The 55,993-nt window shown below is 69.4% G+C and carries 49 protein-coding genes (1 of these 49 cut by a window edge); 26 read left to right on the plus strand and 23 right to left on the minus strand.

The window, feature by feature from the left end:
- The 3 genes in view from ACFOWZ_RS03725 to ACFOWZ_RS03735 are tightly spaced (at most 3 nt apart) and all read right to left on the minus strand, a layout consistent with a single transcriptional unit that may run on beyond the window.
- Positions 1-70, minus strand: the start of a protein-coding gene (locus tag ACFOWZ_RS03725) for an SDR family NAD(P)-dependent oxidoreductase (protein WP_382368639.1). Its footprint begins 896 nt before the window's first position; the window shows 70 of its 966 coding nt (coding positions 1-70); the start codon lies at positions 68-70; the stop codon falls past the left edge of the window.
- Between the two features lie 3 nt (positions 71-73).
- Positions 74-787 (minus strand): ABC transporter ATP-binding protein, encoded by a 714-nt coding sequence (locus ACFOWZ_RS03730; protein ID WP_382368642.1) that lies wholly within the window; start codon positions 785-787, stop codon positions 74-76.
- Positions 784-1,791: an ABC transporter permease gene (locus ACFOWZ_RS03735; protein ID WP_382369106.1), complete on the minus strand. Its 1,008-nt coding sequence runs from the start codon at positions 1,789-1,791 to the stop codon at positions 784-786. Before ACFOWZ_RS03735 ends, ACFOWZ_RS03730 begins: the two co-directional genes overlap by 4 nt.
- A 137-nt stretch (positions 1,792-1,928) precedes the next feature.
- Here ACFOWZ_RS03735 and ACFOWZ_RS03740 point away from each other — a divergent pair, with 137 nt between their 5' ends.
- From ACFOWZ_RS03740 to ACFOWZ_RS03750, 3 genes are all read left to right on the plus strand, one after another.
- The gene (locus ACFOWZ_RS03740) at positions 1,929-3,083 is read left to right on the plus strand and encodes a sensor histidine kinase (protein ID WP_382368645.1); all 1,155 of its coding nucleotides are present in this window, start codon (positions 1,929-1,931) and stop codon (positions 3,081-3,083) included.
- Positions 3,080-3,709: a response regulator gene (locus tag ACFOWZ_RS03745; RefSeq protein ID WP_382368648.1), complete on the plus strand. Its 630-nt coding sequence runs from the start codon at positions 3,080-3,082 to the stop codon at positions 3,707-3,709. The genes ACFOWZ_RS03740 and ACFOWZ_RS03745 overlap by 4 nt, the downstream gene beginning before the upstream one ends.
- Positions 3,710-3,826: 117 nt before the next feature.
- The gene (locus ACFOWZ_RS03750; protein WP_382368651.1) at positions 3,827-4,831 is read left to right on the plus strand and encodes a DUF1883 domain-containing protein; all 1,005 of its coding nucleotides are present in this window, start codon (positions 3,827-3,829) and stop codon (positions 4,829-4,831) included.
- Between the two features lie 286 nt (positions 4,832-5,117).
- Here the strand turns inward: ACFOWZ_RS03750 and ACFOWZ_RS03755 are convergent, their stop codons facing one another.
- Complete coding sequence (locus tag ACFOWZ_RS03755; RefSeq protein WP_382368654.1) at positions 5,118-6,338, minus strand: extracellular catalytic domain type 2 short-chain-length polyhydroxyalkanoate depolymerase; 1,221 nt, start codon at positions 6,336-6,338, stop codon at positions 5,118-5,120.
- Positions 6,339-6,501: 163 nt separating this feature from the next.
- On the minus strand, positions 6,502-6,963 hold the full coding sequence (locus ACFOWZ_RS03760; RefSeq protein ID WP_382368657.1) for a DoxX family protein: 462 nt from the start codon (positions 6,961-6,963) through the stop codon (positions 6,502-6,504).
- Positions 6,964-7,037: 74 nt separating this feature from the next.
- Here ACFOWZ_RS03760 and ACFOWZ_RS03765 point away from each other — a divergent pair, with 74 nt between their 5' ends.
- The 3 genes from ACFOWZ_RS03765 (at position 7,038) to ACFOWZ_RS03775 (ending at position 12,817) form a co-directional block, all read left to right on the plus strand.
- Entirely contained in the window at positions 7,038-7,607 is a 570-nt protein-coding gene (locus ACFOWZ_RS03765; protein WP_382368660.1) for a TetR/AcrR family transcriptional regulator, read from the plus strand.
- A 188-nt stretch (positions 7,608-7,795) separates the two neighbouring features.
- A complete protein-coding gene (locus ACFOWZ_RS03770) occupies positions 7,796-10,102 on the plus strand; it encodes an ATP-binding protein (protein WP_382368663.1) in 2,307 nt (768 codons plus the stop codon).
- A gap of 39 nt (positions 10,103-10,141) precedes the next feature.
- On the plus strand, positions 10,142-12,817 hold the full coding sequence (locus ACFOWZ_RS03775; protein ID WP_382368666.1) for a toll/interleukin-1 receptor domain-containing protein: 2,676 nt from the start codon (positions 10,142-10,144) through the stop codon (positions 12,815-12,817).
- 7 nt (positions 12,818-12,824) lie between these two features.
- On the opposite strand, the gene ACFOWZ_RS03780 is transcribed toward ACFOWZ_RS03775, so the two are convergent.
- A complete protein-coding gene (locus ACFOWZ_RS03780; RefSeq protein ID WP_382368669.1) occupies positions 12,825-18,014 on the minus strand; it encodes a CHAT domain-containing protein in 5,190 nt (1,729 codons plus the stop codon).
- 159 nt (positions 18,015-18,173) lie between these two features.
- On the opposite strand from ACFOWZ_RS03780, the gene ACFOWZ_RS03785 reads away from it, so the two are divergent.
- Positions 18,174-18,596 (plus strand): ester cyclase, encoded by a 423-nt coding sequence (locus ACFOWZ_RS03785; RefSeq protein WP_382368672.1) that lies wholly within the window; start codon positions 18,174-18,176, stop codon positions 18,594-18,596.
- Complete coding sequence (locus ACFOWZ_RS03790) at positions 18,593-19,399, plus strand: NAD(P)H-binding protein (RefSeq protein WP_382368675.1); 807 nt, start codon at positions 18,593-18,595, stop codon at positions 19,397-19,399. The genes ACFOWZ_RS03785 and ACFOWZ_RS03790 overlap by 4 nt, the downstream gene beginning before the upstream one ends.
- Here the strand turns inward: ACFOWZ_RS03790 and ACFOWZ_RS03795 are convergent.
- Together ACFOWZ_RS03795 and ACFOWZ_RS03800 are read right to left on the minus strand one after the other, a co-directional pair.
- Positions 19,386-20,372, minus strand: a complete 987-nt coding sequence (locus tag ACFOWZ_RS03795) for a zinc-dependent alcohol dehydrogenase family protein (RefSeq protein WP_382368678.1) — start codon at positions 20,370-20,372, stop codon at positions 19,386-19,388. The genes ACFOWZ_RS03790 and ACFOWZ_RS03795 overlap by 14 nt on opposite strands.
- The gene (locus tag ACFOWZ_RS03800) at positions 20,365-20,739 is read right to left on the minus strand and encodes a nuclear transport factor 2 family protein (protein WP_382368681.1); all 375 of its coding nucleotides are present in this window, start codon (positions 20,737-20,739) and stop codon (positions 20,365-20,367) included. The genes ACFOWZ_RS03795 and ACFOWZ_RS03800 overlap by 8 nt, the downstream gene beginning before the upstream one ends.
- 48 nt (positions 20,740-20,787) lie before the next feature.
- On the opposite strand from ACFOWZ_RS03800, the gene ACFOWZ_RS03805 reads away from it, so the two are divergent.
- Positions 20,788-21,639, plus strand: a complete 852-nt coding sequence (locus tag ACFOWZ_RS03805) for a helix-turn-helix domain-containing protein (RefSeq protein WP_382368684.1) — start codon at positions 20,788-20,790, stop codon at positions 21,637-21,639.
- Here ACFOWZ_RS03805 and ACFOWZ_RS03810 read toward each other — a convergent pair.
- Positions 21,585-22,952 (minus strand): alpha/beta hydrolase, encoded by a 1,368-nt coding sequence (locus ACFOWZ_RS03810; RefSeq protein WP_382368687.1) that lies wholly within the window; start codon positions 22,950-22,952, stop codon positions 21,585-21,587. The two genes, ACFOWZ_RS03805 and ACFOWZ_RS03810, sit on opposite strands and share 55 nt — an antisense overlap.
- Positions 22,953-23,028: 76 nt before the next feature.
- Here ACFOWZ_RS03810 and ACFOWZ_RS03815 point away from each other — a divergent pair, with 76 nt between their 5' ends.
- The 4 genes from ACFOWZ_RS03815 (at position 23,029) to ACFOWZ_RS03830 (ending at position 26,035) form a co-directional block, all read left to right on the plus strand.
- Positions 23,029-23,796: an IclR family transcriptional regulator gene (locus tag ACFOWZ_RS03815; RefSeq protein ID WP_382368690.1), complete on the plus strand. Its 768-nt coding sequence runs from the start codon at positions 23,029-23,031 to the stop codon at positions 23,794-23,796.
- 123 nt (positions 23,797-23,919) lie between these two features.
- Positions 23,920-24,954 carry a Rieske 2Fe-2S domain-containing protein gene (locus ACFOWZ_RS03820; RefSeq protein ID WP_382368694.1) on the plus strand — a complete coding sequence of 345 codons (1,035 nt, stop codon included), beginning with the start codon at positions 23,920-23,922 and terminating at the stop codon, positions 24,952-24,954.
- Positions 24,951-25,109: a hypothetical protein gene (locus ACFOWZ_RS03825; RefSeq protein ID WP_382368697.1), complete on the plus strand. Its 159-nt coding sequence runs from the start codon at positions 24,951-24,953 to the stop codon at positions 25,107-25,109. Before ACFOWZ_RS03820 ends, ACFOWZ_RS03825 begins: the two co-directional genes overlap by 4 nt.
- On the plus strand, positions 25,106-26,035 hold the full coding sequence (locus ACFOWZ_RS03830) for a PDR/VanB family oxidoreductase (protein ID WP_382368700.1): 930 nt from the start codon (positions 25,106-25,108) through the stop codon (positions 26,033-26,035). The genes ACFOWZ_RS03825 and ACFOWZ_RS03830 overlap by 4 nt, the downstream gene beginning before the upstream one ends.
- A 110-nt stretch (positions 26,036-26,145) precedes the next feature.
- Here the strand turns inward: ACFOWZ_RS03830 and ACFOWZ_RS03835 are convergent, their stop codons facing one another.
- The gene (locus ACFOWZ_RS03835) at positions 26,146-26,559 is read right to left on the minus strand and encodes a MarR family winged helix-turn-helix transcriptional regulator (protein ID WP_382368703.1); all 414 of its coding nucleotides are present in this window, start codon (positions 26,557-26,559) and stop codon (positions 26,146-26,148) included.
- Between the two features lie 65 nt (positions 26,560-26,624).
- On the opposite strand from ACFOWZ_RS03835, the gene ACFOWZ_RS03840 reads away from it, so the two are divergent.
- The 3 genes from ACFOWZ_RS03840 to ACFOWZ_RS03850 all read left to right on the plus strand — a co-directional run bounded on the left by ACFOWZ_RS03840 (position 26,625) and on the right by ACFOWZ_RS03850 (position 30,819).
- Positions 26,625-28,103 carry an aldehyde dehydrogenase family protein gene (locus ACFOWZ_RS03840; RefSeq protein WP_382368706.1) on the plus strand — a complete coding sequence of 493 codons (1,479 nt, stop codon included), beginning with the start codon at positions 26,625-26,627 and terminating at the stop codon, positions 28,101-28,103.
- A gap of 99 nt (positions 28,104-28,202) precedes the next feature.
- A complete protein-coding gene (locus tag ACFOWZ_RS03845; protein WP_382368709.1) occupies positions 28,203-29,312 on the plus strand; it encodes an NAD(P)-dependent alcohol dehydrogenase in 1,110 nt (369 codons plus the stop codon).
- 4 nt (positions 29,313-29,316) lie between these two features.
- A complete protein-coding gene (locus tag ACFOWZ_RS03850; protein WP_382368712.1) occupies positions 29,317-30,819 on the plus strand; it encodes an acyl-CoA synthetase in 1,503 nt (500 codons plus the stop codon).
- Between the two features lie 6 nt (positions 30,820-30,825).
- Here the strand turns inward: ACFOWZ_RS03850 and ACFOWZ_RS03855 are convergent, their stop codons facing one another.
- The 4 genes from ACFOWZ_RS03855 to ACFOWZ_RS03870 all read right to left on the minus strand — a co-directional run bounded on the left by ACFOWZ_RS03855 (position 30,826) and on the right by ACFOWZ_RS03870 (position 34,779).
- On the minus strand, positions 30,826-31,248 hold the full coding sequence (locus ACFOWZ_RS03855; protein WP_382368715.1) for a pyridoxamine 5'-phosphate oxidase family protein: 423 nt from the start codon (positions 31,246-31,248) through the stop codon (positions 30,826-30,828).
- A complete protein-coding gene (gene ctaD / locus ACFOWZ_RS03860; RefSeq protein WP_382368718.1) occupies positions 31,245-32,960 on the minus strand; it encodes an aa3-type cytochrome oxidase subunit I in 1,716 nt (571 codons plus the stop codon). The genes ACFOWZ_RS03855 and ctaD overlap by 4 nt, the downstream gene beginning before the upstream one ends.
- 99 nt (positions 32,961-33,059) lie before the next feature.
- Positions 33,060-33,806 carry a sigma 54 modulation/S30EA ribosomal C-terminal domain-containing protein gene (locus tag ACFOWZ_RS03865; protein WP_382368721.1) on the minus strand — a complete coding sequence of 249 codons (747 nt, stop codon included), beginning with the start codon at positions 33,804-33,806 and terminating at the stop codon, positions 33,060-33,062.
- 112 nt (positions 33,807-33,918) lie between these two features.
- On the minus strand, positions 33,919-34,779 hold the full coding sequence (locus ACFOWZ_RS03870) for a PaaX family transcriptional regulator (protein ID WP_382368724.1): 861 nt from the start codon (positions 34,777-34,779) through the stop codon (positions 33,919-33,921).
- Positions 34,780-34,887: 108 nt separating this feature from the next.
- Here ACFOWZ_RS03870 and ACFOWZ_RS03875 point away from each other — a divergent pair, with 108 nt between their 5' ends.
- A complete protein-coding gene (locus tag ACFOWZ_RS03875; RefSeq protein ID WP_382368727.1) occupies positions 34,888-35,796 on the plus strand; it encodes an extracellular catalytic domain type 1 short-chain-length polyhydroxyalkanoate depolymerase in 909 nt (302 codons plus the stop codon).
- A 63-nt stretch (positions 35,797-35,859) separates the two neighbouring features.
- On the opposite strand, the gene ACFOWZ_RS03880 is transcribed toward ACFOWZ_RS03875, so the two are convergent.
- On the minus strand, positions 35,860-37,200 hold the full coding sequence (locus ACFOWZ_RS03880; RefSeq protein WP_382368730.1) for an aspartate aminotransferase family protein: 1,341 nt from the start codon (positions 37,198-37,200) through the stop codon (positions 35,860-35,862).
- Between the two features lie 79 nt (positions 37,201-37,279).
- Positions 37,280-37,762 (minus strand): Lrp/AsnC family transcriptional regulator, encoded by a 483-nt coding sequence (locus ACFOWZ_RS03885; RefSeq protein ID WP_030468524.1) that lies wholly within the window; start codon positions 37,760-37,762, stop codon positions 37,280-37,282.
- A gap of 127 nt (positions 37,763-37,889) precedes the next feature.
- Between ACFOWZ_RS03885 and ACFOWZ_RS03890 the strand changes: the two genes are divergently transcribed.
- From ACFOWZ_RS03890 to ACFOWZ_RS03920, 7 genes are all read left to right on the plus strand, one after another.
- The gene (locus ACFOWZ_RS03890; RefSeq protein ID WP_382368733.1) at positions 37,890-39,335 is read left to right on the plus strand and encodes a gamma-aminobutyraldehyde dehydrogenase; all 1,446 of its coding nucleotides are present in this window, start codon (positions 37,890-37,892) and stop codon (positions 39,333-39,335) included.
- Positions 39,336-39,347: 12 nt separating this feature from the next.
- Positions 39,348-40,385 (plus strand): agmatinase family protein, encoded by a 1,038-nt coding sequence (locus ACFOWZ_RS03895; protein ID WP_382368736.1) that lies wholly within the window; start codon positions 39,348-39,350, stop codon positions 40,383-40,385.
- 140 nt (positions 40,386-40,525) lie between these two features.
- On the plus strand, positions 40,526-41,767 hold the full coding sequence (locus tag ACFOWZ_RS03900) for a helix-turn-helix transcriptional regulator (RefSeq protein WP_382368739.1): 1,242 nt from the start codon (positions 40,526-40,528) through the stop codon (positions 41,765-41,767).
- A complete protein-coding gene (locus ACFOWZ_RS03905) occupies positions 41,755-42,492 on the plus strand; it encodes a RibD family protein (protein WP_382368742.1) in 738 nt (245 codons plus the stop codon). The genes ACFOWZ_RS03900 and ACFOWZ_RS03905 overlap by 13 nt, the downstream gene beginning before the upstream one ends.
- A 264-nt stretch (positions 42,493-42,756) precedes the next feature.
- Positions 42,757-43,869: a radical SAM protein gene (locus tag ACFOWZ_RS03910; protein ID WP_382368745.1), complete on the plus strand. Its 1,113-nt coding sequence runs from the start codon at positions 42,757-42,759 to the stop codon at positions 43,867-43,869.
- A gap of 3 nt (positions 43,870-43,872) precedes the next feature.
- On the plus strand, positions 43,873-44,004 hold the full coding sequence (locus tag ACFOWZ_RS03915) for a hypothetical protein (RefSeq protein WP_382368748.1): 132 nt from the start codon (positions 43,873-43,875) through the stop codon (positions 44,002-44,004).
- 101 nt (positions 44,005-44,105) lie between these two features.
- On the plus strand, positions 44,106-44,918 hold the full coding sequence (locus ACFOWZ_RS03920) for a hypothetical protein (RefSeq protein WP_382368751.1): 813 nt from the start codon (positions 44,106-44,108) through the stop codon (positions 44,916-44,918).
- A 132-nt stretch (positions 44,919-45,050) separates the two neighbouring features.
- On the opposite strand, the gene ACFOWZ_RS03925 is transcribed toward ACFOWZ_RS03920, so the two are convergent.
- The 6 genes from ACFOWZ_RS03925 to ACFOWZ_RS03950 all read right to left on the minus strand — a co-directional run bounded on the left by ACFOWZ_RS03925 (position 45,051) and on the right by ACFOWZ_RS03950 (position 52,641).
- Positions 45,051-46,691, minus strand: coding sequence for an amidohydrolase (locus ACFOWZ_RS03925; protein WP_382368754.1), 1,641 nt, complete (start codon positions 46,689-46,691; stop codon positions 45,051-45,053).
- Entirely contained in the window at positions 46,688-48,157 is a 1,470-nt protein-coding gene (locus tag ACFOWZ_RS03930; protein WP_382368757.1) for an APC family permease, read from the minus strand. The genes ACFOWZ_RS03925 and ACFOWZ_RS03930 overlap by 4 nt, the downstream gene beginning before the upstream one ends.
- A gap of 229 nt (positions 48,158-48,386) precedes the next feature.
- On the minus strand, positions 48,387-49,502 hold the full coding sequence (locus ACFOWZ_RS03935) for a glycoside hydrolase family 68 protein (protein ID WP_382369110.1): 1,116 nt from the start codon (positions 49,500-49,502) through the stop codon (positions 48,387-48,389).
- Positions 49,503-49,506: 4 nt separating this feature from the next.
- Positions 49,507-50,331: a carbohydrate ABC transporter permease gene (locus tag ACFOWZ_RS03940; RefSeq protein WP_382368760.1), complete on the minus strand. Its 825-nt coding sequence runs from the start codon at positions 50,329-50,331 to the stop codon at positions 49,507-49,509.
- Positions 50,328-51,281 (minus strand): carbohydrate ABC transporter permease, encoded by a 954-nt coding sequence (locus ACFOWZ_RS03945; RefSeq protein ID WP_382368763.1) that lies wholly within the window; start codon positions 51,279-51,281, stop codon positions 50,328-50,330. Before ACFOWZ_RS03945 ends, ACFOWZ_RS03940 begins: the two co-directional genes overlap by 4 nt.
- A 7-nt stretch (positions 51,282-51,288) precedes the next feature.
- A complete protein-coding gene (locus ACFOWZ_RS03950; RefSeq protein ID WP_382368766.1) occupies positions 51,289-52,641 on the minus strand; it encodes an ABC transporter substrate-binding protein in 1,353 nt (450 codons plus the stop codon).
- Positions 52,642-52,764: 123 nt separating this feature from the next.
- Between ACFOWZ_RS03950 and ACFOWZ_RS03955 the strand changes: the two genes are divergently transcribed.
- Complete coding sequence (locus ACFOWZ_RS03955) at positions 52,765-53,820, plus strand: LacI family DNA-binding transcriptional regulator (protein ID WP_382368769.1); 1,056 nt, start codon at positions 52,765-52,767, stop codon at positions 53,818-53,820.
- 49 nt (positions 53,821-53,869) lie between these two features.
- Here ACFOWZ_RS03955 and ACFOWZ_RS03960 read toward each other — a convergent pair whose 3' ends face one another.
- Positions 53,870-54,499: a lytic polysaccharide monooxygenase auxiliary activity family 9 protein gene (locus ACFOWZ_RS03960; protein WP_382368772.1), complete on the minus strand. Its 630-nt coding sequence runs from the start codon at positions 54,497-54,499 to the stop codon at positions 53,870-53,872.
- Between the two features lie 423 nt (positions 54,500-54,922).
- On the opposite strand from ACFOWZ_RS03960, the gene ACFOWZ_RS03965 reads away from it, so the two are divergent.
- Positions 54,923-55,993 (plus strand): ricin-type beta-trefoil lectin domain protein (locus ACFOWZ_RS03965; protein WP_382368776.1); only part of this gene is annotated, 1,071 nt, incomplete at its 3' end.

The following is a 55,993-nucleotide window of genomic DNA, read 5'->3' on the forward strand; positions in this document are numbered from 1 at the left end:
CCCACTTCGAGTAGCCGGGAACCACCAGCCGGTCCATCACGACGTCGAGCGCGGCGAACAGTCCGCTCACGGATCACTCCTCTGCTCCTCCCCAGGCGTTCGGTTCGAGGACGGGATCCGGTTCGTGCAGACGGCCGTCGCGAATCGCGACGACGTCGTCCACCGCCGTGAGGTGACTCTGGTCGTGCGTGACCAGCACGGTCGCGGTCGCCTGTTGGTGCGTCAGCCGTGTGATCAGGCCGACCACCGCGGCGCCGCGGTCGTGGTCCAGCGCGCTCGTGGGTTCGTCGACGAGCAGCACGGTGGGGTCGTTCATCAGTGCGCGGGCGATGTTGACGCGCTGCCGTTGACCACCTGAGAGCTGGTGCGGGCGGCGTCCGGCGTGATCGGCCAGGCCGACCGCGTCGAGCAGTTTTAGGGCCTTGCGGCGGGCTTCTGCGGGTTTGCGGCCGGTGACGTGAGCCATGACCTGGAGCTGCTCGGCGGCGGTGAGCGCGGGCAGCAGGTTGGGCTGCTGGAAGACGATGCCGATCCGGTGGCGGCGCAGTTCGGCGAGCCTGCCGCGGGACAGACCGGAGGCGGGGGTGCCGTCGATCGTGACGGTGCCGGAGTCGGGGGCGACGAGGGTGGCGGCGACGGCGAGGAGGCTGGACTTGCCGGAGCCCGACGGGCCGATCACCGCCGTCGTGGTGCCCCTGGGCACGTCGAGCGTGACGCGGTCGAGCGCGGTGAGCCTGGTGTCGCCGTCGGGATAGGTGAGGGTGATGTCGGTCAGGGTCAGGCTCATCGGGCACTCCCCAGTGCGGTCAGCGGGTCGACGGTGACGATGCGGCGGACGGCCAGCGCCGCACCGACCGCGCCGAGCAGGATCGTGGTGGCGGCGGGGACGAGCACGGTCGCGGGGTCGAGCAGGAACGGCACGGTGCCGCGGACGAGCAGCCCGACGGCGGCGGCGAGCGCGGTGCCGATCAGGGTTCCCGTCGTGAGCAGCACGAGCGCCTGGCCCAGTGCGTCGCGCAGTAGCGTGGCCGTGGACGCGCCGAGGGCTTTCAGGACGGCGATGTCGCCGCTGCGCTGGATCGTCCAGACGGTGAAGAACGCACCGATGACCAGTGCCGAGATGACGAACAGGAAGCCGCGCATGAGTTGCAGCGAGCCGTTCTCCGAACGGTAGGAGCCGATGGCGTCGAGCGAACCGTCCTTTGTGGTCGTTCGAGTGCCGGGCACGTCCACGACGTCGCCTGTGGTCCTGAGGGCGATGACGGTCGCGGTCGTGCGGTCACCCAGACTCGTCCACACGACGGGGGTGTGGCTGAACCAGGCGTCGCCGCGCACGGCCGCGACGGTCAGGTCCCGTCCGGCGAGGGTGACGGTGTCGCCGGTCCGGACGCCGAGCTCTTCGGCTGCGGGAACGGACATCGTGACCGACCTGTCGCCGACCTCCGGGACCAGGCCCGAGGAGACGGCGAAGATCGAGACCGCTGCGCTGCGGGAGCCCGCGGTGGCCTTCGTCGTGCTGATGCCGACCGGCTCGGCGAGGAGCACGCCCGGAGTGGAAGCCCACTGCCGCCACTGCTCCTGCGTGACGGTGGAGTCCGAATAGGACAGCTGTTGGCCGGAGAAGGCGATCCGGTCGACGGGCAGGTCGGTGATCGCGGACACGTTCTGCCTGCCGAGGCCCGCGGTCAGGCCGGACAGCAGGCCGACCAGCAGGGTGATCAGCACGATCACGACACCCATCAGGGCGAAGCGGCCCTTGGCGAACCTGAGGTCTCTCAGGGCGACGAACACGGTGTTGAGCCTTTCGTGGAGGGATGCGTCCACTGTGGCCCGCGCACCGTCTCGCCCGCTTCTGGCGCAGGAGGAGAAGGAAGTTGTCACTTTCGACAGAGGCCGAACCGCGGCCGGGTGCCTAAGCTGGGTGAACTGTGGACACGACCGCTCCGGCCCTCACCCCGACCAGCCGCGTGCTGACCTGGTGCCTGCACCTGCTGGTCGCGGGCCTGCTCGCCCTCACGGCGGTCCGCGGCACACCGCCGGTCGTCGCGGTCGCCGTCGCGCTGGGCGTGGTCTACGCGGCCGGTCCGCTCCTGCCCCTGGTGCGCACGTCCCGCCGGGCCGCCGCGTTGTGGTCGGCAGCCGTGGGCCTCACGTGGGTGGCGTTGCTCGTCCTGTCCGCCGACGCGGTGTGGCTCGCCTTCCCGTTGTACTTCCTCCAGCTCCACCTGCTGCCGCGCCGCGCGGGCCTGGCAGCGGTGGTCGTCACGGCGGCGACCGCGATCACCGGTTTCGCCGCGCACACCGGCACGTTCACCCCGGCCGTCGCGATCGGTCCCGCCCTGGGCGCCGCCGTCGCCGTCGCCGTGGTGTGGGGCTACCAGGCCCTCTACCGCGAGAGCGAGCGTCGCCGCGTGCTCATCGACGAGCTCACCGCCACCCGCGCCGACCTCGCGGAGGCCCAGCACAGCGCCGGTGTACTGGCCGAACGCGAACGGCTGGCGAGCGAGATCCACGACACCCTCGCCCAGGGCCTGTCCAGCATCCAGCTCCTGCTGCGCGCCGCGGAACGTGCCCTGCCGGCCCACCCGGAGAAGGCCGCCGGCTACGTGGACCAGGCCAGGCGGTCGGCCGTCGACAACCTCGCGGAGGCACGGCGTTTCGTGGCCGCCCTGAGCCCGCCCGCGCTGGCGGCGGCACCGTTGTCCGACGCCCTGGAACGCCTGTGCGCCACCACGTCCGCCCAGCACCCGGTGATCGTCCGCTTCCACCTCACCGGTGATCCCGTGCCGTTGCCCACCGCCCACGAGGTGGCGCTCTTGCGCATCGCCCAGTCGGCGCTGGCCAACACCGTCCAGCACGCCGGGGCCCGCACCGCCGACGTCACCCTGAGCTACCTGGGCGACCAGGTGGCCGTGGACGTGACCGACGACGGCACCGGCTTCGACCGCGCCGACGAGGGCTTCGGCCTCCCGGCCATGCGCGCCCGTGCCCACTCCCTCGGCGGCACGTTCGCCGTGGAGAGCACCCCGGGACGCGGCACGGCACTGGCCGCCCGCCTCCCCCTCACCGAGGACGCGCGGTGATCCGCCTCCTGCTCGCCGACGACCACCCGATCGTCCGCGCCGGCCTGCGCGCAGTCCTGGAAACGGAACCCGGCCTGGTGGTCGTGGCCGAGGCGGAGACCGCGGAGGAAGCCGTTGCCCGCGCCGCGGAGGGCGACGTGGACGTGGTGCTCATGGACCTGCGCTTCAAGGGCGGCATGACCGGCGCCGAGGCCACCGCCGCGATCACGAGCCGCCCCGGCGCACCCAGAGTCGTGATCATCACGACCTACGACACCGACGCCGACACTGTTCCCGCCATCGAAGCGGGCGCCACCGGCTACCTGCTGAAGGACGCACCGCCGGAAGACCTGGCAGCCGCCGTCCGCACCGCCGCCGCGGGCCACACCGCCCTGGCCCCGGCGGTGGCCGACCGCCTGATGAACCGCCTGCGCACCCCCGGCACGGGCCTGACCCGCCGCGAGGCCGAGGTCCTCACGCTGGTCGCCGACGGCCTGTCGAACCAGGCCATCGGCGCCCGTCTGCACCTCACCGAGGGCACGGTGAAGTCCCATCTGGCCCGCATCTACACGAAGCTGGGCGTCGGTTCGCGCACGGCGGCCGTGGCCGCCGCGATCGACCTGGGGATCATCAGCTCCCGCAGGTGACGCCGTGCGGCTCGTTCATTTGCCACAACGCAGCTATTGAATTCCAAGAACTATCGGAATTTGCTTCTCGAAAGTAGCTCCAACGGGCCACGCGCGGACTTCTCGTCACGAGCGATGATGCGGAATCGCCTTGACCGGACGGAGCTGACCGTGTGGAGCTGGCTCGATTCGTTTTGGCCTTTGGTGCTCGCGCTGGAAACCTGGCTGCTGGTCTGGGTCTGGCGCCATCCGGATCCCCGGCTGCCGTTCGGCAGGGGAAAGCCCGCTTTCCGCGTGGGACCGGCGGGAGCGCCGAGCGAAATCCAGTACTACGCGTTGAAGCACCAGCCGAAACGTGCCCGCGTCCGCGTGCGCCTGCACGACACCGCGGCGAACGTCAAGCTCATGGACGCCAGGAACTTCCGCCGTTACGAGAAGGGCGAGAAGCACCGCTACCTCGGCGGCTACTGCCGGAAGTCGCCGGTCTACCTGGACATCCCGCACGACGACCGGTGGTACGTCGCCCTCCACCGGCAGGCCGACGGGCGCATCCCGAGCTCGGTCAAGGTGTACGGCCCCGACCTTCCACCGATGCCCGTGTTGCCGGCCATGACGCCGGAGTCGTCGTTGGTGCGGATCAAGGAGAACTTCGACCTGCTGACGGCAGAACTGGAGAAGGAGGCGGAGCAGAAGGACGTGTTCGTGTCGTACGCGAGCGAGGACGGCCCGGCCGTGGCCCACCCGCTCGCCAGGCTGCTCGTCAAGGCCGGGTTGTCCGTGTGGATCGACCGGTACGAGCTGAGGATGGGTGACCCGTTGCGGCGCAAGATCGACAGCGGCATCGCGAGCAGCAGGTTCGGCGTCGTGGTGCTGTCACCGGACTTCTTCCGCAAGGGCTGGCCGCAGGCGGAGCTCGACGCCCTCCTCACGCGCGAGATCGACGACGACCGGCAGTGGGTTCTCCCGATCTGGCACCGCACCACCAAGGAGGAGGTCCGCAAGCACAGCCCGCTGCTGCTCGGACGGATCGCCCGCAGCACGAGCGACTACCTGATCGAGGACATCGCGGAGGAGATCGCCGGGATCGTGCTCGGTGCCGGCACGAGCGAGGACGAGCTGCCGGTGGCCGGCAGCTCGGGCTGAGCAGGCTGCCGGAAGTTGTGTCCGTTACTCGTCCGCCGGACGTGCGTCCGGCGCCGATTGGCGTCTGCAAGTACCACCAACTCGACATCAACAGGCACTCTGCTACCACCAACAGGCCTGCCCTGGCCTGAGGCCACTGTGGCGGTTCGGTGGGCCGCGAACGGGTTGGGTGTGGTTGACGGCGATTCGATCAAGAGTTGGTGGTACTTGCAGACGCCACTCGCCACCAACGAGTCCAGAGGCTCCGGACAAGACTTCTGGCCAGGTGCTCAGAGACCCCGCCGGGTCAGCACTTCACCCAGTAGTTCGGTGAGGTCTGGCGGATGCTGCTGGTGGTGTAGGTGTTCCACAAGCCGAGCAGCTGGCCGGAGCCCACCGCGTACGTCTGTCCATAGAGGACGTATGCGCGACCGGCGGTGGTGTGCGCGTAGTTGCTCGCGGTCACGCACTCCGGCACCGGCGCAGTCGTGGTAGTCGTGGGAGGCGCACCGCCACCGGACAGCGCCTTCACCATGTTCACCACGGCGACCATCTGCGGCCCGCTCTTGAGCGCGTACTGCGCGGACTGGTAGCCCCACCAGTCCCAGCAGCCGCGCGGGTTCCCGGCCATCGTCGTGGCCTGCGGGTAGAGCACGATCATGTTGTTCGTGTCGGCGTACTCGTTGAGATGACCCTTGTCCATCAACGCGTTCCCGACCAGGCCGTAGTACTGGTAGCAGCCGTGCAACGTCACCATCAGCTTGCACGGCCCGGTTTCGCACGCCCTTGGCACGTAAGCGAAACCCTCCCGTCCCATGCTGACCGGCGCCGGGTTGCCGCCGGGGACGTACCTGCCCTGGTCGAACTGGATCAGCTTGCCGGACAACGTGGACGCGGGCGCGTTCACCTGACCGAACAGGTGCCCGAGCATCTCCCTGACCGGATCGGCCGTCCCGCAGTTGTTGACGTACGGCGAAGTCGTGGAGCCGCAGCTGTTCGGGCCGATCGGGCTGACCCAGGCGTGCCCGGCCGCGGTGGTGTTGTTGTAGACGACCCCGGCACCGAAGTCGCGGTAGTAGGTGGCGAGGTCGTCGTTCACCGCCCGGTCGACGGTCTGGTCGGCCGTGCCGTGGAACAGCCACACCGGATCACCGGAGAGGTTCTGCGGTGGGTCGACGGTGCCGGCCGTCGCACGGGTCCTGGTGAGCTGTTCCAGCTCGGCGGGCGTCTTGCGGGGCTGGAAGGTGTCCATGCACGCGAACTGGGCGGTGTTCACGCTGTTCTGCGCGCAGTCGTAGGCGCCGGCCGAGAAGATGCCCGCGCCCTGGAAGACGCTCGAGTACGCGACGTGGAGCTGGTTGGCCAGGAACCCGCCGGACGACAGGCCGCTCACGTAGGTGCCGGTGATGTCGTACCCGCCGAGGGTGCCGGGTTGCGGCGCCGGGACCGCCGCGGTCGACATCGACATCGACGCCACGGCCAGACCCGTCGCCGCCACCAACCCCAGGAACGCGTTCCTCGATCGCATGTCCCGCCTCCGTCATTGCAGGCAAAAACCGTGCGCTGATGCTAAAAGCGTCCGAACTCGGTGCACCACGTGTGCGGTCGACACCTCGTGTCGACCGCGAATGTGGCGATCAGCTGTTCTCGCTGGCCAGAACTCGTTTGGCGCGAAAAGCACGTTGGGGCCGCTAGATGGCCCGAACGTGCTTTTCGCGCCATGAGCACCTCGCGACGGTGATCGTGGCCGCCAGGAACACGATCTGCATCAACGTCCGCGGCACCAGCTGGTCGTCCCACGGCACCGGGCCGTTCAGGGCCTTGTGGACGTTCGCCGGGAACATCGCGACGAGCATCGCCGTGAGCCCGAGCGCGGCCCAGCCCGCGGTGCGCGACCACAGCAACCCCGCGGCGCCCGCCAGTTCCAGCACGCCGGTCACGGTGACCAGCAGGCCCGGCGCGGGCAGGAACGGCGGCACCATCGCGATCAGCTCCTCGCGCAGACCGATGAAGTGCGCGCCCCCTGTCAGCACGAACATGACCGCGAGCCCGCCGCGCAACGCGACAGGCAGCGACCTGAGCTGCCGGACGCCGAGCACCCCGACGAGCAGCAGCACCGACGTGACGACGACCAAAGCGATGAACGGAGCCATTCCCCACCCTCCAAACTTGTCAGTGACAAGATTGCGCGTTGGCGCGCCATCTTGTCAACGGTAAGATTGAGATCGTGCCTCCGTACCACCACGGCGACCTGCGCCGAGCCCTGCTGTCGTCCGCCGTCGACATGATCACCGAGCACGGACCGGCCGGGGTCAGCCTCCGCGAACTGGCCCGCCGCGCCGGCGTCTCCAACGCGGGTCCGATGCACCACTTCAAGGACAAGGCAGGACTGCTCACCGCTCTCGCCGCCGAAGGGTTCGAGCTCCTGGCCGAAACCCTGACGGCGACCCGCGAGCGCACGGACTCGTTCGTCGAACTGGGTGTGGCCTACGTGCGGTTCGCGGTGGAGAAGCGGGCACACTTCGAGGTGATGTTCCGGCCGGACCTGCACCACCCGGACGACCCCGCCCTGACCGAGGCACGCGAACGGGCGGGCGCCGCGCTCGCCGGCGGGGTCGAGGACGTCGGGGGCCGGCGCACCGGCCCGGACCGGCGGATCGCGGGCGTGGCGGCGTGGTCTCTCGTGCACGGGTTCGCGACGCTGTGGAACACGCGCAACCTCGACCCCGAACTGGGCGACGACCCCGAGGAACTCGCACGGCGGGTCGCGGCGATGTTGTTCGAGCCACGAGGCTGATCGGCCCACATTCCGGTGTGCACGGAATGAGTGAATTCCGTGCGCGCAGAAATACTTCATGATCCAGTTTCCACGAATGGTGTTCTTTTTGCGACGAATGGTCGGCAGCGTTCAGCGGGACCGATCAGCTTCGCCGTATTTCCGCCGAACGACATCGTGTCCCACCAGGTGCTCACTACGGTGAGTTCGTGGGCAGTAGCAGGGTGAGCGGCTCGGTGCAGGGCACCGTGGTCCAGGCGCACTCCATTACCGGTGACGTCCATCTTCACGGTGGCACCGGGCACAGAGTCACGCCCCGGCAACTACCCGCCGTCGCCTCGCACCTCTTCACCGGCAGGCAACAGGAACTGCTGGCGCTCACCGCCGCACTGCACGGATCGCGAATAGCCGTGATCCGCGGAGTCGGCGGCGTCGGCAAAACGTGGCTGGCGCTGCAATGGGCGCACCGCAACGCCGAGCAGTTCCCCGACGGACAGCTCTTCGTCAACCTCCGCGGCTTCTCGCCCGACGGCAGACCCTCGGCCCCGGACGTCGTGCTGCGGGGGTTCCTCAAAGCACTCCAGGTCTCGTCGTCCGCCATGCCGGACGACCTCGACGCGCAGGCGGGCCTGTACCGCAGCCTCGTGGCGGAACGGCGGATGCTCGTGGTCCTCGACAACGCGGCGGACGTCACCCAGGTCAAGCCGCTGCTGCCGGGAGGGTCGAAGTGCACGGTCGTCGTGACGACCCGTCGCGATCTCGGCGGGCTCGTCACCGCCCACGGCGCCCGGTCCGTGCCGCTCGACGTGTTCGACGAGGTGTCCGCGTTGCAGCTGCTGGCCCGCCGTCTCGGGCCCGCCCGCCTCATGGCCGAGCCCAGGGCGACGAAAGGGTTGCTGCGGTGCAGTGCGGGACTTCCGCTCGCGCTCGGCATCGTGGCCGCCCGCGCGTCCACCCACCCGCGCTTCCCGCTCGGCCTGCTGGCCGACGAACTGTGCGACACCACGACCCGGCTGGACGGCCTGGACGCCGGTGACACCGACTCCAGCCTGCGCGCCGTGCTCTCGTGGTCCCACGCGGGGCTTTCCGCCGACGCGGCACACCTGTTCGGACTGCTCGGCGCGGTGCCGGGGCCGGACATCGCGCTGACGTCCGCGTTCAACCTGGACACCCGTCCCGCGTCAGCGACCCGGATGCTGTTGCGCGAGTTGGAGGCAGCGCACCTGGTGCAGCAGCACGTGCCGGGGCGCTACCGGATGCACGACCTCGTCCGCCTCTACGCCGGGGAGCAGAGCACGGCGCTCGACCTGAGACCAGCGCTCACCCGGCTGTTCGAGCACTACGTCAACACCGCCGCGTGCGCGGTGCACGTCCACTACCCGCACGGCAGGCACAGCAGCCCGCTCGGCGACACCCGGCCGCTGCCGGGCATCTCCGACCCGGACGCCGCCACGGCGTGGATCGAGGCGGAACGGCTGAACCTGGTGGCGACGGCCAGGTTCGCCGCCGAGGTCGGGTGCCCGATCCTGCCGAACCGGCTGTCGGTCACCCTGTGGGCCTACCTGCTCAACCACTCCCACCACCACGACGCACTCGCCCTGCACACCTATGCCCTGCGAGCCAGCTGGCGGGCGGGCGACCGCGCGGGCGAGTGCCGGGCGTTCATCAACCTCGGGACCGTGTACGAGAGGTTGCGGCGCTACGCGGAAGCCGGTGACCACCTCGCGGAAGGGCTCACGCTGAGCCGCGAGATCGGCGACCGCACCGAGGAGTGCCGTGCGTTGAGCAACCTCGGCATCGTGTGCTGGCTGACCGGCGACTACGCGGGTGCCGTCGAGAACCTCGAAGCGGCACTCGCACTGAGCAGGGAGCTCGACGACCCCGACCTCGAGTCGTACGCGCTGTGCAAGCTGGGGTTCGTGTACCGCTCGCTCGACCGCCTCGACGACGCGGTGAGCCACCTGCGGGCTTCGCTGACCATGACGCGACACCTCGGTGACCGGGTCGACGAAGCGTTCGCGTTGTGCGACCTCGGCGCCTGCTACGTGCTGATGGACCGGCCCGACGACGCACTTCCGTTGCTGCGGCGGGCTTTGGAGCTGAGCCGCGAGATCGGCGAGCGCGCCGCGGAGGCGCTGACGCTCACGTTCCTCGGCGCCCTGCACCGCCGCACCGGCCGCTACCGGGACGCGGTGGACGCGTTGAACACGGCCGCGGGCGTGAGCCGCCGGCTCGGCGACAGGTGCCTGGAAGCCAAGGCCTTCAACGAACTCGGCGAGGTCTACACGGAGATGGGCGATCCGGTACGGGCGATCGGCTGCCACTGCTTCGCGATCGTGCACGCCATGTCGATCGGCGACGCCTACGAACTGGGCCGGGCGCACGACCGGCTCGCACGGGAACACCAGCGCTGCGGTGCGATCAAGGACGCCGTCCACCACCGCGCCGAGGCCGCCAGGGCGTTCGCGTCGATGACCCTGCCCCTCGATTCCGCCAGAACCCCGGACGCCTCGTGATCATCTCCGTAGGATCACCCGTCGTCGAAGGGGGCACGGGTGTACGACGGGTTCATCTCCTACAGCCACTCGGCTGACCGGCCGCTCGCCAGGTCGCTCCAGCGCAGCCTGCACCGGATCGGCCGCCCCTGGTACCGGCCGAGGGCGCTGCGGGTGTTCCGCGACGACGTGAGCCTCGCCGCGAGCCCTGACCTGTGGTCGTCGATCCAGGACGCGTTGCTGGCGTCGCGCACCTTCACCCTCATGGCGTGCCCGGAGTCGGCCGCGTCGCCGTGGGTCGCCCGCGAGGTTGCCCTGTGGCGGGAGGAGAAGTCCAGGGACACGTTCCTGATCGTGCTGACCGGCGGCGAGCTGTTCTGGGACGACGAGGCGGGCGACTTCGACTGGGCCCGCACCACCGCGCTCCCCCGGTGCCTGGAGGGCTGGTTCACCGCCGAGCCGCTGTGGGTCGACCTCCGCGAGCGGGAACGCCGCAGCGGCAAGGAGTTCCGCAGCGCGGCCGCCACGCTGGCCGCCGCGATCCACGGGGTCGCCAAGGACGAACTGATCAGCGAGGACCTCCGCCAGCAGCGCCGGCTCGTCTCCGTGCTGGCGAGCCTGCTGACGCTGACGCTCGTGGCGGGCGGTGTCGCGGTGTGGCAGCAACGGGTGGCCGCCGCGCAACGCGACCGCGCGACCGAGCAGGCCAGGATCGCGCTGTCCAGAGCGATGTCCGGCGAGGCGCAGCGGCTGATGTCCTCCGACCCGCAGCTGGCGGTCCGGCTCGCGCTGTCGTCGTGGAGCGCCAGCGGGTCCGTGCAGGCGAAGGCCGCGTTGATGAGCACGCTCGACCAGGCGAAGCACGTGGTGTCGATCGTCTCTCCCGGCACCGACACGGTGAGCCGCAACCGGCCCGCAAACGTGGCCACGCGCGCCAGTGTCGCCATGAGCGCCGACGGGACGGTCGCCGCCCACGCCTACTCCGACGGGAAGATCTCCTTGTGGGACAACAAATCCCGTCGGTCCGTCACCTTCGCGCCGCCGGACTGGACGTCCGCGCTCGCCCTCAACGGCGACGGCAGTCTGCTCGCGGGGACCGACGGTTCGAAGGTGAAGGTCTGGAACACGAGAGACGGCTCGCTCACGCACGACATCCCGTTCTCGGGTGACCTGAACCGCCTGGCGATGTCCTCGAACGGCCGGTGGCTCGCGATCTCCGGCGGCGGCGCCGGTGGATCCACCCCGAAGTTCGGCGTGTGGAACCTGGAAACCGGCCGGCCGGTGGCCGAGGTCCAGGACGACAACGCCCCCGGTGGTCCGCTGGAGTTCCGCGGGGATCGCCTCTACACCGTCGACGGTCGCTCACCGCAGGCGAAGGTCGTGACGTTCGAACCGGAGAGCGGCACCTGGACGGCGTTCGGCGCGGGCCGGGTCTGGCCGCACGGCCTGGCGGTCAGCGAGTCGACGCTGGCGCTGCTCAACGGTTCCGCGCTCGAACTGTGGGACCTGGGCACGCGGGCCAGGACGCGCACGACGGAGGTGGGCGAAGACGCTTGCTGTGTCAGTGTTTCCGCCGACGGGCGGCGCATCGCCGTGGGCACCGAACAGGGTGCTGTGCTCCTGTACGACCAGACGCTCGCGCAGACCACCCAGCTCTTCCAGCACCCCGTTCGCGTTCAGGACCTGCGGATGAGCGATGACGGCGCACTTGTCACCTCGATCTCCGAGAACGGCACGGTTGTGGTGACCTCACCGGACCGGGACGGCAGGATGCGCGCCGAGGTGCAGGGACCGCCCGGCGTCAGCGGAGTGGCGGTGAGCGCGGCAGGGACCGCGGCGGTCTCCAGCTCGGGCGAGGTCGTGCTGCGCGAGCTGTCCACTCTGGCCGAGAAGTCGAAGTTCTCCGCGCCGGGCGGCACCGTGCGTCTCAGTCCCGACGGGCAACGGCTTTCCGTTGGCAGGCCGGGCTCCCACACCACGTGGGACACCACCACCGGCGCACAGGTCGGCTCGATCGTCACCGACGAGATCGGCTTCCTCAGCGACAGCAGGCATCTCGTCACGGCTCGCCCCGACGGAACACCCGTGGCCGAGGACGCCGGGAAGCGCGGGACGGCCCCGGTCGGCGGCTCCCCGCACGACCAGCAGATCGCGACGAACCTCCGCGGCGACACCGTCGCGGTCGTGACGAAGGCGATCCAGGCCCACGAAGGCGGTGGCGGCACCGACATGACGCTCTGGCGGTGGAGCGGCGGCGAGCTGGAGAAGATCCGCCAGATCCACTTCGCCGCCCTCGTCGGAGGTTTCGCGGTGAGCGACGACGGCGAGCAGGTGGCCGCGACGGACATCGACGGCCGCGTGCTGCTCGACGACGGACGGTCAGAAGGTGCGATGGTGTTCGGCCGGGGTGTGGACAACGCCCGGGCGTCGGTGGCCTTCGCGCCCGGCCTGGTCGCCCAGCAGCATCCCGAGACCGGCGAGCTCGTGCTGTGGAACAGCGCGGACGGTGGCGAGGTCGGCACCTGGCGGCACCTGGGCGCGGCGGGGAAGGTGACCAGGCTCGTCGCGACCGGTGACGGAGGGCTGTTGAGCGCAAAGGAGAACGGCCTGCTCACCTTGTGGGAAGGAAATCCGGACGCGTGGATGCGCACGCTGTGCACGACGGTCACCGGCGGTCTGTCCACTGAGGAACAAAAACGCTACCTCGGCGACATCGACGTGCGATGGCCGTGCTGACTTCTGTCTACTGAGGACTCCACGCCGCCAGCCGTTTCTTCAGCCGCTTCAACGCCTCGGAGATCTCCTTCGCGGCCGCCAGAGGCGTCAGCGCGCACACGGCGAGATCGATGTGCTCGATCACGGCCGCCCGAGCACGCAGGCTCGACTGGGCGAACGCCCGGAAGTACTCCTCCGCGACGGCGTCCTCGTTCTTCACCAGCTCACCGGAGACCAGCGCCTCGGCGAGCTTCGCGTCGGCCGGGGTGACGCGGGACCAGAAGTCGGGACGGCGCTCCGCCCGCGCGGCGGCGACGGAGCCCGCGATCAACTTCCGCGCGTCCTCCTCGGCGAACGGCTGGGTGTCGTCGCGCTGGTGGGCGAGCCAGCCGAGCACGACCGCGTTGAGCGCCGGGTAGAAGTAGATCGAACCGTACCGCTCGCGGTGGAGGTCGACGGCGCGCTGGTAGTTGTCACGCGCCTCGGCGAGCGCGTCGGTCAGCTTTCCCGGGTCGCACGCCACGCACAACGCACGTCTGCGCTCGACGCTCGCCTTCAGGGAGTAGCGCTCCGGCGTCTCGCCCAGCTGCAGGAGGAGATCAGCCGACCTGGCGGCGCGGTCGAGCAGTTCGGTCGCCTCGGGCCCGGGATCGTCCGGATGCTGGATGCGCTCGACCGCCCACTTCGCCCTGACGTTCAACAGTTGCTCGAAAGACCTGACCGCGCCGGACGCGTCCCAGTCGTTCTGGGCCTTCTCGTAGTACTCGACGGCTTCCTTGTACCGGGCGAGCAGGGCCCAGACGTCGCCGACGGCCGAGAGCTCGTGTCCTCGCAGCCATTCCTTCGGGGTCGACTCCAGCAACGCCTCCAGCTCCTTGGCCAGCGCCGTGGCCACGACGTCCGGCGCGTCCTCCGCGCGCCGCTTCAGCGCCGCGAGCTCGTCGGCCAGTTCGCGGGGAGCCACGAGCTCCTCCCGTTGCGCGGTCCCGCCCACCGCCGGATCCAGCCGGAACGCGGGCGGACCGTAGACCTGGTACGCACCCCACGTGTTCGTCGACCGGTGGTGTTCCCAGACCGCCTTGCGGGCGTTGAGGCTCGCGATGCCGAGCTCGCCGCCGTCCAGCAGCTCGTCGTAGATCGTCGTGGCGAACCGGTGTGCCGCCTTGTCCTCGACGGCCCAGCCCGCCGCGATCACGGAGCGCACCCCGTTCTCGATGAGCTGCCGCGAAATGCTCGACGCCAGCCTGTCCGCGCGGGGTGTGCCCTGGTCCGGCAGCTGCATCGCGCCGAGGTGGCAGCAGTTGAGGAAGACGACGTCCGGCGTGGTGCGCATCTTGGCGATCTCCAGCGCGCCGAGGTAGACGTCCTTCCCGATGATCACACCGCTGCGCGACGGGTCCTTGGCGTCGAAGTGGCCGTGTCCCGCGATGTGCACGATCCGGTACTCGTGCCGGAACAACGCGTTCAGGATCGGCACGACGTCATCGTCGTCATCCACCCCGGCGATGATCGAGGTGACCTCGTAACCCTTGGTGCGCAGCAGGTTCGCGACCTTCTTGGCCTCGTCCCGCGCGGCGGGCAGCGGCGGCATCCCGGTGCCCGCGGGATCACCGATGACCAGCGCGGCGTGCCCCGACGACGGACGGATCGTCGTCTCGGCGAACGTGCGCGTCTCCAGCCGCCGGATGACCCCGACCTCGACGGCGAGCGGCTGCACGTCCAGGTCGTGCGACCGGCTGGCGAGCATCTCCAGCGGCAGCGCGCCGGCTTCCTCGTCGATGACCAGCAACAGGTTCTCGCTGCCGTAGCCCTGTCCCTTGAGCGAGTTGGGCACGAGCAGCTCGTACAACGTGTTGTAGAGCTGCTCGTCCGGCTGGTGGTCCGCGATGGCCTCCGCGACGAGCGCGTCCAAAAGCTTGCGCTGGGCGGTGTTCACCCGTTGCTCGGCGCGGGCGGACCGGCCGATGCTCGTGAACGAGAGCGCCCCGAGCCGTTGCGCGTCGCCACCGCTGTCCTCGGCGACGATCCGGACGGTGCGCCAGATGCCCTCGCGGTAGGCCGACGGCGCACCGGGCTTGCCGTCGAACCCGGTGAGCATGCGGCGTTCGACGACGACCTCACCGCCCTTGACGTCGAGGGTCTGCGCCAGCCGCACGGCCGCTTTCGTCGCCTGGATCGCGCGCTCCTCGTACATCTCGACGATCCTCAGCTCGTCGATGACGACCCGTGAACGCAGGTCGTCCAGCCTGCGGTTCGCCTGGCGGACACCGGACACGATCGACGTCAGCGAGTTCTCGACCGGCATCGGCGGCACGAGCGCCGTGCCCACCAGCACCGCGGAGATCGACAGCGGCGCGGGTGACTCCCCTTCCGCCGTCCGGTCCTCCTGGATCGCGGCGAGCCTCAGCACCGCCTGGGTGACGCCCGCGGTCAACGCACCGGGCGTGAGGTCACCGGCGTCGCCGAGCCCGATCACCATCGCGGCCGGTCCACCGGAGGACTCGAACACCTCGCACGTCCCGAGCCTGCCGGGGTACTGGCGGAACGCCGCGCGCCGCTCGAGTGCTCCCTTCAGGTGGGCGTCGAGGGCCTTCTCCGCTCCGCTGATCGGCGTGCCGTCCTGGTGGCCGACGAGCACCGCGCCCTCCTCCCAGCGCAGATCCCCGTGCACGACACCGACCTTGAGCACCCGCCGCCGCGTTGCCGAACGTCCACCGCCCCACGCCAGCCGGACGAGCTCGTCGGCGGTCGGCAGCACGAGAAGACCACGTGGATCGGTGAGCGGGCCCGAGGCTCCCGGCTTGGCCGTCGGGGCCGTGAGCAGCTTGCTCGGCCGGCGTCCGGCGAGGAGGTCGAGAACCGCGGACACGGTGTCCGGATCCGACGGCAGGTCCGCGTGCGGCACGAGCGCGTACCACCTCGCGGGTCCGTCCAGGCGATCGCTCGGACATGGTGCGAACCCGTCGCCGTTCGGGGAGACGTCGTACCCACCATCCTTGTTGGCACCGCACACCGTCTGCTCGGCGCTGCCGTACACCGCTGTGATTCCCGTCCAGCTGGGAGGGATCAGGCGCTTTCGCCGTTCCGCACCCTCTTCCGGCAGCAAATCCTCGAGGATCGGCCAGTCCTTGAGCCATTCGGCGACCCGGGTGGCGTCCGCGGTGTGGTCCAGCAGGGCCAGCGCCGCGGTGAACTCGTCCTTGCCCTCCAGCCGCGCCCTGACGAGCCAGCTGCCCTCCAGCGGCGGTCCGAGCAGCACGGCCCTGCCACCGGCCCTGTTCCACTCGGACCGCAGGGGCTCCGACGACAGCGCGGCGAGCAGCACCAGGCAGCCGGCGCCGTGCGCCACCACGTGCGGAGTACCGTCGAGCAGCTTGTCCGCGAGGTCGGCCGCCAGCTCGTCGAGCTCGCGGCGCCAGTCGAACTGGCACGGCGTGACGTGGTGCTGACCGGCCAAAGCCGAGCTCAGCAGCGAGTAGCCGTCGACGAGCCGGCCGGGTTTCGCCTCGCCGTCCGTGAGAACTTCTTCCGGGCCGTGGCCGACCAGTTCCGTCAGGTTCGGCCAGACGAGCTGGTTCTCGCGCATCAGCGTCGAGCCGAACAGGTCGGGCACGAGCAGGACCTGCCCGGTGACCTCGGTGGTCCCGCCGCGCTTGACCGGCCACTGCGGTGGCGGCGGGGTCTCGAAGCCCTGGGCGCCGTTGCCCGCGAGCCAGTTCTCCAGCGCCTGCCTGCTGTCCTCGTTGGCGAAGTAGCCGCCGTGGTTGACCGCCGGCCCCTGGAAGAACGCGCGCTGGGAGGCTTCTCTGCTGACCCCGCCGGACATCGACGAGGTCGGCACCACGAAGTCGTGGTTCTCCCCGTAGAAGAGGTCCGCGCCCTGCACCATCAGCCGGTTCAGCACACCCCGGCCCTGCACGTCACCCGCGATGGACCCGAGCCCGTCGGCCAGCGGTGGCGCCGCGAGCAGCATCCGCAGGAACGGCGACTCGGGCATCTGCGCTTCCAGTCCCGGCATCACCCTGGGATCGGTGCGCTGCTCCAGCATGGTCAGCAGGAACTTCTTGATCAGCGCGGCGATCCCGGTGTCCCGCAGCACGGGCACGAGGTTGAACACGTTGAACAGGAACGAGGCCCAGCGGTCGATGCGTCCGGACGCGAGCGTGGTGCCCATGGCCGGGCAGGCGACGCGCACGAACCGTTCGACCCGGAGCCTGCGTCCGGCGAGGTTGTCGCGCAGATCCCGCAGCGCCTGGTGGTCCGGGTGGTCCGGCACGCCGGCGTAGGCGGCGAACGACGGTTCATGTCGCGCCGCGTAGCTCAGCACCTCGCCGACCAGCCCACCGCGCGAGTGGCTCACGAGGTGCAACGGCGCGTCCGGCAGGTCCTTGGCGGCGTCCAACGCGTTCTGCGCCGGCGTCTTGCCCAGCGTCGCGTGTTCGAACGCCAGCACCCGGCCCTCGTACCGGTCGACGATCCGTTCCCACTCCCGCGTGCCGCGCAGCTTCCCGAACGCCGCCTCGGTGTGCGAGAAGGTGCCGTGCAGGAGGACGAGGTAGGGCTTCTCGCTGTCCGGAACCGGCTTCCGCCCCTCCTTCTCCAGGAGCAGATTCTCGTCCACGGTGTAGACGCCCCGGATCTTGGGCTTGCGCCGCCGCACCGACTCTTCTGCCTCGTCCGCGACCGGCGCGTCGATCCAGTTCGTGATGGTCTCGACGGCCTTCTTCGCCGCCGGCGTCAGCACGAAACCGGACAACCTCCCCGCGATCACCCCGGCACCGCCGAGGACACCCGACCTGGTCAGCACAGGTCCGATCTCGGAGTCGAGGTCGCTCAGCGCCTTCGTGACACCGGGTGGCAGGGTGATCTTCGAACGCCGCACGTTCGCGACCCGTGAACCCCCGTCGCGGCTGCGTTCGCCGAGGAACGGCGTCACGTCGAGCGGCCCCTGCGCCGCACCTCGCGTCGCACCGCGCCGCGCCTGGTCGACGAGCGTGGCGGCCCGGTAGAAGCTGACCACGCCGTCGGTGTCCGCGACCTCGACGACGTCGTCATCGTCACCGGAGAGCAGCACGGGACTGGTGTCGCCGCGGCTCACCCCCGCGACGTCGACCTCGCGCCGCACGACGTAGCCGACATCCCCGCCGTAGAGTTCCGCGAACTCGTCGCGACCCGCCGGCTCCTCCGCCGGCCTCCCTTGGACGGTGAACTCGGCCATGGGCACCCGCTCTCCTGGTGCATACCGCCTGCGGTAGTTCCTCGCTGTGGCGGCCCGACTCGTTACAGCGCGTCGATCATCCATCCACGACCGGACGCTCTCCGTTGTGACCCGGCTCACGGAGCGTCACACGCCGCCCGCGCCCGGCGTCTCGTGCACATGACAACGACCAACAAGGCGGCGTTCAGCCGCTTCCACGACGCCGTCAACAGCGGCGACCTGGACGCCATCTCGAAGGCGATCGACGAGGTCGTCGCTCCTGACCTCGTCTTCCACGCCCCGGTGCCGAACGGCATGACCGGGCCGGAAGCGCTCAAGCAGGTGTGGGTGACGTTGCTGCGCGCGTTCCCCGACATCCAGGTCACCACCGAGGAGGTGGTGGCCGAGGGCGACAAGGTCGTCTACCGCAACACCGTGACCGGCACCCACCTCGGCGAGTACCGGGGCAGGCCGCCGACCGGCAGGTCCGTGAGGTACGACGAGATCTTCATCATCCGCTTCACCGACGGCCTCATCGCCGAGATCTGGGGAGTCGTCGACGTCTTCGGACAACTACAGCAGCTGCAAGGAGAAGCATCATGATCCTCATCACCGGCGGTAACGGCGTCGTGGGCCGGAGCACCGCGAAACTGTTGCTGCAGGACGGCATCGCGGTCACCGCGGTGACCCGGAGCGACGGCGACCTGTTCAGTCCACAGTGGATCGATCCCGTGCTGGAAGGCGTGGAGGCGGTGCAGATCAGCCCGCGTGCCACCGGCCCGGGTCTCGAAGAGCTGCTGGCTCTGGCCGTCAAGCGGGGAGTCCGGCGCGTGGTGCTGTTGTCGGCCACCACCGTCGCACACCCGGCGGGAGAGGCGCGGTTCGCCGCCCAGTTCAGGGCCGCGGAGGAACTCGTCGTGCACTCCGGTCTGGAGTGGACGGTACTGCGCCTCGCCGACTTCGCCGCCAACGCGCTGGCCTGGGTGCCGCAGGTCGAGGTCGGTGACGTGGTGCGCGGGGCGTACGGCGAGGCTGCCACGTCCCCGATCCACGAGACCGACATCGCGGCGGTGGCCGCACAGGCCCTGCGCAGTGACGTGCACGCCGGGGCCGTGCACACGTTGACCGGGCCGGAGTCGTTGGACCAGCACGAGAAGGTGCGGCTCATCGGTGCCGCGATCGGGAGGACGCTGTCGTTCCAGGAGCTTCCGCCCGAGCAGGTGCGGCAGGGCCTCCTCGCGCAGGGACTGCCCGAGGAGGTGCCCGCCCGCCTGCTCGGGTCCCTGGCCGACTACGCCACCCGGCCCGGTCCCACCACCGCCACCGTGGAGGAACTGCTGGGCAGGCCCGCGCTCACCTTCGCCGACTGGGCGCGGGACAACGCGGCCGCGTTCAGCCGGCCGTGATGACCACCTTGCCCAGCGGTTGCTCGTCCTCGTAGTACCGGAAGGCCTCGGCGGCGTCCTCGAACGCGAACTCCCGGTCCACCACCGGACGCAGACCGCCGACCTCGATCGCGCGGTTCATCGCCCGGAACTGGGCCTGGCTGCCGACCGCGATCGGCCGCACGCTCGCACCGGAGCCGAACAGCAGCCTCGGGTCGAGCGGCGGCACCTCACCACCGATGAACCCGACGAGTGCCACCTCCCCGGCCACCGCCACCGCTCGCAACGACTGCGACAGGTCGCCGGCCACGTCGACGACGCGGTCGGCGCCGCGGCCTGCCCTGAAGCGCACTTCGGCGGGCCAGTCCGGCCTGCGGTGCAGAACCTCGTGCGCTCCCAACGCCTTCAGCCGTCGTGCCTTGTCCTCGCTGCTCGTCAGGGCGATCACCTCGGCTCCGAGCAGAACGGCGAACTGCAACGCGAACAACGACACCCCACCGGTTCCGAGCGTCACGACCGTGTCGCCCGCACGCACACCGGACAGCGCGTTCCAGGCCGTCACGGCAGCGCACGGAAGCGTTGCGGCTTCGGCGAAGGACAGGTGCCGCGGCACCGGGACGAGCGCGGACTCCGGCAGCACCACCAGTTCGGCCAGCACCCCGTCCAGCGACCCGCCCAGCTGCGGCAGGTGCTCCGGCCCGAACGGACCGTCCAGCCAGCTCGGGAAGAGCCCGGCGGTGACCCGGTCACCGACCCGGGTCCGGTGCACGCCAGGTCCCACCGCCACCACCTCGCCCGCGCCGTCCGACACCGGGACCAGGTCCGGCTTGACCGGCAACACGTACGTGCCGCGCAGCACGAGCAACTCGCGGAAGCTGAGCGACACCGCCCGCACGGCCACGAGGACCTCACCGGGTCCCGGCACCGGCTCAGGCGCCTCCTGCAGTCTCAACCCGTCGATCCCCGCACCGGGGGTCGCGCGCCAGCTACGCATCAACGGCCTCGCGCGGCGACCTCTTGGTGTACCCCAGGGCTTCCACGATCTGCCCGTCGCGGACCTGCATCAGGTTCACTCCGCGCACGTAGTCGAGCGGGCCCTCGCCGAACCGGTACCGCCACTTGATCGTCGCGCGGTCCCCGGCCACCACGACGTCCTCCTGCTCGAACTGGGTGTCGCGGTTGCCGGCCAGCGCCCGCCAGAACGTCAGGCACTCGTCCCGCCCGACGCACCGCAGGCCCTCGGGAGCCGGCTCGATCGCCTCCATCACGCAGTCCTCGTGGACCAGGTCCTCCAGCAACGTCCAGTCGTGCTCGGCGAACGCGGCGTTGAACTTCTTGATCACTTCACTCACATCGGTCATGCACCGATCTTGTGATCTGCGGTGGGGCAGAACAATTCCCTGCAGGGAATGGACGAACAGGTTAGGAAGGACGACGTGCAGACGATCGAGAACCACCTGGGGAGCGAACTGCGCCGGTGGCGGGACGCGCGCCGGATCAGCCAGCTGGAGCTGGCGTCGAGGGCGGGCACCACGCAGCGGCACCTGAGCTTCGTCGAGACCGGACGCTCGCTGCCCGGCCGCCCGCTCGTGCTGCGCCTCGCCGAGTCGCTGGACCTGTCGCTGCGGGAACGCAACGCGCTGCTGGTCTCGGCCGGGTACGCGCCCGCGTTCAGCGAGACGAACCTCGACGACCCGCGGATGCGGCCGGTGCGGGAGGCGCTGCACCAGGTGCTCGCCGGGCACCTGCCCTACCCGGCACTGGTCGCGGGCCCGCTCGGGCAGATCGTCGCCGCCAACGACGCGATCGGCGTGCTCAGCGAGGGTGTCGCGCCGGAACTGCTGGCGGGACAGAACATCTGGCGGCTGGCCCTGCACCCGGACGGCATGGCCGCCCGCGTGCAGAACCTGGCCGTGTGGGGCAGGCACGTGATCGAGGGCCTGCGCGCCAGGGCGGCTCGTCATCCCGACCCGCGGCTCACCGAGCTGATCACCGAGCTGTCGGGGTACCTGCCGGACGCGCCGCCGCCCGGCAGGGACTACCTGGGTTTCGCGGTCCCGCTGGAGCTGCGCACCTCCGACGGCACCCTGCGGTTGCTCACGACGCTGACGTCCTTCGCCACCGCCGTGGACGTCACCCTCGCCGAACTGCACCTGGAGGCGTGGCTACCCGTCGACGAGGCCACCGCCGACGTGCTGCGTCGGCGTCACGACGGCTCGACTGCCGGGCACCCAGCGGGAATCTCGAGGTCGAGCAGGTAGTTCTCGACACCAGTGCGGGTGCAGGCGCTGCGCGGGTAGGCGACGTGGCCCCAGCCCTCGTAGGTCATCAGGGCGGTGTTGCGCGGCGCCTGCCGGTGGAGGTTGACCGCCCACGCGTACGGGGTGACCGGGTCGTGCCGCGCGCTGAGCACCAGGATCTTCGGTGCGTCCGAGATGTCGAGACGGTGCGGTGGGTTGGCGGGCGGCCCCGGGACGCCGATGCACGCGGTGGCCTCGTCGTGGCCGATGAAGCTGCCGCGCATGATCGGTGACCGGCGCAGCTCCTCGGCACGCAGCCGCGAGTACTCCTGGAAGTTCTTGATGCGCAACGAGAAGTCCTGGCAGACCGTCGCCAGCCGGACCGACTCGTAGTTCGGTTCGAAGTCCAGCGCCGCCTTGGCCCCGGCGCCGAGACTGCCGGCGATGAGGTTCGCGATCCAGCCGAAGTCCGGACCACCCAGCCCCTGGTAGACCATGTCGATCAACCGCTGTTTGCCGGAGGGGTCACTGTCGAGGGCCTTCTCCCAGGCCGCGTACACGTCCTGCCCGTGCAGGGCGCACGAGTCGGTGCGATCGCACCAGCGGGCGAACTCGACGAACGAGTCGTCCACGGCCGCCGCCCTGTCCCCCATGAACCGCCGGGTGTCGACGCTGTGGTCGACAACGCTGTCGAGGACCATCGCGCGGACCCGGTGGCCGAACTTCTCGGCGTACAGCTGGCCGAACACCGTGCCGTACGACAGGCCGAGGTAGCTGATCTTCCGCTCTCCCAGCGCCCTGCGCACCGCGTCCACGTCCTGCGCGACGGTGGCGCTGTCGGCGTGGTCGAAGATCGGCCCGCTGCGCTCGCGACACTTCTGGAGCACGCCCTGGTTGTGGCGCAGCAGCGCGGTGAACCCGGCCTCGTCCGACGGGTAGATCGACGGCTGGTCGTTCATCAGGTCCGCGCACCGGATCGGCAGGCTGTTGCCGGTGCCGCGCGAGTCGATGCCAACGATGTCGAACCGCGCCCGCACCTCGGGGCTGAACAGGCGGGAGAGCGCGAACTGCGCCGCCGAACCCCCAGGACCGCCGGGGTCGACCACGAGCACACCCAGCCGCCGCGCCGGGTCGGTGGCGACGTGGCGTGCCACCGCGAGCTCGATGCGTCCGCCGCCAGGCCTGCTCCAGTCGAGCGGCACGCTCAGCGTCCCGCACTCGCCCTCCGGGTTGTCCTCGCAGGGCGCCCAGGCGATGGACGGCCCCGCGGTCGCCACACCCCCGCTGATCACCAGAACCATCGCCGCGATCGGTAACGCCAGTGCCCGTCTCATCAGGCGCACAGTGCCTCCAGCTGTGGGAGCGTTCTTGCGTTAGCGCTCACAACACTTTCAGAAGCACAATGCGGGGGTGAACGCGCCCAGACGAGGCCGCCCCGCCGGTCCCACCGGACCGGTGATCGGCCGTGCGCTCCAGCTCCTCGACGCGTTCGACGCCGAGCACCGCGAACTGACGCTGAGCGAACTCGCCCGGCGCGCGGACCTGCCGTTGTCGACCGCGCACCGGCTGATGCACGAACTCTGCCTGTGGGGTGCCGTCGAACGAGGCGGCGACGGCCTGTACCGGATCGGCCTGCGGTTGTGGGAGCTCGGCTCGCTCGCGCCGCGCGGACCGGGCCTGCGCGAGACCGCGTTGCCGTTCCTGGAGGACCTCTCCCTGATCACGCGGGAGAACGTGCAGCTGGCCGTCCGGGAGGGCGCGGAGGTCGTCTTCGTCGAACGGATCGCGGGCTCCGGCGCGGTACCGGTGCTCACCCGAGTCGGCGGCCGGTTCGCGCTCACCGCCACCGGTGTAGGCCTGGTGCTGCTCGCGCACGCTCCCGTCGAGGTGCAGGAGGAGGTGCTCGGCAGCCCGATCGAGCGCTACACCGCCGAGACCGTCACCGACCCCGCCCGGTTGCGCCGGATGCTCGCCGACGTCAGGGCGAACGGGTTCTCGATCAGCGACCGCCAGGTGACGATGGACGCCCTGTCGGTCGGCGCGCCGATCCGCGACCGGACCGGGGCGGTGATCGCCGCGGTCTCGTTGGTCGTGCGGCACGGGAGCACGACCGCGCACGCGTTGGCGAGGCTCGTGCGGACCAGCGCGCAGGCGATCTCTCGGGCCCTGTCGGCGTGAGGACACCCAGTCGATCTTGCGCACCCTCTCGGCCTAAGAGCTTCCATTTTCCGGAAACCCCGCTACGACCGACGCAGTGGTTCAGGTCACGCTGAGCCTCCCCACCACGAAGAAGGAGCTCCGATGCCCGGCTTCCCGCGCGACCAGTGGTACGTCGCCGCCTACGGGTCCGAGATCGAGCACGACCTGTTCACCCGCACCATTTGCGGCGAGCCGATCCTGTTCTGGCGCACCCGCGAGGGCACGGTCACCGCGATGCCGGACCGGTGCGTGCACCGGCGTTTCCCGTTGTCGCAGCCGCCTTCGCGGCTCGTCGACGACCAGGTGGTCTGCGGTTACCACGGTTTCACCTACGACGCGGGCGGCAAGTGCGTCGCCGTGCCCGGACAAGCCCGGATTCCGCGCACCGCAAGGCTTCTGCCGTACCCGGTCGTGGAGCAGGACTCGTTCGTGTGGGTCTTCATCGGCGACCCGGCCAACGCCGACGCGTCGCGGATCCCGCGTGCGCCGTGGCTCGTCGCGGACGACTACACGACTGTCTACGGCATGGAACCGTTGAACGCCAGGTACGAGCTGCTCGTCGACAACCTGCTCGACCTGTCGCACGAGACGTACCTGCACGGCGGTTACATCGGCACGCCCGAGGTCGCGGCCACGCCGATCACGACCGAGGTCGACGAGGACGCGGGCATCGTCTACGTCTCGCGGCACATGGACGACGCGGAGTGCCCGCCGTTCTACTCGAAGTCGACCGGTCTGCAGGGCAGGATCGCGCGCTGGCAGGACATCGAGTACACGCCGCCGTGCCTGTACAAGCTGCACAGTCGCATCGCACCGGTCGGGTCCGTGCCCAACCCGGACGGGACCGACCCCGATGCGTTCCACGTCGAGGTCGTCTACGCGATCACGCCGGAGACCGAGAACTCGACGCACGACTTCTGGGCCGTGGCAAGGGACTTCGCGCTCGGCGACGAGGAGGTCTCGGCGTTCCTCGCGGAGAACAACCGCACGGTCGTCATGCAGGACGTCGTGGCGCTGAACGTGCTGGAGAAGGTCATCGCGAACGAACCCGAGGGCTACCAGGAACTGTCGGTCAACATCGACACCGGCGGGCTCGCCGCACGCAGGATGATCAAGAAGCTGGTCGAGAAGTCATGAAGATGCTCACCGGCAACCGGGTGGTGCGCGTCCATTGGGTTCTGGGCACCGACCGGCTCCGCGCGGTGTGCCACTGCGACGCCGAGCGCGAGTTCGAGGACCCGGTGGAGCTGTGGGAGTGGATCCTCGACCACCCGATCGGGCACACGCCATGAAACTCTTGCTGGAGAAGAAGGAGCCGGTCTCCGACGGGGTGGTGCTGCTGACGCTGCGCCACCCGGACGGCGACCCGCTGCCGGCCTGGACACCAGGCGCCCACGTCGACCTGGTGCTCACCGGTGACCTGGTCCGCCAGTACTCGTTGTGCGGCGACCCGGCGGACACGTCGTCCATCAAGGTCGCCGTGCTGCGCGAACCCGAAGGACGCGGTGGCTCGCAGCACGTGCACGACGTTCTCGACGAAGGGCAGCTGGTCGAGATAGCAGGGCCGCGCAACCACTTCGAGCTCGTCGAGGCGAAGCGCTACCTGTTCATCGCGGGCGGCATCGGCATCACCCCGATCCTGCCGATGATCGCGCAGGCGCGGCAGGCGAACCACGAGTGGCGGCTGGTCTACGGCGGCCGGACGCGGTCCTCCATGGCGTTCCGCGACGAGCTGGAGCCCTTCGACCAGGTCGAGATCCACCCGCAGGACGAGCACGGCCTGCTGGATCTCCAGTCACTGCTCGGCGAACCGGAGGAAGGCACCGCGGTGTACTGCTGCGGGCCGGAACCCCTGCTGGCCGCCGTCGAGCAGCACTGCGCGGCGTGGCCGAAGGGTGCACTCCACGTCGAACGGTTCTCGCCGAAACCCGATGCGGACCAAGGGCCTCGGCACGAGTTCGAAGTGGAGCTCGCGGAGACCGGCAAGGTGTTGCGCGTGCCGGCCGACCAGTCCGTGCTCGAGGTCGTCGAACGGGCGGGCGTGTCCGTGCTGTCCTCGTGCCAGGAAGGCACGTGCGGCACCTGCGAGACGATCGTCCTCGGCGGCACGCCCGACCACCGCGACTCCGTCCTCACCGATGAGGAGAAGGAGACCGGTGACGCGATGATGATCTGCGTGTCCCGGTCGCGCTCGCCCCGGCTCGTGCTCGACCTCTGACGAACACTTGACAGTTCAACTAAGCAGAACCATGATTTCTATATCAGGAATCCTGATATTCACGATCCTGATACCGAGGCTCAACGAGGAGCGGAAACCATGCGTGGTCACTAGGAAAGAGCGGCGCGGCACCGGTTGAGCAGGTCGTGCAGCGCAGTTCGCTCGTCCTTGTTGAGCCTGCTCACCATCCGTTCCTCGATCGCCGCGATCTCGGCGGCGTGCTCGTCCAGGAACGCCCTGCCCTTGTCCGTGAGACTGATCAGCAACCTCCTGCCGTGAGCGGGGTCCTGCTCGCGGGTGATCAGCTCACGCCGCTCCAGCGCGGCGACCATGTCGGTCATCGTCTGCGCGGTCACGAACGAGTTCCGCGCCAGTTCCGCTGACGTGAGGCCGTCGCGCCCGGCCAGCACCGTCAGCGCGGTGTACTGCAGGGTCGTCACGCCGGCGGGGCGCAGCACCTCGTCCATGAGTGCGCGCACCGCGAGTTCCACCTGCTTGACCTCGTACATCAGCGACGGTCGCAAGAGCCTCACCTTCCCCATCGATCGTCTCGATCACAGCGAAGCCTGTCACAGGAAGGCAAATCCACATGACCACAGTCGACGACCGTCCGGACACGACGCTGCGGCGCCCCGACGTCTCGCCCGGCAGGCTGTTCATCGGGGGACAGTGGCGGGAGCCCGCGGAAGGTGGCCGGTTCAACGTCGTCGACCCGTCCACGGGGACGGTCGTGACGTCCGTCGCGAGGGCCTCGACGGCGGACGTGAACGACGCGGTGGACGCCGCGCGGGCCGCGTTCGACGGCTGGGCGGCGACGCCGGGCAGGCACCGCGCCCGGATCCTGCACCGCGTCGCCGACGTCGTGCGGGCCAGGGCGGACGAGCTGGTCGCGGTGGAGAGCCTCGACGTCGGCAAGCCGGTCTCGCTGTGCCGCCCGGTCGACGTGGAGACGACCGCCGAGCAGTACGAGTACTACGCGGCGCTGGCGCAGGGCATCGACGGGGCCACCAGGCAGATCCCGATCCCCTCGCACGCCTACACCCGCCGCGAGCCGCTCGGCGTGGTCGCCGCGATCACGCCGTTCAACTTCCCGCTGATCCTGTCGAGCTCGAAGATCGCGCCGGCACTCGCCGCGGGCAACACGGTTGTGCACAAACCCGCAGAGGACACGCCGCTCAGCGCGTTGCTGATGGCCGAGATCCTCGCCGAGGCGGGCGTTCCTGGCGGCGTGGTCAACGTGGTGACCGGGTACGGCTCCGAGATCGGCGAGCACCTGCTGCGCCACCCCGGCGTCGACAAGGTGGCCTTCACCGGGTCGACGGCCGTCGGCAGGCACGCGGCGAGCGTGGCGGGCGGGCAGCTCAAGCCGATGACGATGGAGCTGGGCGGCAACGCGGCGCACATCATCTTCGAGGACGCCGACGTGGAGAAGGCGATCGGCGCGGCCATCAAGGGGTTCGTGTTCAACACGGGCCAGTTCTGCATGGGCGGTCCCAGGTTGCTCGTCGCGGCACCGCTGTACGACGCGGTGGTCGAGGCGCTCGCCGGCGCCGTGCCGCACGTGCCGCTCGGTGACCCGTTCGACCCGGCGACCGTGATCGGCCCGATGGCGGGCGAACGTCATCTGTCCAAAGTAGAACGCCATGTGGCGCAGGCGAAGAAGGACGGCGGCCGGATCGTGGCGGGCGGGCAGCGCGCCGACCGCGACGGGTTCTTCTTCCACCCCACGGTGATCGCGGACCTGCCGGACAGCTCGTCCGTCGTGCAGGAGGAGATCTTCGGCCCGGTGCTGACCGTGCAGCGGTTCGACACCGAGGACGAGGCGATCGCGATGGCCAACGGCACGCCGTACGGCCTCGCCGCGGGGCTGCAGACCGAGAACCTCGCCCGTGCGCACCGCGTGGCCGCGCGGCTGCAGGCGGGCATCGTGTGGGTCAACGACTGGGCGATGCTCGACCCCGCGATCCCGTTCGGCGGGGTCAAGGACTCCGGGTACGGCCGCGAGTACGGCCCCGAGGCGCTCGCCGCCTACACGCGCACCAAGTCCGTCGTCATCTCGCTGGCCTGACCCGAGAAACGGTTGGGATGAACGGCGCATTTGTCGACCTCAGGTGGACAAATGCGCCGTTCATCAAGAGTCACCGCCCCTGACCCGCAGGAGGAAGCCATGTCCACAACAACGACGGCGGCCGTGGTCGAGTCCGCCGGTTCCGGGTTCGCGCTCACCCAGGTCACGCTGGACGACCTGCGCCCCGACGAGGTCCGCGTCCGCGTCACCGCCGCCGGCATCTGCCACACCGACCTCGGCGTCGCGGGCGGCCACCTGCCGTTCCCGCTGCCCGGCGTGCTCGGCCACGAGGGCGCCGGAGTCGTCGAGGAGGTCGGTTCCGCGGTCACCAAGGTCGCCGCGGGCGACCAGGTGCTGCTGAGCTACACCTCCTGCGGCCGCTGCCCGAACTGCCGCGACGGCCACCCCGCCTACTGCGACACCTGGCTGCCGTCGAATCTCATCGGCGGCGAACGAGCCGACGGGACGTCGCCGATCTCCCGCGACGGCGTCCCGCTCGGCGGTCACTTCTTCGGTCAGTCGAGCTTCGCCCACCACGCCGTCGTCGACGAGCGCAGCGTGGTGAAGGCTCCCGCGGACGCACCGCTCGACCTGCTCGCCCCGCTCGGCTGCGGGGTCATGACCGGCGCCGGCGCGGTCTGGCACGTACTCGCCCCGCGACCCGGCGCCACCCTCCTCGTCACCGGAGCGGGCGCGGTCGGCCTCTCCGCGATCATGGCCGCCCAGCTCACCCCCGCGACCCGGATCATCGCGGCCGACCGCGTGGCGTCGCGGCTCGCCCTCGCCACCGAGCTCGGCGCCACGGACACCATCGACACCACTCACGAGGACCTCGGCGAGGCGATCGCGAAGCTCACGTCCGACCGCGGTGTGGACGGCGTCGTGGAGACCACCGGCAACGCGGACGTGCTCGGCGTGGCGATCTCCTCGCTCGCGACGCGCGGCACCGCGGTGATCGTCGGTGCCCCCGCGTTCGGCACCCAGGTGCCGGTCAACGTGAACTTCATGCTGTCCGGCCGCAAGGTCGTCGGCCTCACGATGGGCGACGCCGAGACGCAGTCGCTGATCCCGGTGCTCGTCGACCTCGTCACCGCGGGCAGGATGCCGATCGACCGCCTGATCACCCACTACGAGTTCGGGGAGATCCAGCAGGCCGTCGACGACGCCCTGGCCGGCGTCACCATCAAACCCGTGCTGCGGCTGGGGTGACGCGATGACCGGACCTGCCAACACCGGCGTCGGCAGCTGGCCGGCCCGCCGGGCGCGCATCTCCCCGCACCGCACCGCACTGGTGCAGGCTGACCGCACGCTGACGTACGCCGAGCTCGCCCAGCGCGTCGAACGCCTCGCCGGCACCCTGGCGAGGCTCGGCGTGCGCCCCGGCGACCGGGTCGCCTACCTGGGCGTGAACGACATCAGCGTGTTCGAGACGCTGTTCGCGACCGCGTCCTGCGGGGCGATCTTCGTGCCGCTCAACTACCGGTTGTCCGGCACGGAGATCAGCTACATGCTCGAAGACTGCGGCGCGACCCTGCTGGTGCACAGCGCGGACGCCGCCGAGCTCGTGGCGTCGGCAGGCCCGCTGCCGCGCGTGCTGCGCACCGAGGACTTCGACGCGGAAAGCTCCGGCGAGCCACCGTCGCCCGCCGTGACGCTCGACGATCCCTGCCTGCTCCTCTACACCTCCGGCACGACGGGCAAACCGAAGGCGGCAGTGCTCACCCACGGCAACCTGACGTGGAACACCGTCAACCAGCTCGCGCACTTCGACGTCCTCAGCACCGACCGCGCACTGTGCATCGCGCCGTTGTTCCACTGCGTGGGCCTGGGCCAGATCACGCTGCCGACGTTGTTCAAGGGCGGCAGCGTCGAGCCGGTCGCCAAGTTCGATCCGGGAGCGATCCTCGCGCGCATCGCCGAGGCGCGGATCACCACTTTCTCCGCCGTGCCAACGATGCTGCAGATGATGTGCCAGGACCCCGCCTGGAAGACAACGGATGTGAGCTCGCTGACGTGCGTGCTCTACGGCGGATCACCGGTGCAGGAACGCGTCGCGCGGGCGTGGCTCGACCGCGGTGTCCGGCTGCTGCAGGGCTACGGCATGACCGAGGCCTCCCCCGGCGTGTCGATGAGCACCCACGACGGAACCCCGGACCACCCCGTCTCGGCCGGCGTCCCGCACTTCTTCACCGACGTCGCCGGACTCTCGGACGAACGCATCACCCCGCTCGGCGCGGAACCGGCGGAACTGCTCGTCCGCGGCCCCAACGTGTTCTCGGGCTACTGGAACCGTCCACAGGAGACTCAAGCCGGCTTCACCGGCGAATGGTTCCGCAGCGGCGACGTCGTCAGGTCCGACGACGGCTGGATCCACGTCGTCGACCGGGTCAAGGACCTGATCATCTCCGGCGGCGAGAACGTCTACCCTGCCGAGGTCGAGGCCGTCGCCGTGCAGCTGGACGAGGTAGAGACGTGCGCGGTGGTCGGCGTGCCCGACGAGCGTTGGGGCGAGGTGGGCGTCGCCTACGTCGTGGTGCGCGCCGAGCTCACCGAGGCCGCGCTGCGGGACCACCTGGCCGCGAACCTCGCGCGCTACAAGGTGCCCAAGCACGTGGTGTTCGTGGAGTCGTTGCCGCGCAACGCTACAGGGAAGGTGCGGCGGGTGGAGCTGAGGACGCGGGCCGCCGCCACGTTCGCGCAGAAGGGATTCGACTGACTCCGCTCAGGTCACCACCACCTCCTCCCGTGCCTCGACCAGCTCGAACCCGTTGATCATCCTCGGGCGGATGCGGATGAGCTGGTTCATCGCGCCGTCGACCCACGGTTGCAGCATCTCCTCGTACCGGCGCACCTCGCCGGCTTCCTGGACGCGGCGGGCGTACCCGGTGATGATCACACTCCAGCCCAGCCGGGTGTCCGCATCGATCGCGTCCGCCTCGTAGGCCACCACCACGCCGACGGACCGCAGCAACGCCGCCCCCAGGTGGGTGCGGATGATCACCGCGCCGCCGTCGACGACGTGGTTGACCGGCCGGATGGCCGGCATCGCGTTCTGGGAGAACACCACGCGGCCGAAGGGAACGCTGCCGAGCCGGTGCAGTGCCTCGTCGTTCGTGAGTTCGCGCAGTTGACGTGTGCCGGTCACGGCGCCTTCGTCCCTTCAGACAGTTCCTTGCCGGTGAAGCTCACGTGCGCTTCCCGGTTGATCCGCTCGACCATGTGCGGGTAGTGCAGTTCGAACGCGGGCCGGATCGAGCGGATCCTGGGCAGCTCGGTGAAGTTGTGCCGCGGTGGAGGACACGACGTCGCCCACTCCAGCGAGTTGCCGAAACCCCAGGGGTCGTCGACCGTGACGATCTCACCGAAGTAGTAACTCTTGACGACGTTCCACAGGAACGGCAGCGTCGAGGCGCCCAGCACGTACGCGCCGATCGTCGACAGCGTGTTCAGGCCGGTGAAGCCGTCCATCTCCAGGTAGTCGGCGTATCGGCGCGGCATGCCCTGGTTGCCGAGCCAGTGCTGCACCAGGAACGTGGCGTGGAACCCGACGAACGTGAGCCAGAAGTGCAGCTTCGCCAGGCGTTCGTCCATCATCCTGCCGGTGATCTTCGGGAACCAGAAGTAGATGCCGGCGAACGTCGCGAACACGATCGTGCCGTAGAGCACGTAGTGGAAGTGGGCCACCACGAAGTAGGTGTCCGACACGTGGAAGTCCAGTGGTGGTGCGGCCAGCAGCACGCCGCTCAGCCCACCGAACAGGAAGGTGACCAGGAAGCCGACGGAGAAGAGCATCGGAGACTCGAAGGTCAGCTGCCCCTTCCACATCGTGCCGATCCAGTTGAAGAACTTGATGCCGGTCGGCACCGCGACCAGGAACGTCAGCAGGGCGAAGAACGGCAGCAGCACGGCGCCGGTGGCGTACATGTGGTGTGCCCACACCGCGAGCGACAGCGCGGCGATGGACAGCGTGGCGTAAACGAGTCCTTTGTAACCGAAGACCGGTTTGCGGGAGAACACGGGGATGATCTCGGAGATCACGCCGAAGAACGGCAGGGCCAGGATGTAGACCTCGGGATGCCCGAAGAACCAGAACAGGTGCTGCCACAGCACGACACCGCCGTTGGCCGGGTCGAACACGTGCGCGCCCAGCAGCCGGTCGGCCAGCAGACCGAAGCCCGCCGCCGTCAGGATCGGGAACACGACCAGCACCAGGACGCTCGTCACCAGGATGTTCCAGGTGAACACCGGCATCCGCCACATCGTCATGCCCGGCGCGCGCAGGCACACCACCGTGGTGATCATGTTGACGGCACCGAGGATGGTGCCGAGACCGCCCACCGCCACGCCGACGATCCACAGGTTGGCGCCGGCACCGGGCGAGTGGATCGCGTCGGACAGCGGGACGTAGGCGAACCAGCCGAAGTCCGCCGCTCCTCCCGGCGTGACGAAACCGCCGAGCATCAGCAGACCGCCGAAGAGGAACAACCAGAACGACAACGCGTTGAGCCGCGGGAACGCGACGTCCGGCGAGCCGATCTGCAGCGGCAGCACGAAGTTCGCGAACCCGAAGACGCTGGGCGTGGCGTACAGCAACAGCATCACCGTGCCGTGCATGGTGAACAGCTGGTTGTACTGCTCCGCGGACAGGAACTGCAGCCCTGGACGTGCCAGCTCCGTGCGGATCAGCATCGCCATCGCTCCGCCGATCATGAAGAAGGCGAACGTGGTGACGAGGTACATCACACCGATCTGCTTGTGGTCGGTGGTGCGGAACAACTGCAGCAGAGCCGAACCCTTGATCCGGACGCGCGGCGGACTCGGCTGCACCTCGACCGGTGCGGGAACCAGGGCGGTCACGTTCTCTCCTGTGTCACGGGAAGCACGCGTGAATCCTGATCGCGGCCGGAAGGGTCCATCAGGGACCAAAGTCCCGGCCGGGCCGGGACTCTCCGTCGATCACGGGACAGCCGGGGCGATAAGTCCGTAATGACCGTCGTAGCGTCGGTACAGCACCGAGCCCCGGTTCGTCTCGGCGCTGCGGAAGAACCGGAACGGCAGCTCCGTGGCGTCCAGCCGCCCCACCGCCTCCTCCGGGGTCAGCAGCGGCACCTCGTGCACGTTGACCGTCAGCGGCACCGACACCCGCCCGGCAGGCGGCGCCGTGCTCACCAGCCGGGCGAGGCGGTACCCCGTCGGCCCGATCCGGTAGATCGCACTGTCCTCTCCGGTCTCGGCGTCGACGAACAGGTGGATGTCGTAGTCCATCAGGTCCATCGTGCGCGCCGCCTGGTCCGGCGTGCAGCGCACCGGTGTGCAGTACTTGCGACGGACGATCTGCCGCCGCCCGTCCACCTCCGCCACAGGAACCCGGGGCCGCTCGTTCCGCCAGACCTCGAGCCCCGCAAGTGCGGGCAGTCGCTGCGCCAGGCTCCGTCGCAGCGACTGCGCCGCCTCGTGGAAGAACGCACCGGCGGCCTGCCCGCGCACCGGCTGTCCCCGCAGCTCGAAGTTGGCCTGCACCAACGCCGACCACGGCGACGCGGAACGAGCACTGCGCGTCAGCTTGATCCGGACGGCCGGACTCGCCCCCGGCAGCCGGGCCAGCAGGGACTCGACCTGGTCGCGGACGAACTCGCGCGCGTCGTCCAGCACCTCACCGGCGGTCTGCGTCGCGATCTGACCGTCGGACCTTCTCCGGCGCACTTCAGCCTCCGAGAACCCTGCGGGTGGAACTTCCCGGCTGCGAAGCTAGGCGGGAAGTCCCGCGGATGATCAGGGCACAAGGTCCCTTCCGGCACCGTTCGAAGAACTCTGGCTACCGGCCGGAGGCGGACCGGGCCTCTTCGTCCACAACGGATTCGAGCACGTTCTCGGCCAGCTCACCGGCCTGGCGCGCCCACCCGTGCCGCAACGTGCGGAACCTTTCCGCCGCACGGGTTCCCGGCCATCCCTCCGGCAGCAACACCGACGGCAGCACCGGATCGCGGCGGATCAGCAGCAACCACTCCGCCCCGAGCAGGATCCGCCGCGACAGCTCGTCCAGGTGGCCGAACGCCCCGTCGCCCCAGCGCGCCAGGAAGTCGGAGTAGCCGGCCGCGATCGCCGGCAGGTCCCAGGCCTCCGCGGCGATCCGCGCCGGGTCCGTCCACCTGAAGGCCTCGGCCCGGAACACCTCGGCGTGGTCGAGGAGGTCGAGCTCCGCCAGCGTTGCCGAGACGTCCGCGTCCGACGTCGAGACCCACAGGCCGCTGCGCAGCGGGCCGAAGCCGAACCAGCCCAGGCGGGTGCGCAGGGCGTGGCGGTCCGCGCGCCTGCTCTCCGGGACCGAGAACGTCAGCAGCGTCCAGCGGCCGTCCCAAGTCGAATCGACGATGTCGCCGTCGAGTTTGCGTTGGCCGTCGCGCAGCACCGCTGTGCCGTGGTCGGTCAACCCCAGGAACGCCTGGCGGCCCTGGCGGACCGTGCGGAGCAGGCCGCGGCGGCCCATGCGGCCGAGTGCTGTCCTGGCTGCGTGTTCGCCGATGCCCAGCCGTCCCAGCGCGGTGACGATCCCGACCGTCGACACGGCCACGCCTCGGTCGAGCACGTGGTCGCCGAACAGGGCGAGTGCGGCGGTTTCCGGGCGCACCGCGGACCCGGCAACGCCACCGTCCGGAGGAGTCAACTCTGCTGACATCGGCCCATTATTCGTCGAACGGCTCGCCACGTCATTCGTCAAAAGATTGACGGCCGTCAGAGATCTGAATACCTTCGGGGGTCCGGAATCCCTGACCGGAGGTCGATGATGACCACACGCAAAGCCCTCATCACGCTCTTCACCGCCCTGCTCACCCTCGCCGGAGTCCTGGCACCACAGGCGTCCGCCGCGTCTCTGGTGGAGGTGACCAACTTCGGGAACAACCCGGGCGGGATGCGCATGCACGTCTACGTGCCGGACACCCGACCGGCCAAGCCCGCGATCGTGGTGGCCATGCACGGCTGCGGCGGCTCGGGCCCCGGCTTCTACTCGGGCAGCGAGTTCGCCTCGCTCGCCAACCGCCGCGGGTTCATCGTGATCTACCCGAGCGCGCAGCAGCAGGCCGGGTTCGGCAAGTGCTTCGACACCTGGTCCGCCGCGGGGAAGCAGCGCGGCGGCAGCGATGCCGCGTCGATCGTCTCGATGGTGACCTACGTCCAGCAGCGCTACAGCGGCGACCCGGCCCGCGTCTACGCCACCGGTTCGTCGTCCGGCGGCATGATGACGCAGCACATGCTCGCCCTCTACCCGGACGTCTTCAAGGCAGGCGCGGCGTTCATGGGCGTGCCGTTCAACTGCTTCGCCAACGCCGCCGACTTCCCGCCGCCCGGCAGCAAGTGCACCAACGGATCCATGAACCGCACCCCGCAGCAGTGGGGCGACGCCGTCCGGCAGGCCTTCCCCGGCTTCACCGGCCAGCGCCCGCAAATCCAGCTGTGGCACGGCACCAACGACACCCTGGTGCCGTACTCGCTGCTGCAGGAGTCGATCGAGCAGTGGACCAACGTGTTCGGCCTCAGCCAGACGCCGACGTCCACCGACACCCCGCGCCAGAACTGGAACCGGCGCAAGTACGCCGACAAGGTCGAGGCGTACAGCATCCAGGGTGCGGGGCACAGCCTGCCTTCAACCGGCATGGCCGCCGTAGCCCTGGACTACTTCGGCATCACCGGATGACCCGATCCGCTCGCGATGAACGGCGCTTTTGTCCACCTCACGTGGACAAAAGCGCCGTTCATCCTAGATCAGCTTCCACGCGCCTTCCAGCGCGTGGCGGATGATCTGCTCCATCTCGTCGAAGTGGGACTGGTCGCAGATCAACGGCGGCGAGAGCTGGACGACCGGTTCGGCGCGGTCGTCGGCACGGCAGTACAAACCGTTGTCGAACAGGGTGGTGGACACGTACCCCTTGAGGATCCGCTCGGACTCCTCGGCGGTGAAGCTCGTCTTGGCTTCCCGGTCCTTGACCAGTTCGATGCCGTAGAAGAAACCCGTGCCGCGGACGTCACCGACGATCGGAAGATCCCGCAACTTGTCCAGAGTGGACTTGAAAGCGTCCTCTTCGGACAGGACGTGCCCGTAGATGCCGTCGCGTTCGATCAGGTCGAGGTTCGCCAGCGCCACCGCGCACGACACGGGGTGGCCGCCGTAGGTCGAGCCGTGCATGAACACCGTGCCGTCCTTGCGGAACGGCTCCATGAGCCGCTCGTCGATCAGCACCGCGCCGAGCGGGGCGTAGCCGGACGTGAGGCCCTTGGCGGTCGTGATCATGTCGGGCTGGTAGCCGTAGCGCTGGGCACCGAAGGTGTGGCCGAGGCGGCCGATCGCGCAGACCACCTCGTCCGACACCAGCAGCACGTCGTGCCGGTCGCAGATCTCGCGGACGCGCTGGAAGTAGCCGGGCGGCGGAGGGAAGCAGCCGCCGGTGTTCTGCACCGGTTCGAGGAACACGGCGGCCACGGTGTCCGCGCCCTCGAACAGGATGGCCTGCTCGATCTGGTCCGCGGCCCACCTGCCGAACGCCTCGTAGTCGTCCGCGTGCTCCGGCGCGCGGTAGAAGTTCGTGTTGGGCACCCGGATAGTGCTGGGCACCAACGGTTCGAAGTCCTTCTTCAGCGCGGGCAGCCCGGTGATGGACAGGGCTCCCTGCGAGGTGCCGTGGTACGCGAGCGACCGGCTGATGACCTTGTGCTTCGTCGGTCGGCCGGTGAGTTTGAAGTAGTTCTTGGCGAGCTTCCACGCCGTTTCGACGGACTCGCCGCCGCTGACGGTGAAGAAGACCCGGTTGAGATCGCCCGGCGCCTCGGCGACGAGACGTTCGGCCAGCTCGATCGCCCGCGGGTGCGCGGCTGACCACAGCGGGAAGTACGCGAGCTCGCGCGTCTGCCGGGCGGCGGCCTCGGCGAGCTCCTCGCGGCCGTGGCCGACCTGGACCGTGAACAGGCCGGCGAGCCCGTCGAGATACCGCCTGCCCTCGGTGTCCCAGACGTACGCGCCTTCTCCACGCGCGATGACGGGCACGGCGTGGTCGTCGGCGTCGGCGTGGCGCGTGAAGTGCAACCAGAGATTGTCAAGCGGCATGCCTACGTTTATCGCACACCAAACGTGCGATGGCAAGTGAATCAGTAGCGAGAACGGTTCAGGGCGACGAAATCCGTAGTCAGCGAGTCCCCCACTGGTACGACTGCTTGCGCAGCGAGAGGTAGACGAGCAACTCGGTGTCCGCCACCCCCGGCAACGTGCGCACGCGGTGCGAGATCAGTTCGAGCAGCGCGTTGTCGTCCTCACACACGACCTCGCACAGCACGTCGAAGCGACCGGCGCAGACCACGACGTACGCGACCTCGTCGATCTCGGCGAGCGCGTCGGCCACTGGCTCGATGGGGCCCTGCACGTTGACCGCGACGAGCGCCTGGCGGAACATCCCGACCTGCAACGGGTCGGTGACCGCGACGATCTGGATGACCCCGGCGTCCGACAGCCGCTGCACCCGCTGGCGCACGGCGGCCTCGGACAGGCCCACCGCCTTGCCGATCGCGGCGTACGGCCGGCGACCGTCCTCCTGGAGCTGCTCGATGATCGCCTTCGAGACGTCGTCGATGATCAGCTGGTTGCGGTCGTCCGCGGGGCTCGTCCTCTTCACGCGCCCAGTATGACCATCCGCGATCACTTGGGCGCACCATCGCAATCCTCCTGCGGTTCCGGTAGCTTGAAGGCGCATCCACCACTGAATCCGTCGTCCAAGCACCCGCCGACTGAGGAGAAGCACCGTGAGCGACAGGCTGGAACTGCGCAACTTCGTCGGCGGTGAGCACGTCGGCACGGTCGAGGGCCGGCGTGAGGACCTGATCGACCCCGCGAGCGGTGAGGCGTTCGGGAGCACGCCGGTCTCCGGCGCCGAGGACGTCGACCACGCCTGCCGGACCGCCGCCGCGGCGTTCGAGACGTGGCGCGACGTGACGCCCGCACAACGGCAACGCGCGTTGCTGGCCTTCGCCGACCTGGTGGAGGAGCACGCCGACGAGCTCGTGCGGGCCGAAAGCCGCAACACGGGCAAGCCTCTCGGGCTCACCGCGAGCGAGGAGCTGCCCGCCGCCGTGGACCACCTCCGGTTCTTCGCGGGTGCCGCACGGGTGCTCGAGGGCAAGGCCGCCGCCGAGTACCTGCCCGGCCACACCAGCTTCGTGCGGCGCGAACCGATCGGCGTCGTCGGTCAGGTCACGCCCTGGAACTACCCGCTGCTGATGGCGGTCTGGAAGATCGCCCCCGCGCTCGCGGCCGGCAACACGATCGTGCTCAAGCCGTCCGACACGACCCCGGTGACCACGCTCCGGCTGGCCGAGCTCGCGGCGGAGGTCCTGCCGGCCGGCGTGTTCAACGTCGTGTGCGGCGGTCCGGAGACCGGACGGGCGCTGGTCGAGCACGAGATCCCGCAGCTCGTCGCGATCACCGGTTCGGTGCGCGCGGGCAGTGCCGTGGCCACCTCGGCGGCACGCGACCTCAAGCGGGTGCACCTGGAGCTCGGCGGCAAGGCACCGGTGGTGGTCTTCGACGACGCCGATGTCGAGGCCGCGGCCACCGCGATCGCGACGGCGGGCTACTTCAACGCGGGCCAGGACTGCACGGCCGCCACCCGCGTGCTCGCCGGGCCGGGCGTCCACGACGACTTCGTGGCCGCGCTCACCGAACAGGCCAAGCGCACAACTACGACCTACGAGAAGGGTGCGGAGGACCCGGACGCGCTCGTGCCCCCGGTCAACAACGCGCGGCAGCTCGCCCACGTCACCGGGTTCCTCGACCGCGCGCCCGCCCACGCCGAGATCACCGCGGGCGGCCGGCGCCAGGGCGACAGGGGGTTCTTCGTCGAGCCCACCGTCGTGACCGGGCTGCGGCAGGACGACGAGATGGTGCAGCGGGAGATCTTCGGCCCGGTCATCACCGTGCAGCGGTTCACCGACGAGGACCAGGCCGTCGCCTGGGCCAACGGCGTCGACTACGGCCTCGCGTCGAGCGTGTGGACCCGTGACTTCGGGCGCGCCATGCGGATGAGCAAGCGGCTCGACTTCGGCTGCGTGTGGATCAACGCGCACATCCCGCTCGTCGCCGAGATGCCGCACGGCGGTTTCAAGAAGTCCGGCTACGGCAAGGACCTTTCGCTGTACGGGTTCGAGGAGTACACCCGCGTGAAGCACGTCATGGCCAACATCGAGTCCTGACAGGAGAGACGCATGAGCCGCTACGGCGCCCAGTTCGGGCCGGACGTCACGTTCCTGGGCGTCGAGCGGTGCAGCCTCGACGAACCGGAGTCCTTCGCCGGGGCGGACGTCGTCGTCCTCGGCGCGCCCTTCGACGGCGGCACCTCCCACCGTCCCGGCACCCGCTTCGGCCCGCAGGCCATCCGCACCACCGACTACCTCCCCCACGACGGCTCGCGCCCCAGCCTCGCACTGCGCACCGACGGGTTGCGCGACCTGCGCGTGCTCGACGCCGGTGACGTGGAGATGTACTCCGGCGACATCACGACCGCCCTGTCCGCGCTGGAGAGGGCGGTCGAGACCGTGACGCGGTCCGGCGCGATCCCGGTCGTCCTCGGCGGCGACCACTCGATCGCCTTCGCCGACGCCAAGGGCATCGCCAACGTCGTCGGGCACGGCCGGATCTCCATGCTCCACTTCGACGCGCACGCCGACACCGGCGACATCGAGTTCGGCTCGCTGTGGGGACACGGCCAGCCGATGCGCAGACTCATCGAGTCGGGTGCGTTGCGCGGAGACCGTTTCCTGCAGATCGGGCTGCGCGGCTACTGGCCCCCACCGTCGACATTGGACTGGATGGCCGCGCAACGCATGCGGTCCTACGAGATGACCGAGATCGGCCACCGCGGCCTGGAGGCGTGCCTCACGGAGGCGTTCGGCATCGCCACCGACGAGTGCGAGGGCGTGTTCCTGTCCGTCGACATCGACGTGTGCGACCCCGGCCACGCTCCCGGCACCGGAACCCCCGAGCCGGGCGGACTTTCCGCGCGGCAGCTGCTCGACTCGGTCCGCCGGATCTGCCTGGAGCTGCCCGTCGTCGGCATGGACGTCGTCGAGGTGAGCCCGCCCTACGACCACGCCGACATCACGGCGGCGCTGGCGAACCGCGTGGTGCTGGAGGCGTTGTCGGCCATCGCGCGCCGCCGGCGTGACGCCGCGGAGGGCACGCGGTGGGACCCGTCGCGGCCGCTGCTGACGGACCGCATCGGCGGCCCCGACGCACATCGGTAGGTCGAGGTTCCTCACTTGCCGAGATGGTGGGGAATTCTCGCGTTCACGCTGGCAATTTGTCGCATCGTTGTCGCACTCTGCGGCGTGACCAGCGCGAACAAGACCCTTGTGGCTTTCACGGGTGGTGGGACACTGGGAGTATGGCAAGACGGACGGCGCTGGGTGAGGCGCTGCTGATGGCGGGCTACACGCAAGAGGGCTTGGCGGAAAAGCTGGGAGTCGATCGCGCGACCGTTCAGCGTTGGCATTCCGGGAAGAACCGGCCACAGCCCTATCTGTGGCCGAAACTTGCGAAGGCACTCGGAGTGAGTCCTCAGCAACTCCGTGAATTGCTGGCCGATTCCGCAGGATCACCTCTCCCTCAAAGCGAAGAAACAGCAGCGAACAGCGCCGGCGTCGATCGTCGCAGCGTCCTTTCGACTGGTGTCAGCATGGGAATTCTGCTGGCGCTGGGCGAAAGTGGGACCAGGGCGTTCAATCCGGCCGTCGTGGACACCTTCGTAGACCTGCGTGACTCGCTCGTGACGGCCGACAGCTTGCTCGGCTCCGCGAGTTTGGTGAACTCCGCTGTCGAGCAGGTCTCCAACGTCGCACGGCTTTTCGGTCGTGCGGATCTCAAGACTCGAGGCCGGTTGTTCGAAGTCGGTGCCCTGTTCGCCGAGTTCTGCGGGTGGCTGGCCGACGATCTCGGGAGGTTCGAGGACGGGAGGTCGTGGTCACGGCAAGCGCTCGAATGGGCTCACTCATCCGGCAGTTCCGATCTGCTGACCTACATCCTCATGCGCATGAGCCAGCAGGCGCAACTAGTTGGCGACGAAGGCGCGGCAGCCGCATTGGCGTACTCGTCCGTTCGCCATGACAGGTCGGTCAAGAGTGTTCGCGTTCGGGCCGCTGCCCGTCAGCAGGCAGCCCACGCGTCCGCTCTGGACGGTGACGAGTCCTCGGCGCTGTCGCACATCGACGACGCTTACGACCTGAGCACGAAGAACCTCGATGAGGAAGATCCGTATTCGTTGGCCGGCTACTGCACTCCGGCCTATGTAACGGTGCAGCGTGCGGCGGTTCTGAGCACCCTCGGCAAGTACCGTGAGGCGCTCGACGAATACGACCGGGTACTTGATGATTGGCCACATGAATTCCACCGGGAGAGAGGACTTCACCTCGCGCGCCGCACTCTGGTCGCGGTCCGCTCAGGTCTCCCTGATGCCGCGGTTGAAAGCGGGTGCACAGCCCTGGCCATCGCCCGCGAAACGCAGTCGCGACGAACGGTCAGGGAACTTGCCCGCAGCGCGGCCGGCATGCAGCAGTGGCGGTCGTACGCTGGTGTCGACGACTTCCTGGAAGCTGTTGCCACCGAAGGAGAAGCCGAGTGGGCACACTGAGCGTTGAGGAACTGGTCGGACGTGCCGAGTGGGACGCCGTCAACCACGAGCAGCAACGCCCATTCGTCGTCTACAAGTTCGCAGCCACCCTCGATGGCCGGATCGCCGCCGAGGACGGTACGAGCCAGTGGATCACCAGCGCGGAGAGCCGTTCCGAGGTGCACCTCCTGCGCGCCGGATGCCACGCCACCGTGGTCGGGTCGGGAACGCAGCAGGCCGACAACCCCAACCTGGCGGTGCGTGGAAACGATGATCCACGCCTTGACCTGTCGATCGTGTCGAATCCTGATCGTCAGCCGTGGCGGGTTGTGATCGACAGCAACGCCAAGACGCCCGCCGACGCCAACGTGTGCAACGACGCCGCGCCTACGCTGATCGTCGTCGCGGACGATGCCGACGCGTCGCACCTCGACGGGGTGGTGAACGTTCTGCGCGTCCGGCGTGCGGAACGGGGGCTCGACCTCGGTGCGGTCATGCGTGGCCTGCTCGCGCGCGACATCAAGGCCGTCTTCCTGGAGGGAGGCCCCACGCTGGCCGGTGGCTTCATCGCGCAGGGCCTGGTGGATCGCGTCGTGAACTACGTAGCTCCCGCACTTCTCGGAGCGGGGAAGAGTGGACTGGAGAACGCAGGTATCCACAGCATGTCCGGCATCCTCCGACTCGAACTGATCGACGTCGCTCGCAGCGGCTCCGACGTACGGCTCGTCGCACGCCCCGCGAAGTAGGGACCGCACCACCCACTACGACGAACGCCCGCCGGGATCCTCCTGGCGGGCGTTCGTCGTGGACCGGAGAGCACTTGTCCGGAGTCGAGTTGCCGCTGGTCGAACTGGCCTGTGCGGCTCGGATGCGGCAGTTCTCCGGCATCGCCGCCGTGGTCACGGCGCTCTGTGGTCTGTTGTCTGTGACATGGCGACGTGATTCCTCCGCAGTGGAGAGATGAGCCCGGTTCTGTGGCAAACCACGTGACCACACGAGGGAGCTGACCATTGCACGCCTTGATCGCCAGTCCGTTCCTCGACGAGAACCTGGTCCTCCGGCCCGATGATCCGCGAGGGGTGAAGGTCGGCACGAACCGCTATCGCGAACTGCTGGCATCGGCCTCTGAACCTGACAGTGTGGTGCCGTCCTGGCTTGCTGAAGCTGCCCGGCAGCGGTGGGACCTCGATCTGACCGGGCAGACGCTGGTAGGCACAGTCCTGGTCCGTGAACCCTCGGTCCTGGGCTACGGAAGAGCGTCCTACGAGCTCAACCTGGGCTGCAACTACGACTGCGAACACTGCTACCTGGGCTTGAAGCGGTTCGAAGGCATGAGCTGGGAGGCCCGTGAACGGATCTTGTACCTCATGCGGGACGCGGGCGTGCTGTGGGTTCAGCTGACTGGGGGCGAACCGACGATCGACCCGTTGTTCAGCGACGTGTACGAGCTTGCGTGGGACCTCGGCATGGTCATCACGCTGCTGTCCAACGGATCTCGACTGCATCAGCCCAAGATCCTTGAACTGCTCAGCAGCCGCCGCCCGTACCGGATCACCGTGAGCGTCTACGGGGCGACCGAGCAGTCCTACGACGGGCTGACGCGCCGCAAAGGCTCGTTCCGGCTGTTCAGCCGCGGGCTGGAAGCCGCGTGCGCGGCCGGCCTGCCGGTCACGCTCAGCCTGGTCATCACACAGCACAACGAGCACGAGGTCACGGCCATGCGGGCGCTGGCGGATCGCTACGGCCTGCCGTTCAACGAGTACAGCAACATCTCGCCCACGATCCACAGCGGCGCCGAGACCCTGCCGTCGCAATCGGCTGCGTTCCTTCGTGCCCGCAGGCCTTTCGCCGGGTGCGGCGCGGGACACACGCACTTTCACGTCGACCCGCACGGCAAGGCGAGCATCTGCAAGGTCGGCCGGGACCCTGCCGTGGATCTGGTCACCGAGGGCCTCGACGGCCTGCTGCGCCTCGGTGGGATCGCCGACGGACTGATGGCCCGCACCGGTGGATGTTCCGGCTGCACGCTGTCGGGAACGTGCTTCACCTGCCGCCCGCTGGCGCGCCTGTACCAGGAGTCCGGAGCCCCCTTGAACCGCTACTGCCGGCACGGAGGGAGGTGAACCATGACCGCGATCACGATCGAGCTCACGCCGCCTCCGGCAGCGCCCGACGCTGTCGTGATGGTCGATGACGTCGAGCAGTTGAGCGCGTTCAACCGCTGCTCGTGCGCCGTCGGCGACGACCTTCCGTACTGATCGTCAACGGAGGACGCAGGGCCTGAGGCGTCGCGCCAGGCCCTCGCTGCCACGTCGGTAGCCTGCCGTCGACCGCGCCGTCACATCTGTGAGGACACCCAATGCGTCACAGGATCACCTGGGATGACCTGCCTGCCGACGTCCGGGCTGCAGTTGCTGCCCGCTCCGGCCCCATCCAGGCCGTGCGCACAGTCAGCGCAGGCGCGAACAGCCCCTTGGCGGCCGTGTTCGAAACCGAGGAAGGCCGCGTTTTCGTCAAGGGAATGCCCTCGGACTCTCGCGGCGTGGCGAGCCAGGCGCGCGAGGCCGCGGTCGCACCGCACGTCGCCGGCGTCGCGCCCCGACTGCTGTGGCACTTGCCTGACGCGGCTGGATGGGACCTGCTCGGGTTCGAGTACGTCGACGGCCGTCATGCCGACTACACGCCCGGCTCGCCGGACATCGCGGCGACGGCGACGCTGCTGACGCGCATCGGTGAGATCGAGTACCCAGCCGATGCGCCAGCTCGTGATGTGCGCGCGGCGTTTGCCGCTCACATCGACGACACGGCAGACGCTGATCTCCTCGCCGGTACCCGGTTGCTGCACATCGACTTCAACCCCGAGAACGTCCTGATCGGACCCGACGGTCCCAAGATGGTCGACTGGGCCTGGCCCTGTCGAGGCGCGGCGTGGATCAACTCGTGCGTGTTGATGGTCCGACTGATCGCCGCCGGACACACACCCGAGGCTGCCGAGGACTGCATCGCAGAGGTCCCCGCATGGCGCTCGGCTCCTCCGGCTGGTGTCGGCGTGTTCGCAGTGGCGAGTGCGAGCCTGTGGACCGAAATCGCCGAGCAGGATCCTCAGCCGTGGAAGCAGGACATGGCCGCAGCGGCACAAGCATGGGCACAGAAGGTGCTTGCCACGTCCTGATCCCAGGTAGCCACCCCAACGAGTAACGGACCAAAGCCGACCCGTCGCGACCGCTGCTCTCGGATCGGCAGGCACCGGAGTCAGCAGGCTCGGACTGACTCCGGTGCGTCCGCGGCGGGTTGGCCACCGCAGTCAATGGACCAGAGCGGACTCCGGTGCGTCCGCCGCGCGGTGCACGATCACGCCCTCGACCACGGTCAGCGCGATCGGCGCCTGCGCCAGCTCGTCCGGATCGGCTCGCAACGGATCGACGGTGAACGCGGTGAAGTCCGCCCGCCCACCGATCGCGATCCGCCCGCCACCGGGTTCGCCCGCGGCCAGCGCGGCGTGCGACGTGTAGCCCTCCAGCGCCATGCGGGCGGTGAGACCCTGGGTCGGGCCCACCGGCGGCACCTCCGGCTCCAGCGCCGGCCTGCGCGTCATCGCCTCGGCCAGGCCGTGGCGGGCGTCGAACGGGGCCACCGGCCAGTCCGAGCCGAGCACCACCGGCACGCCCGCGTCGCGCAGGTCGCGGCACCGCCAGGCGCGGTCGGCGCGGTGCGTGCCCAGGCGCACCGACCAGTTGTCGGTCTGGTCGGCTCTGGTGAAGTGGCTGCAGTGCGTGGGTTGCATGCTCGCCACCACGCCCTGGCGGCGGAACCTGTCGATCAGGTTGCCCGGCAACGTCTCGACGTGCTCGACGCGGTGCGGCACGGCGGCCGAGCGGGTGAGCCCGTCGAGTGCGTCCAGGACGTGGCGCACGGCGGCGTCACCGATGGCGTGGGTGGCGGTCGGGACACCGGCCGCGGCGAGCTCGCGCAGGGCGCGGGTGTAGGCGTCGACGTCGGGCCAGAGGCTCTCCGTCGACTCCCCCAGCGCGTCGGGCGCCTCCAGCCAGGCCGTGCCGTTGTCGATCGTGCCGTCGAGCATGAACTTGACGGCGCCGACCTGCCAGCGTCGGCCACCGCGGCCCTGCATCGCGATCAACGAAGAAATGCCGTCGGCGTCCACGCCGGGATCGCACCAGGGCGCGAACCGCAGGCGCAGCGGCAGGTCGCCCAGTTCCTCGGCGGCGGTGAGGACCTCCTCGCTGTCGCCGAGCAGGTCCATGACGTGGCCGGCGGTGAGGCCGGTGGCGGCCATCTCGCGCAGCAGCACGTGCAACCGGGCCGCGCGGGCCGCGACGGGCTCCACCGGGAGGTGGTCGAGCACGAGCTGCATCGCCGCCGACTCGTGCAGCAGGCCGGTCGGGCGCCCGGTCTGGTCGCAGACCACGGTCGAGCGCTGGTCGAACTCCCTGGGACCGTCGATCCCGGCGATGCGCAGCGCGGCCGGTGTCACCAACGCCGAGTGCGCGTCGAAGAAGCGGACGAACGCGGGCCTGCCGCCCACCGCGTCGTCGATCAGCGCCCCGGTCAACGGCCTGCCACCGAACACGTTCGGGTCGAGTCCCCACGCCTGCACCCACGCGTCGGGCGCGCGTGACGCGGCGGCTTCGGCGAGCAGGCGGCACGCCTGGTCCGGGTGACGGACGCGGGACAGGTCGACGTCGGCGGTCAGGCTCAGCCCGGCCACCGGGTGGAGGTGCCCGTCGGCCAGGCCGGGGGTCAGCACGGCCCGGCCGAGGTCGACGACCTCGGTGCCCGGACCGCGCCAGTCCCGCACGTCGCGCCTGGTGCCCACCGCGCTGATCACTCCGCCGCTCACCGCGACCGCCTCCACCGGGCGGGCGCCGACGGTCAGCGTGTGCACCGTGTGGACGGTGTCGGCGCACAGGACGAGGTCCGCTTTCACGCGGCAGCCTCCTGATCCGCGCCCCGGCCGACGCGCGCGTAGGTCTCGGGACGCCGGCTGCGCAGCCAGATCGCGAACACCCAGCCCGCGAGCAGGGTCACCGGCACGATGCCGACCAGCACGACGTTGACGCTCGTCGGCGCGTTGGTGAGCAACGCGACGTTGTCGATCAGGACGTAGGTCGCTCCGGCCAGCAGCACGGTGGACACGATCGCGGCGGTCAGTGCCGCCGGCGTGCTCGCCGCCTTGTTGCGCCTCAGGAAGTAAACCGCGCAGGAGATCGCGGTGAGCGCCTGCAGCACCACGACGCCGACGACACCCGGAGTGTTGACCCACAGCAGGAGACCCGTGACGGGGTCGGCGCCGGCGAACGCGAACCCGCCGATCACGACCACCGCGAGAACCGTCTGCACGACGCTCGCGCGGTACGGCGACCCGAAGCGCGGGTGCACCTTGCCGATCCACGCGGGCAGCACGCCGTCCTCGGAAAGCGCGTGGGTGTAGCGGGTGATCGCGTTGTGGAACGCGATCTGCGACGCGTAGACGCTGGAGATCACGAGAAGGCGCATCAGCGTGGCCGCCCACGGCCCGACGTAGGTCTCGGTCGCCGCGAAGAACAGGCCGGGGAGGTTCTCGGTGGCGGCGCCGACGACCTTGTCGCTGCCGAACCCGATCACCACGGACCAGACGATGAAGCAGTAGAACAACGCCATGAACCCGACGGCGAAGTAGGTCGCGCGGGGAATGGTCCGTTCCGGGTCGCGCGCTTCCCTGCGGTACAGCGCTGTCGACTCGAAGCCCATGAACGCCGCGAAGGCGAACGCCAGCACACCACCCATGCCAGGGGTGAAGGCCGCAGCTGGGGTGAACGACGCACCGTCCACACCGGACGCACCGCCGTGCGTGAACACCCCGATCGCCATCAACAGGAGGATCGCGGACTCGAGCACCAGCAGAACGCCGAGGACCTTCGCGCCGACGTCGATGCCCAGCCAGGCGATGACGAGCACCAGGCCGAGGGCGATGAACGCGATGACCGGCCACGGCACGGTCACCCCGAAGAGGTCGGCCAGCGTCGCCCTGGTCTGCGCGGCGAACAGGCCGTAAACCCCGATCTGCAGGGTGTTGTACGAGACCAGCGCCAGCAGCGCAGCCGCGAGCCCCCAGCCGCTGCCGAGACCCTTGGCGATGTAGGCGTAGAACGCGCCCCCGCCGCTGACGTGCTTGGTCATGCGGGTGAACGCGACCGCGAAGATGACCAGCACCGCTCCGGCGGCCAGGTAGGCGAGCGGTGCACCGACGCCACCGATCATGAGGCCGAGCGGCGCGACACCGGCCATCACGGTGAGCGGGGCCGCGGCCGCCACGACCATGAAGACCAGGCCGCCGGTGCCGAGCACACCGCGTTTGAGCTGCCCCTCCGGTAACGGAGCGCTGGTGTCGTCCGTGGGGACGGTTCGGGTCATGGCGCGCCCTTCCGCTGTGTCTGGGGTCACTCGTCCTGTGGTTGCCGAATCATTGGCCAACATCCGCCTCAAGTCAAGTTTTTCGTAGCAAAACGGGTCATCTGACACTTAAACAGTAGGAAGACCGTCCTTCGACAACGAAAACAGTTGTGCAACTGCTTGATCCGTTCGCACGAAAAAGCCACCGGCCCGGTGGTGTACCGGGACCGGTGGCTGGAGGTCTCACCCGTCAGCAGGCCAGCGCGGTCGTGTCCCCCTTCAGCGTCAGGTGGAGGGTGGGCGCAACGGTGCCGCCGAACCGCGCCCGCGCCGTCGCGGACTCGGCGAGCCGCGCGCCTTCCCCGTCGGGCGCCAGGTAGTTCACGAAGCTCTCGACACTGAGATCCGGCAGCACGAGCCAGGCGTAGGCCTGCTCTGGCTGCTCCGCCGGGTTCGCGATCACCAGGCCGGAGCCGTTGAGCGGCCGGTACGGACCCGTCAACGCGGGCGCGACGAACCCGTAGAGCCCGGTCGGCGCGACACCGGCCGGGTGGAAGGTCCGGCTGGTCGTGCAGAAGAAGAGGTAGTACCGGCCGTCGTGCACGACCACGTGCGGCCGTTCGATCTCGTGGTTCACGCCCTCCGAGACCACCAACGGCGGGAGGAGCGTCCACTCCTCCGTGGTCACGTCAGCGAGCGCGATGGCGCCGGTGTAGTCGTCACCCCACGGGATCGAGGCCGCGATGAGCAGGTACTCGCGTCCGTCCGCCGGATCGCGGAACCAGCCGGGGTCGCGGAAGGCCTGGATGCGGCCGGGGCCTCCCTCGACCTCGTCCGCCGGCAGGTAGGGGTCCTGCCCGCGCAGGGCGATCCGGTGCGCGGAACCCCGTTCGAGCGCGACCTCTCCGTCGACGGTGAGCCGCGGCTGCGTCAGGACGACCCGCTGGTGGAACGTCGGCGTGGCCTCACCGCGCACACCGGCTCCGGTGTAGAAGACCGACACCGTGCCGTCGGCCCTGCGGACGGCCGACCCCGACCACTCGCGGCTCCCCGGTGACGCGCCGTCGGCGAACGCGTCACCGAGGTCGTGCCACTCGTCGCCCTTCCTCGCCAGCAACCGGATCCGCGCCCGGTCGTGGCGTTCCTCCGGATGCCCGGCAACGGGAGCGGCCAGTGCCATCCACAGCTCGGCGCCGCCGGCGAGGCACACCGAACCGTCCTCTTCCTGGATCGGCCAGCTGTCCCAGATGTCGTGCTGCGGCAGCGCTTTCGGGGCAGCGGTGATGATCGGCGCCGTGGTGGCCCCGTCCAGGACGAGCCGGTCGAGGTGCCGTCTCGTCCACCGCGTGGTCTGGATGTCGGTCAGCGGATCAGCCCTTCAGAGAGCCCTGCAGCAGCGCCGAGGTGAAGCGGCGCTGGAAGATCAGGAAAAGAACGAGGACGGGTGCGAGCACGAGCAGCGATCCCGCGCACAGCAACGGGATGTCGGTGCCCCACTGGCCCTGGAAGGCACCGAGCGCACCGGCCATGGTGCGCTTGCGAGGGTCACCGACGAGGACGATCGCGAGGAGGAACTGGTTCCAGGTCCACAGGAACTGCAGGATCGCCAGCGAGGAGATGGCCGGCATCGCCAGCGGCACGTGGATGCGCCAGAACTGCTGCCACGAGTTGGCACCGTCGATCTGAGCCGCCTCGGAGATGTCACCGGGCATGGTGACGAAGTGAGCGCGCATCCAGAACACGCCGAAGGGCATGAACAACGCGACGAGCGGCAGGATGATCGCCCACCTGGAGTTCAGCAGGCCCAGGTCCCGGATCTGGTAGTACAACGGCGTGATGACGCCCTCGTACGGCAGCGTCAGGCCGAGCACGAACATCAGGAACACCCAGCGGTGTCCCTTCATCCTCAGCTGACCGATCGCGAAACCCGCCATCGTCGCCAGCAGCAGCGACAGCGGCACCACACCGAGCACGATGAGCGTGCTCGACTGGAGGAGCTCACCCATGTGCGCCGCCTGGAAAGCGGTCGCGAAGTTGTCCCACCGCGGCTCGCTCGGCCACTCCAGGCCGGTCGGGTACGTGCCGGAGGGGTGCAGCGCGGTGACGAAGAGGCTCACCAGCGGCAGGAGGGTCATCACCATCAGCAGGACGAGGAACACCCGTCCCAGCCACGCTTCACGACGTCCGACGATCACGACTCCTCCTTCGTGAGCCGCTGGATCGGCAGCACGCACACGAGCACCAGTACGACGAGCACCACCGCGAGAGCGGACGCCACGCCGACCTGCCGTTCGACGAACGCCTGGTAGTAGATCTCCAGCCCGGGCACCATCGTCGTGTTCCCCGGACCGCCCTGCGTGGCGATGTAGACGATGTCGAAGCTCGCCAGCGCCGCGATGACCGTGACCGTGACGCAGACGCCGATCTCCTGCCGCAGACTCGGCACGGTGATCGAGAAGAACTCGCGCAACGGTCCCGCGCCGTCGATGCGCGCGGCCTCGTACAGCGCCGGGTCGATCTTGCTCATCCCCGCCAGGAGCAGCAGCGTGCACAGGCCCAGCAGCACCCACGCGCCGATCACGCCGACCGCGGGCAGCGCCGTGCCGAAGTCACCGAGCCACGCCCTGGTGACGCCGCCGAGCCCGATCGCGGACAGCACCTGGTTGACCAGGCCGTTGCCCGACAGCAGCCAGCTCCACGCGATACCGGCGGCGACCAACGGGATCACCTGCGGGATGAACAGGACAGTCCGCGCGACGACGGCGAGTCGGCTGGTGGCGATGCGCCGGATCGTGGCGGCGATCGCAAGACCCAGCAGGACCGGCACACCGCTGAAGAACACGATCAGCTCGAAGGCGTTGACGATAGTGCCCGACAGCTCGGGGTCGGTGAACACCTTGACGTAGTTGTCGAAACCGACCCACGGGGAAGCGCCGATGCCGTCCCACTCGTAGAACGAGTACTGCACCGTCCGTCCCATCGGCAGCAGGACGAACAGCGCGTAGGCGGTGATCGCGGGGGCCACGAACAGCCACGCGACCCAGGCCTTCCCGCGCCGCCGCACGCGGGGCTTCGCGGTTTTCGGGAGAACTTCAGAACGTGCGGCCGGCGGCGTGAGAACGCCACCGGCCATCCGCTGCGTCATCGGTGGTTCAGCTCCCGACCTGGGTCTGGTAGTCGCTCTGCACCGCCTTGAGCAGCCCCTCAGGGCTCTGCTCCCCGGCGAACAGCTTCTGCAGCTGCGGAGTCCAGCTCTTGGCGTAGATCGCGCCGGTGGCGTTGGCGATGAAGTCCATGGCGCCGTTGTCCTTCGAGATCCGCTCACCGGCGGCCAGCGTCTCCGCCGTCACCGTGCCCTGAGCCACCGCGGGCATCTTCGCGTCGGCCGCTCCCATCGGGTGCGAACCGCCGACCTCCACCGCGATCCGGCGCGCGGTCTCGTTCGTGGCCACCCAGTCCAGGAAGACCGCGGCGCAGTCGGCGTTCTTCGCCTTGGCGCCGATGCCGAACGTGAGCGGCGCCGACATCGCCGCCACCTTGCCGCCCTTCTCCGCGGGCAACGGGAAGAAGCCCACCTTGCCCGGCATCTTCTTGTCGAGGTTCCCGGACTCCCAGTCGCCGTTGAACATGAACAGGCCGTTGCCCGCCAGGAACTCGCTCATCATCTTGGCGTAGTCCGTCGCGTTGGCGTCCTTGGTGAAGTAGCCGGACTTGATCCAGCCCTGGAGGTGTTGTGCCGCCTTGACGTTCGACGGGGTGTCGATCGTGGCGCCGGACTTCTGGTAGATCCAGTCGTTGACCGGCTTCGGATCACCGTAGGCCGCCATGAGGTTCTGCAGCGGGAACGCGAGCCCGCCGGTGGCGCCGCCGTTGAACACGGTGATCGGGGTGACGCCGGCCTGCTGCGCCTTCGCGAGCACGCCGTCGAACTCCGCGAGGGTGGTGGGCGGCGCCGTCATGCCGACCCGCTCGGCGAGGGTCTTGTTGTAGAAGACGCCGGTGACGCTGAAGTTCAGTCCCATCGCGAACAACGAGCCCTCACCGCGCGCGCCGCCGCCGGGCTTCATGCGCAGCTGCTCCAGCTGGGACGCCGGCCACTTGTCCCAGCCGAACACTCCGGCGTACCCGTCGAGGTTCTTCAGCAGGTTGTTCTTCACCAGCTCGGAGACCTGCGGCAGGCGCATCAGGTCCGGCGGGTCGTCCGCCAGCACGCGCGGCGCGTTCTGCGTGATCACCGCGAACTGGTCCTCCCGGATGTCCCACTTGACGTTGGGGAACTGCTTGGAGAACTCGTCGCTGAGCGCCTTGGGCAACGGGAAGCCCGTCTCGAAGTACGCGCGCAGCGTGACCGGTTGCGTGCCACAGGTCGGTTGCTCGGTCAGGGCCGCGCCCGTGTCCGTCGACTGAACACCCGTGCCGCCGGGTCCGCCGCAGGCTGCCAGCAGAGCGGCTGCCAGTAAGGCGGCACCGGCCAGACTTCCGCGGTGACTGGTGCGACGCGGCATTGCGCCTCCTCGGTCTTCTTGGCCGACCGGCGCCTGTCCGCCGGTTGCTAAATCGTGTTAGCAGGGCGCAGTGTTACCCTCCCCACGACTGAAGTCAAGATCCTGCGGTGCGGAGGTTTTTCCTTGAGTCCACGGAGGGTGACGCTCGCCGAGGTCGCCGAGCGCGCCGGCGTGTCCCGGAGCACGGCGTCGCTCGTGCTGGCGGGGCGGAGCCGTGAGCTGCGGATCTCGCACAGCGTCGAACAACAGGTCATCGCCGCCGCGAAGGAGCTGGACTACCGGCGCAACGCGGTGTCCGTCGGCCTGCGCACCGGCAAGACGCGCACGATCGGCTTCGTCTCGGACACGGTCGCCACCTCCCGGCTCGCCGGCGACATGATCAAGGGCGCCGTCGAGGCCGCCCGCGAGCAGGACCTGCTGCTGTTCATCGGTGAGACCGAGGGCGAGGAGGACCTGGAAGTCGGCCTGCTGCAGGCGATGCACGACCGCCAGGTCGACGGCATCATCTTCGCGTCGATGTTCACCAGGGCCGTCGAGACCCCGTCCGTGCTGACGTCCGGCCCGGCGGTGCTGCTCAACGCGGTGCCGAAGGGACCGTCCACTTTGTCCTCGGTCGTGCCGGACGAGATCGGGGCGGGCCGCAGCGCCGCACAGGTGCTGCTCGACGCGGGCCACCGCGACGACATCCACCTCATCGGCGTCGGTCCGCGGATCCGCGACGTCCCACCGGAAGCACTCGCCGGCGTCGAACGGCTCACCGGCATCCACGAGGTGTTCACCGGCGCGGGCGTCGAGATCGCCGGCGGCCGGATCTGCTCGGACTGGCAGCCGGAACTCGGCTACGAGGCAACCCGGGAACTGCTGCGGGAGACCACGCCGTCCGCGTTGATCTGCCTCAACGACCGGATCGCCGTCGGCGCGTACCAGGCACTCGACGACTTCGGCCTCAAGGTGCCCTCGGACGTCTCCGTCGTCTCGTTCGACGACCACCCCGTCGCGACCTGGATCCGCCCCAAGCTCACCACGGTCGCACTCCCCCACTACGAGCTCGGCCGCAAGGCGGTCGAGGTGCTCCTGCGCGAGATGGACCGGGACAGCGAGGGATCCGCACCGCTGGGCGAGACGCACCGCCTGCCGATGCCGGTGCGGGCACGCGACTCCGTGGCCACGCGATCGTGAGCGGGTGTGGCCGTTTCTGGCGGCCACACCCGCTCACGACTCAGCTGCGTCAGCCGAAGTTCACGTCACTGCACCACATGTAGGCCTGGTCGAGGTGCGAAGCCTGCCAGATCGTGAAGACGATGTGGTGCCCCCGGTAGCCGGACGTCTGGACGTTGAACGTGATGTCCTTGGCCGGGGCGTACCTTCCGGTCTGCATGATGAAGTCGAGGTTGTTCCAACCGAGGCTCTGGGTGGTCGGGTCGTACCCGTTCTTGCTCACGTAGACGCGGAAGTAGTCGGCGCCGTGACTCGCCTGGTCGTACAGGTGCATCGTGAAGTTGCTGCCCACGTTGGTGGTCTTCCACCGGCCGGGCGTGTTCAGCGAGTTGTTGCGCGCCAGGGCGTTGCTGCAGAGCTGCCCGTTGGGCGTGGCGCCCTGGAAGTTGCCCTTGAGCCCGTCCCGCAGCGCGCTCATCCAGTTCCACATGGTGTCGGCGTTGGCCTGGAAGGCCTGCCAGCACATGGGGTCCTGGTCCTTCATGGCGGGGTTGGTGTGCTGACTGCCCCACGTCTTCCAGCACTGGTAGGCGCGGGTCGCAGGGCCGACGATCGTGCCGTGCGCCGACGCCGTGGGGGCGGTCCACAGGATTGTGCAGGCCAGCATGCCGATGATCACTGCGATGCTGCGCGTACGCATGAATGGGCCTCCATCCGATGATCGAGCAGGGGATCGAGCAGCGGCGGACTGGGAGCGCTCCCAGGGAATATAACCTACACGTAACGCTTCGAAACCGCAAGGAAACGTTGAGTGATCACCGACGGAGATGCGCTTTCGGCGGGGGCGAGAGTTCGAGGGTGCCGCGGGGCTGGGGCGCCCGACACGGCGTGCCGGCTGGTCGCACACCAGCTGATTTCACCGTTCATGTGAACGCTAACTCGAACGACTGCCCGTCCCGCCGCCGCGAATGTGTCAGACCATCATCTTTCAGAATCGATCTGTTGAAGGCATTCGACGAGGTCATCGACAATTCGTCTCAACTGGGAGTTTCCTTGACACCGCATTGCTTCGCAGCCCAATGTGATCGCTAACACCATTGTTGCTCTCATCGAGGAGAACACGATGACGATCAGGACGTGGCGGGCCATCGCCTGCGCCGCCGCTCTGCTCACCGCCGCGCTGCCGGCCGCACCGGCGGTCGCGGAGTCCAACGGCGGAACGCGGGTCATGCCGCTGGGCGACTCGATCACCGAGGGCACGCAGGTGCCGGGTGGCTATCGCATCGGGCTGTGGCAGCGGCTCGGGAACTACCGCGTCGACTTCGTCGGCTCGCAGTTCAACGGTCCGTCGTCGCTGGGCGACCACGACCACGAGGGACATCCGGGCTGGCGCATCGACCAGATCGACGCGAACATCGTCACCTGGTTGCGCAACACCAACCCCCGCAGCGTGTTGCTGCACATCGGCACCAACGACGTGCTCCAGAACTTCGACGTCGCCAACGCGCCCGCGCGTCTGTCCACTCTGGTCGACCGCATCACCTCGACCGCGCCGAACGCCGACGTGTTCGTCGCAACGATCATCCCGTTGTCCGACGCCGGGCAGGAGTCCCGCGCGCGGACGTTCAACGCGACGATCCCGGGAATGGTGCAGAGCAAGGTCAACGCGGGCAAGCGCGTGCACCTGGTCGACATGCACTCCGCCCTCACCACGGCCGACCTGATCGACGGTGTCCACCCGACCGCCGGCGGCTACGACAAGATGGCCGCCGTCTGGAACACCGCGCTGCGCTCCGTGCCCGGCAGCATCGGCGACCCCACGGGCACGGCCCGGCAGATCGTGGGCGTGCCGTCCGGCCGGTGCGCCGACGTTCCCGGGGCGACCACGAACAACGGCACGCAGCTCCAGCTGTGGGACTGCCACGGCGGCACCAACCAGAGCTGGACCTACAACAGCTCGTCCAAGCAAATGGTGGTCTACGGCAACAAGTGCCTCGACGCCTACGGCTGGGGCACCACCAACGGCACCCCGGCGGCGATCTGGGACTGCACTGGTGCTGCGAACCAGCAGTGGAACGTCAACGCGAACGGCACGATCACCAGTGCGCACTCCGGTCTGTGCCTGGACGCCAGCGGCAGCGGGTCGGCCAACGGCACGAAGCTCGTCCTGTGGACCTGCAACGGGGCCACGAAC

Origin of the sequence: Lentzea rhizosphaerae, from assembly GCF_042649515.1 — a bacterium.
GTDB lineage: Bacteria > Actinomycetota > Actinomycetes > Mycobacteriales > Pseudonocardiaceae > Lentzea > Lentzea aerocolonigenes.

Coding starts and splice junctions, on each gene's coding strand:
- ACFOWZ_RS03755 (WP_382368654.1), bottom strand. CDS start 6,338: ATGCGATCGAGGAACGCGTTCCTGGGGTTGGTGGCGGCGACGGGTCTG.
- ACFOWZ_RS03845 (WP_382368709.1), top strand. CDS start 28,203: ATGTCCACAACAACGACGGCGGCCGTGGTCGAGTCCGCCGGTTCCGGG.
- ACFOWZ_RS03805 (WP_382368684.1), top strand. CDS start 20,788: ATGGACGAACAGGTTAGGAAGGACGACGTGCAGACGATCGAGAACCAC.
- ACFOWZ_RS03730 (WP_382368642.1), bottom strand. CDS start 787: ATGAGCCTGACCCTGACCGACATCACCCTCACCTATCCCGACGGCGAC.
- ACFOWZ_RS03750 (WP_382368651.1), top strand. CDS start 3,827: ATGCGGAATCGCCTTGACCGGACGGAGCTGACCGTGTGGAGCTGGCTC.
- ACFOWZ_RS03950 (WP_382368766.1), bottom strand. CDS start 52,641: ATGCCGCGTCGCACCAGTCACCGCGGAAGTCTGGCCGGTGCCGCCTTA.
- ACFOWZ_RS03930 (WP_382368757.1), bottom strand. CDS start 48,157: ATGACCCGAACCGTCCCCACGGACGACACCAGCGCTCCGTTACCGGAG.
- ACFOWZ_RS03850 (WP_382368712.1), top strand. CDS start 29,317: ATGACCGGACCTGCCAACACCGGCGTCGGCAGCTGGCCGGCCCGCCGG.
- ACFOWZ_RS03800 (WP_382368681.1), bottom strand. CDS start 20,739: ATGACCGATGTGAGTGAAGTGATCAAGAAGTTCAACGCCGCGTTCGCC.
- ACFOWZ_RS03830 (WP_382368700.1), top strand. CDS start 25,106: ATGAAACTCTTGCTGGAGAAGAAGGAGCCGGTCTCCGACGGGGTGGTG.
- ACFOWZ_RS03875 (WP_382368727.1), top strand. CDS start 34,888: ATGACCACACGCAAAGCCCTCATCACGCTCTTCACCGCCCTGCTCACC.
- ACFOWZ_RS03825 (WP_382368697.1), top strand. CDS start 24,951: ATGAAGATGCTCACCGGCAACCGGGTGGTGCGCGTCCATTGGGTTCTG.
- ACFOWZ_RS03915 (WP_382368748.1), top strand. CDS start 43,873: ATGACCGCGATCACGATCGAGCTCACGCCGCCTCCGGCAGCGCCCGAC.
- ACFOWZ_RS03880 (WP_382368730.1), bottom strand. CDS start 37,200: ATGCCGCTTGACAATCTCTGGTTGCACTTCACGCGCCACGCCGACGCC.
- ACFOWZ_RS03780 (WP_382368669.1), bottom strand. CDS start 18,014: ATGGCCGAGTTCACCGTCCAAGGGAGGCCGGCGGAGGAGCCGGCGGGT.
- ACFOWZ_RS03870 (WP_382368724.1), bottom strand. CDS start 34,779: ATGTCAGCAGAGTTGACTCCTCCGGACGGTGGCGTTGCCGGGTCCGCG.
- ACFOWZ_RS03795 (WP_382368678.1), bottom strand. CDS start 20,372: ATGCGTAGCTGGCGCGCGACCCCCGGTGCGGGGATCGACGGGTTGAGA.
- ACFOWZ_RS03790 (WP_382368675.1), top strand. CDS start 18,593: ATGATCCTCATCACCGGCGGTAACGGCGTCGTGGGCCGGAGCACCGCG.
- ACFOWZ_RS03760 (WP_382368657.1), bottom strand. CDS start 6,963: ATGGCTCCGTTCATCGCTTTGGTCGTCGTCACGTCGGTGCTGCTGCTC.
- ACFOWZ_RS03785 (WP_382368672.1), top strand. CDS start 18,174: ATGACAACGACCAACAAGGCGGCGTTCAGCCGCTTCCACGACGCCGTC.
- ACFOWZ_RS03810 (WP_382368687.1), bottom strand. CDS start 22,952: ATGAGACGGGCACTGGCGTTACCGATCGCGGCGATGGTTCTGGTGATC.
- ACFOWZ_RS03820 (WP_382368694.1), top strand. CDS start 23,920: ATGCCCGGCTTCCCGCGCGACCAGTGGTACGTCGCCGCCTACGGGTCC.
- ACFOWZ_RS03945 (WP_382368763.1), bottom strand. CDS start 51,281: ATGACGCAGCGGATGGCCGGTGGCGTTCTCACGCCGCCGGCCGCACGT.
- ACFOWZ_RS03895 (WP_382368736.1), top strand. CDS start 39,348: ATGAGCCGCTACGGCGCCCAGTTCGGGCCGGACGTCACGTTCCTGGGC.
- ACFOWZ_RS03960 (WP_382368772.1), bottom strand. CDS start 54,499: ATGCGTACGCGCAGCATCGCAGTGATCATCGGCATGCTGGCCTGCACA.
- ACFOWZ_RS03900 (WP_382368739.1), top strand. CDS start 40,526: ATGGCAAGACGGACGGCGCTGGGTGAGGCGCTGCTGATGGCGGGCTAC.
- ACFOWZ_RS03920 (WP_382368751.1), top strand. CDS start 44,106: ATGCGTCACAGGATCACCTGGGATGACCTGCCTGCCGACGTCCGGGCT.
- ACFOWZ_RS03840 (WP_382368706.1), top strand. CDS start 26,625: ATGACCACAGTCGACGACCGTCCGGACACGACGCTGCGGCGCCCCGAC.